This window comes from Aureimonas sp. N4, assembly GCF_001463925.1.
In the GTDB taxonomy this organism is placed as follows: Bacteria; Pseudomonadota; Alphaproteobacteria; order Rhizobiales; family Rhizobiaceae; genus Aureimonas; species Aureimonas ureilytica_A.
The window spans coordinates 56114-112293 of the sequence record NZ_BBWS01000029.1 but is presented as its reverse complement, the minus strand read 5'-3'; the positions used below and the strand labels follow the sequence as shown (position 1 = coordinate 112293).

The following is a 56180-nucleotide window of genomic DNA, read 5'->3' as shown; positions in this document are numbered from 1 at the left end:
AAACGGAGCGCGCGGGAAATTGGCGGAGCTGGAAGCGCTTCGCGGCATCGCGGCCCTTGTCGTGCTCGTGCATCATACGATGCTGGCCTTCACGCCGCGACTTCATGGTCTGAGCTATTCCGGCCAAGCCTATTCCCTCTCTCGCACGCCAGCTTTTGTGCTCATCAATGGCTCGGCCGCGGTTGTCGTCTTCTTTGTTTTGTCGGGCTATGTGCTCTCGCTTAGCGTCCTACGCACCGGCAATGCACAGGTGGCAGCCACCTCCGCCTTGAAGCGCTGGCCGCGTCTGGCGGGTCCGGTGGTGCTGACGAATCTGATGGCGGGGCTCGTCATGGCGTTCGGTGGATTTTCGAATCAGGCCGTCGCGCAGCTCGTGCCGTCCATCTGGCTCGGCTGGTTCTACACGTGGCCCAGCGCGGGCCTGCGCGAAATTCCCGATAGTCTTTGGGAAGGGGCAACGACCTTCTTCACCGGCCACGCGGCTTATAACTCTAGCCTCTGGACCATGTTCTACGAGTTCGCCGGTAGCCTCCTCGTGCTCGGGGCAGCGCTCCTCATGGTTCGACTGGAGCGGTTACGGTGGGCTGGCTTGGTCTCGATCGGCTGTGTCGCGTTCTGGATCAGCCCCTGGCTGACCCCTTTCCTTGTGGGCCTCGGGCTTGCGTGGCGTGATCGCACGAAGAGGGAGGATTGGGGCTCGGGACGAATCCTGTTGGCCGTCTCTGCCATTCTGCTTCTCGCCGGATATCATGAAAATGTCGTCGGTGGCCGCCCCGAGGGCTTCTACGCCGCGCTTGCGCCGGTGGCCGAATGGGACGCGCTGCGCCTTCGCGTGATCCTGCATACGATTGCCGCCTGCCTCGCGCTGCTCTTGTTCCGCCGCTCGGCGGGGCTGCGGCGTGCCATGAGTGGCCGGCTGGGGCGCGGGCTCGGGTTCCTGTCGTTCGGAATCTATCTTTGCCAGGTCCTCGTCATCTGTTCCGTCTCCAGTCTGACATTCGAAGCCACGGCCGGGGCAGGGCGGTTCGTACAGATCGCGGCGACCTTCGGGGTAACGATGCTGGGAACTGTGGTGCTCGCCGTGCCGGTCGCCGTCTTCGATCGATGGTGGACGGGCTGGGTCGGCCGCGTGATGCCGTCTCGTGGTCGCAGGGCGAACGCGGATCGATCGGCTACGGCTGAACCAAGCGCTGACCGATGGGGCGGGCGTTCGTAACGGAGGCGCACGCCGCACGCCGCACTGCCTTCACGCGCTCACCTCTTGATCCGCGTTGTGCGCTTGCAGGCCCTATCGCAGACGCGAAAGCCGGCCGGCGACGACGCGTTCGATGCACCAGAGCGCGTCCGACAAGGCTGGTCTGTCGGCGCAAGGAATCTGGCGCGTCAGATCGTCATTCATGGCGGACCAGACCCGACGGACCTCGCTGCGGACCCGCGCGCCGTCCTCGGTCAAAACCACGAAGGTTCGCCGGAGATCGGCGTCGTCCATCTCGCGCCGGCACCAGCCCCGCCGCTCCAGACTGTCCAGCATTTTCGAAACGGTCGAAGGCCGAACGGAAAGCTCCCGCGCGATCTCGCAAATGCCGCGCCGTTGGTGGGGATCGATCGCGTCCAGAAGCTGATCCTGCCCCGCCACGACGCCGATTTCGGCGAGCTTCAGCGAGATGAGCTGGCGCGTGGACCTGGAGAGAGCGAGGAGCGGTCGAATGAGATTGTCCGGCACGTTCTCACATGTCGGCTCGGGCGTCATTTCTGCCACGGTCATCGCATTCGCCGTTCGTTTCGTGATTCGTGCGAACACACTGACCAAGCGGGCTGGACAGGTCTTTTAACTGCTTATCATCCGTGAACTTGGATGCGCCCGTCTTGAGCGGCGCGATGGCGCGCGACATTTCGCCTGATCCACCGAAGCGAAACGACAGAAACCGTGGGACGGACGGCTGCCTTATCCCGACATGCTTCATGTCTTTGTCTACGGCACGCTCAAACGCGGTTTTCCATTTCACTCCCTCGGACTGGCCAGGAGTGAGTTTCTAGGTGAGGTGCGGACCAGTGAACCCTATCCCATGGTGATCGCCGGATCGTTCTACGGCCCGATGATGCTCGACCGTCCTGGCCATGGCCTGCCCGTGTGGGGCGAATTGTACCGGGTCGAGCCCGACCACCTTCCTCGGCTGGACGAGTTGGAAGGTGTCGGCAAACCCGGCAGCTTCCGCTCGAAATTGCGCATTCGCTCCCGTGCCGGCGGCGAGCCGCAAGAGGCGATCGGCTATATGAAGGCGCGCAACTGGCTCAACCCCGTTCACACGGGCTATCTTTCCGATTATCGCGACACCCGTTTCATCCCGCCCTGGGAGCGCTGACGGCATCCCGGCGAATCGGAACCGATGAATGCCGGCCGCTCAGTCGCTGCCGACATCGGCCTCGTTGTCGCGCGTGTCGTCTGGAAGGCTTCCCGTGCCCGGCGTGGCGTCCTTGTTGGTGAGTCTGGAATCGGTATGCGGACCCGCTGCCGGCTTGCAAGATGGATCATCCGCGCAAGATCAAGACCGAAGGCGATCAGGTCGCCCACCGCGCCATGAAGGACTGGGTGACCATCCTCATTCTGGCGGCGCTGGCTCTGCTCCTGACCGTCTTCGTTCTGGTTGGAGAGGGCTAAAAAAACGCCAGCGTGATGATGCGAGGCGACCGCAAGTGCCGGAGTTGAAACCTGTGGCCGGTGCGGGTCGTGGCATGGCCGGCGGGCAGATCGACGGCGATGTCGCTATAATCCAGAAAGCGCCCGTCGAGCGGGAAGGCGGCTTTGTAGACCGCCTCCTTGGCGCTGAAGAGAAGCCGTGCCGCGAAGCTCGGTTCGAGATCGCCGGTGTGGTCGTTGGGCATGACGACGAGATCGAGAAGCTCGTCCGGCAGGGGCAGGCTGGGCTCCACGTCGATGCCGAGCGAGCGGATCGTGCCGACGCTTGCCACGGCCGCCACCGCCATCGTGTCGTCATGGGCGAGCGAGCCGATTACGCCGTCCGGCCAGAGCGGCTGGCCCGAGGGGCCGCGTGGAATTTCAACCGATTCGCCGAACCGCGCCGACAGAAGCGTGCGCGCAGCCAGCCGAGCCGCGCCGCTGGCCCGCCGACGCTCCACCCCGCGCGCCGGGATCGAGCGCACTTCCGCCGGGAGAAGGTGAGCTTCGTCGCCCGGTCGGATCCGGCGACAGGCCAGCGCGATGCCCTGAGTGGCGAGGCGACCCAGCGCCGCCGCGAGCGCGATCTCATCCGGGGCACCGTCAGTCGTCAGCGTCGCGCCTCGCCGGCAGGCCAGACGAGCCGAGCGATCATTTCGCCGTCCTCGTCCAACCCCTTTTCCTGAAAGCCGGCCGTGCGATAAAGCCGGCGCGCGGCCTCGTTGCCGGGGTCGTAGCAGATCGAGACCTCCCGGATGTGGCCGAGCGCGCGGATTTCCGACAGGGCGGCTTGCACCACTGCTCTTCCGTAGCCTTTGCCCTGCTCACCGGGAGCGATCATCAGGCGATAGATGCGCGCCTCGCTCTCGCTTTCCGAGGCGTCATACATGAGGAACCCGACCAATTGATCGCCCGCCAAGACGGCGCGCGGCCTTGCGTCGGCGTCTTCTTCCGCTTCGGCGAGCGAGTCGGCGTTGCTGGCGACGAAATGCGCCTGTGACTCTCCCAGGACCATCGCCGCGATGGCGGTGCGGTTGGTGTCATCGACGGGCGCCAGCCGCACCTCGGCTTGAGCGGGCTCGGTGCTCACGCGCCGCACTCCGTCTTAATAAATCCGGTGACGGGCCGAACGAAGCGGCTGAGCTTGGCCGGGTTTCCGCTCCAGATGGAATGAGGCTCCAGAACCTCGCCCTTCATGACGAAAGCGTCCGTATCGGCCATGGAGCCTTCGCCCATAGTCACGCCGTAATGCACGAAGGCGGCGGGGCTGAGCGTGCAGCCCTTGCCAATGCGGATCAGGTCCGACTTGAACGCGCCTTCCTCCAGCGAATGGGCTTGGATGACGCAGCCCTCGTTCAGCGTCGCATCGTCGCCGATCTCCACCAGGGAGCGCTCGGTGAGGTTCGCGCCTGCGTCATAGACGCGCTTGCCGACCTTCACGCCCAGCATCCGCAGCACCATGGGACGGAAGGGCGTGCCGGGGAAGAGATTGACGATGGCGGAATCGGCGAGCTTCCAGTGCCGCTCGTGCCGCCAGAAGGAGCGGTCGTAGATCGTCGTCATATGCGGCTTCAGCTTGCGAAAGCCCAGACTCGCGCGCTCGATCAGCAGCTGCATCGGGATTTCGATGGCGACCACGAGAAGCGAGCCGACGAAGAGCGCGACCGCGCCCCAATCGGTGTAGTAGTTGAGCGCCCGGTCGCCGATGGCGAGCGCGATGAACAACTCCACCCACAGCACCGTCAGCATCAGGACGCCCGTCACGGCATTGTGCCGGTTCTTGAGGCGCACGCGCTGGCGACGCTCCTGCGCACTGACGCTCGCGATCAGTTCCTTGTCGCGCGAGACGAGGCGGGGAATCTCGAAGGGCGGCGAGCCGAGAAGGCCGACATTCTCCCGCACCGGGCCGCTGATCGGCACCATGACCTTGGTGCCGAGCAGGCAATTGTCGCCTGTGCGCGCGTCCGAGGGGAAGAAGATGTTGTTGCCGAAATAGTTCTGCGCGCCGACCTTAGTATGCTCCAGCCGGAAGGAGGAGGCGGACTTGTGCATGTTGAGCATGAACAAGCCGTCCGACACCATCGTATGGCTGCCGATCTCGCAGAGATGCGGGCTTTCCTGCTGCTGGTTGCTGCCGAAATTCGAGCCTGTCTGGGTGACGGTGTTGAGGTTCCAGCCGAGCGCCCGGATGTAATGGACGATGGCCGAGGAGTCGCCGAACAGGACGTTGAGGATCTTGTTGTTGGAGCAGAACTCCACCGCCGTCTGCAGCCAATAGTGGAAGCCATAGAGCGTATAGGTGCGGCCGGGCTTCAGCACGAGGCCGACCACGCGCGGCACCACGAGCGCCGCCAGAAGCGAGACGGCGATATAGCCGAACAGCGTCACCGTGGTGCCGAGCGCCACGATGCCGATGGTTTCCTGATAGTCGTCGCCGACATTCTGCCAGTAGCTGTGAAACAGGAGCGGGAAGGGTGTGATGAGCGCAAAGAGCGCGATCAGCTGCATCACCTCGAACAGCCCGCGCCGAAGCTCCGACAGGCGGCGGTTCTCGACCTTGCAGTAATCGGCGTCCGTGCGCACGGCCGGAGAGCCGTGCCAGCATTCGCCGTCCGGGATAGACTGGCCGCTGTGGAGCGAGGAGGCATGGCCGAGCTGCGAGCCGTCGCCGACCTTGGTGCCGATGTCGAGCACGCAGCCCGCGCCCACGAAGGCATTGTCGCCGATCGTCACCGGGCCGGTGTGAATGTAGCCGGCGCGCGCGTGATAGCCGAGCACGATCGATTCCTTGCGGATGATCGTGTTGTCGCCGATCTCGATCAGATCGGTGCAAACCGGCACGTAGCGGCACTCGATGATCGTGTTGTGCCCGAGCCGCGCGCCCAGGAGCTGGAGATACCAGCTGTAGAGCGGACTACCCCGGAAGAGCACGACGGGCGCGGTGCGGATCAGCGTCTGCACCACCCAGAAGCGGTAATAGCGCGCGCTCCAGATCGGGATCGACTCCTGCTTCCAGCGTCCGATCAGCGTCCATTTGGCAAGGATCGCAAGCCCTGACATGCCGAAGAAGATGCCGGCCGAGAGCAGCACGCAGCGCAGATAAAGCTGAATCGGCGCGTCCAGCTCGACATAGACCCAGTCGAGACCCCGGTCGAAGACCCAGAGGCCGAAATAGCTGTAGACCGAGTAGAACAGAAGCTGCGCCGCGCCTGTGGTCCAATAGGCCAAGTTCGTCGCGCGGTGCGTCGGCACGGGCTCGATCTCGGCCTGTTCGATCTCGTCCGGCGTCTGGAGATGCTCGGCCAGCCGCGCGACGCTGGGATAGAGGTAGATGTCGCGCATCGAGGTCGTGCCCCAGCCCGGCTGCGTGCGCACGCGGGCGCAGAAGCGCGCCATCAGCAGGGAGTTGGCGCTGAGATCGTCGAAGAAATGATCCTCGACGGAAATGCGCTCGACACCCAGGATCTCGCGAGCGGCATCCACCAGGAAACGCTCGTTGTCGCTGCGCGGCTCGACGATCTCGCGGTTGGCGTTGGTCTCGTTGAGCTGTGGCTTGGGCAGCTTGCGCGTGTCGATCTTGTCCGACACCGTCATGGGAAGCGCGTCCAGCTGCTCCAGATAGGCCGGCACCATATAGGCGGGCAGGCGACGCTTCAGCTCGGCCGAAAGCTCGGGCTTGGACAGCGGCTCGGCCTCCGTCTTCAGCGCGTAATAGGCGGCAAGCTCGGTGCGCCCCGGCTGGATTTCCACCGCCGTCACCGCCGCTTGGGCGATGCCGGGCTGCTCCAGAAGGATCGCCTCGATCTCGCCCAGCTCGATCCGGTGGCCGCGAATCTTCACCTGCGTGTCGATGCGCCCGTGATACTCGATCTCGCCATGCGAATTGATATGGCCGAGATCGCCCGTGCGATAGATGCGCGCCGATGGGTTGTTCGGCAGGCCGATGAAGTCGGGAATGAACTTCTCGTCCGTGAGATCGGGGCGGTGCAGATAGCCGGCGGCCAGGCCGATGCCGGCAATGCCGATTTCGCCGAGCTCGTTGCCCGCCGCGAGCTTCGCCTCGGCCGGGTCCAGAATGACGATGCTGTAGGTCGGCAGCGGACGGCCGATCGTCACCGGGCGGCCGGGAACGAGCGTCGCCATGGTCGCCGTCACCGTCGCTTCGGTCGGGCCATAGGTGTTGAGGATTTGCAGTCCCGGCCGGGACCAGCGCGACACGAGCCCCTGTGGGCAGGCTTCGCCGCCCACCAGAATGAGGCGCAGGCTCGGCACGTCGCTCTCGATGGAGGAAAGCAGCGTCGGGCTGCACGCCATGCACTGGATTTCGTGCTGGTTGAGGAAGTCCGACAGTTCCTCGCCCACCGGCGTATAGCGATGGGGTGCGGGAAAGATCGTCGCGCCGGCCGCGAAGGGAACCCAGATTTCCTCGGTCGAGAAGTCGAAGGCGATCGTCATGCCCTGATAGACGCGGTCGCCCGGTCGGTAGCCGTAGCTTGCCGCCGCTACCTGCACGAAATTGGCGATGCTGCGGTGAAGGATTTCGACGCCCTTCGGCCGGCCCGTCGTGCCCGAGGTGTAGAGAATGTAGCAGGCGTCCTGCGGGCCGCCCCGCTGGCCGAGGGACGTTTCCGGCTCTGCCGAAATCTCGCCCTCGATCTCCTCGATCAGGAGGCTGTCGACGGGAAGCGCGCGGGCGAGATCCACATAGGCCGCCTCCGACACGACGAGGGCGATCGCGGCATCCTCGATGATGAGGGCCATGCGCTCGGGCGGGAAGGCGGTGGCGAGCGGCACGAAGACGCCGCCCGCCTTCATGATCGCCAGTGTCGCGACATAGGTCATGGCCGAGCGGCCGAGCAGCAGCCCGACGCGCGTGCCCGGCGTCACCCCGCGCCGTTCCAGAACACGCGCCATCTGGTTGGCGCGGGCATCGACCTCGCCATAGGTCCAGGACCGGCCGCCCGAGACGACGGCCGGCAGGGCCGAGAAGCGCTCCGTCAGACGTTCGAACACGTGATCGAGCCGCTCGCCACCGGGCGCTCCGCTCGTAAAATCGTCCCCGCGCAGGATAGGCGCAGGCTGGCCGCCGGACATGTCAGTGACCGTCTGGGATGCGGCGGAAAGGGAGCTGAGCTGAGAAGCTGGCATGGGGTTTCAAATCTGAAAAGGAAGCGCGACGCCTGGTGCGATATGTCGCATTCAGGTCCGTGAGTTAGTCGAAAGCGTGTCGGAGCGGAAGCGTCCCGCAGCGCTGGACACGCCGGATTGTTCGTTGTTTTCGACAAGGCTGGTTTGCGCGATAGGCATTGCCGCGCAAGGCGCTCTCGCGCCGCAGCGTGGCCAATTTGCGGCTCATGACGCGCTTGCGTGGTCAGCCATCCAAATAAGAGTGGCGCGCGATGGCCAAACCAACAAGTCTGGCTTACGTCTTCCCTTGGGGAAGGCCGCTTGTCGAGGTGGCAAGCGTGGGGCGGAGGGACTGCCATCGATGTCGGAAGCGCAGCAGGTGCGAATGCTTCTGGAGCGATGTCAGGCCATGTGCGCCGTCAGCGAAGCGGCCATTCGAGCGCTGGAGCAGGATATGGCGTCGAGCCACTCCCTGCCGTTGGAACTCGGCGAGATGTTCGAGGGTCTGGCCAATTCCTATCTCGACCTCGCAGCGCTTGTCAGCGCGCGCCATCGCGAGGGGCATGGAGCCAAGTCCTGGTCGTGAAGCGAAATCCGGCCGGTGATGGATACGGAGCCGGGCTCGAGATGTTGTGCTGACACTTCGTTCTCCATCGCATCTTGAGGGACATGCCATGCTTCGCTCTCTTCTGATCGGCCTCGTCGCGGGCCAACGCGCCATGACGCCCTTGGCGCTCCTGTCGGGTGCAGCCCGGCGCGGGGACTTGCCGCCCGGCGCGCCGGCGCGTGACCTTCTGGCCCATCCCCTCGTGGCGCTCGGAACCACGGCACTCGCCGCCGCCGAAATGGCAGGCGACAAGATGGCCTCCGCGCCGGATCGCACCGTGCCGGCGGGGCTTCTGGCGCGCAGTCTTACGGCGGGCTTTGCCGGTGCGGTGCTCGCGCCGCGTGGGGATCGAGCGGGCGGCGCGGTTCTCGGCATCGCGGCGGCGATCGGCGCGTCCTATCTCGGTCTCGCGTTTAGACGCCAAGCGATGGATCGTTATGGGCAGACGGAAAGCGGCTTCGTGGAGGACGCGATCGTTCTCATGAGCGGCGCGGCGGTCACGCATCTTCTGGAGCGCGACCGCTGGTGACCGTCTAAAGAAACCACACCACCGCGAGCCCGAGCGCCGCGATCCAGATCGTTTCCAGAAGGATCAGGATCAACGCGCGCGGGCCGACCGTTACGATCTGGCCGAGCATGGTCTTCATCCCGAGCGCGGCGATGGCCGCGACGAGGGCCCAGCGAGACAGGTCCGACAAGGCTGTCGCAACGACAGGCGGCACCAGGCCGAGACTGTTGATCGCCACCAGTGCGACGAAGCCGAGAAGAAAACCGGGCACGCTGACCCTCCCTTCGCTCTGGCCGCGCGAGACGAAAAAGGAAATCGAGAGAACCACGGGCACCAGCATGGCGACGCGCAGGAGCTTGGTCAGCGTGGCGGCGTCGCCCGCCTCGGTCAGAGATGCTGAAGCCCGCGCCCACGACCTGCGCCACGTCATGGATCGTCGCGCCGAGGAAGATGCCGATCTGCGCGTCGCTGAAGAGACCCTGTTTCAGGAGGATCGGGTAGAGCACCATGGCGATGGTCGAGAAGGTCGTGACGACGACGACGGTGAAGATCACGTCGCTCTCTCGCGCGCCCTCGCGCTTGGGAAGAACCGAGGCGATGGCGAGCGCGGCCGACGCGCCGCAGATGCCGACCGCGCCGCCCGTCAGCAGCCCGAACAGGGCGGGGAAGCGCAGAGACCTTGCCAGAAACACGCCAACGCCGATGGTGGTCGCAACGCCGAGAATCGCAAGAAGGATCGGGGCGGGGCCGAGCATCATCGCGTCCGACACGGTGATGCGCACGCCGAGCAACGCCACGCCGAACCGCAGGACGGTGCGGGAGGTGAAGTCGATGCCGGGCTTGCAGGCTCCCTCGACCGACAGGAAATTGAAGGCGATGCCCAGAAGCAGGGCGAAAAGCATGACCGGCCCGCCGTAGTGCTCTGACAGGAAGGTGGCGGCCAGCGCCACGACGACACTGACGAGGCAGCCGGGAAAGAGGGACCGCGTGCTATGCACCGCGCCTCGCGTCAGGCCGGCCGGGCCATGTTCCCTCAAGCTTCGGATCATGCCTGCCTCGCTCGAAATCAGCCGTGACGCGGTGAAGGGTCGGTCGGTGTCTTCAGTCTTGGATGTGACGCCGGAAATGCCCGAAGGCCCCGCGCGAGAAGCAAAGCGGATCGCCCTCGCGATGGGCCGCGCGCAGGACGCGGCCGAGCATGATCGTGTGGTCACCGGCATCGTGGAGCGAGGCTGTTTCGCATTCGAAACGCGCCAGCGTGCCCGCGATAACAGGAGCACCCTCGTCGTTGGCCTGCCAGTCCAGCCCTTCGAAGCCGAGCCCGCCGCGCGTGAAGCGCGTGCTCAAGGCGTCCTCCTCCAGACCCAGAATATGGATCGCGAAATGCGGGGCGGCGGTGAAGAGCGCGTGGCGGGACGAACTCTTGGCCGCCGACCAGAGCACCAGCGGGGGATCGAGCGAAACGGAAGCGAAACTGTTGACCGTCATGCCGATCGGCCCGGCCGACGTTGCCACGGTGACCACGGTAACGCCCGTCGTGAAGGTGCCGAGCGCGTTGCGATAGGCGCGGGCATTCTCGGCGTTCGGGATGAAACGATGCTCCGTTCCATCGCGGATCGGCTGCATGATGCCCATCACGGCACGTCCCGGCCCATGGCCGCGCTATAAAGCTCGAACCAGGTCTGGCGGTCGATGGAAACGCGCAAAGCCTCGCCGATGGCCGCAATGCGCGGGAGAGAATTGGTTCCGAGCACCGGCAGGATGCCGGCGGGGTGGGCGAGAAGCCAGGCGATGGCAACGGAGCCAGTGTCCACGCCCTTTTCCGCTGCGACCGCGTTCAACCGCTTCAGAAGCGGGCTCTCGCTGTCCGCGAAGAGACGCCCGCCGCCGAGCGGCGACCAAGCCATCGGATGGATGCGTCGCTCCATCAGCGAGGCGAGATCGCCATTGCGGAAGGGCTCGGTTTCCAGAAGGCTCAGCTCGATCTGGTTCGTCACCAAGGGCGAGCGCATGGCCGATTGGAGCAGCGACAGGTCATAGGGCCGAAAGTTCGACACGCCGACCGCGCGCACCTTGCCGGAGGCCACCAGCTCATCCAGCGCCGCGCCGGTCTCAGCCGGGTCGATCAGCGGATCGGGCCGGTGGATCAGGAGAAGGTCGATGTGCTCGATCGCCATATCGCGCAGCGAGGTCTCCACCGACGCCATGATATGGGCGCGGCTCGTGTCGTAATGCTTGACGCGCGCCCCGGCATGGCGACCCATCGGCGCGACGATGCCGCATTTGGTGACGATCTCGATCCGGTCCCGCAGATGGGGTGCTGCCTTCAAGGCACCGCCGAAGATCGCCTCGCCGGTATAGCCGCCATAGATGTCGGCATGGTCCATCGTGGTAATGCCCTGCGCGAGGCAGGCTTCGATCTTGCGCTGGACATGGGCGGGCGAGGTGTCGCTATCGTCACCCAAGCGCCAAAGACCATAGACGAGGCGGCTGACCTCCAGATCGGACCCGAGTTTCAAGCGTTCCATCAGTGGCGGCTCCCAAGTCCGAGCGGGGTGGCGGGGGTAGTGGGGGGCACGCGGCCATATTGCTGCGGCAGCGAGCAGGTCTTCAGCGCCGGCAGAACCTTGGTGCCGAAATGCTCGGCCTCGTCCAGATGCGGATAGCCCGAAAGGATGAAGGCGCGAATGCCCATCTTGCGATAGTCTTCGAGGGCGGAGAGAATCTGGTCCGTTGAGCCGACGAGCGCCGCGCCGCAGCCCGAGCGCGCCCGGCCGATGCCGGTCCAGAGGTTGGGCTCGATATAGCCGAACTGGTCCGCCAGCGCGCGGGCGCGGGCCTGATGCGCGACGCCCAGCGAGATACTGTCATGGGCGCGGTCGCGGATCAGCTTGCCATATTCGTCGTCGAGCTTGGAGACGAGATGCTCGGCATAGTCGCGCGCTTCCCGCTCCGTGTCACGCACGATGACATGAACGCGCAACCCGTAATCCAGCGTGCGCCCATGCGCCTGCGCCCTCGCATGAACCGCCTTCATGCGCTCGGCCAACTGCTCGCGCGTTTCGGGCCACATGAGATAAACGTCGCACTGCGCGCCGCAGAGTTCCAAGGCGTCCGGCGAATAGCCGCCGAAATAAAGAAGCGGGCCGCCATTCTGCTGATAGGGCCGGGCGGGCTCGGTGGAGACGCCCTTGAAGCGATAGACTTCGCCCTCGAAATCGATCGTCTCGCGCGTCCAGGCCTGGCGCAGGATTTCGACCACTTCATGCGAGCGGCGGTAGCGGAAGGCGCTGTCGGCGACTTCGCCGGGAAAGTCGGAGCTGATGACGTTGAGCGTCAGCCGACCTTTGAGCATATGATCAAGCGTCGCGACCGTGCGCGCCAGCATGATCGGCTGCATCTCGCCGCAGCGGATCGCGGCGAGGAAATTCATACGGCTCGTCAGCGGTGCGCAGCCCGCGACGAAGCTCAACGTGTCCTGGCCCACCTGATAGGAGGAGGGGCAGAGGATGTTGCGGAAACCCAGCCGCTCGGCGGTCAGCGCGATCTCCGAGCAATGCTCCCAGCTGGAGCGCAAAGCGCCGTCCGGCACGCCGAGAAAGGCATAATCGTCGGAGCATAGCGCCGAAAACCAGGAGACTTCGGCGGCATCGAGATCGGCGGACGTGATCGGGACGACGGACATGCATTTCCTCCCGGAACGCGAAACCTCGTCTGGAGCTAACACCGGATATCGAGTAAATCAATGGTGTATCAATTTGCAGCTGCGGGTGGGAGGCAGGCGGGATGCGGCAGGTGAGGGGCAGTCTTCCCGTCTATCTCCAACTGGCGGAAACGCTGGTGCGCGATATCGCGGCCGGGCGGCTGATCGAAGGGGAGAAACTGCGCCCCGAGCGCGACATGGCGCTGACGATGGGCACCTCCATCGGCACGCTGCGCAAGGCCTTGGCCGAGTTGCAGAATCGCGGGCTGTTGGAGCGCGTGCAGGGCTCGGGCAATTACATCAAGGCGGCGAGCGATCCCCAGAGCCTCTATGCCATGTTCCGGCTGGAACTGATCGAGGGCGGCGGGTTGCCGACGGCCGAGGTGCTGGATGTCGAGCGCTTGTCCAAGCCCGAGGGGATCGCCGGCTTTGGCCCGTCGCCCGAAGGCCACCGAATCCGCCGCCTGCGCCGCTTGTCCGGCCGCATCGCGGCGCTGGAGGAAATTTGGCTGGACGGGAGTTTCGCCGACACCATCACGACCGGCGATCTCTCGGAATCGCTCTATCTCTTCTACCGGACGCGCCTCGGGCTCTTCATCGAAAAGGCGGAGGATCGGATCGATCTCGGCCATGTGCCGAACTGGAAGCCGAGCGCCTTCGAACCCGAAGTCGGCGCGCCGATCTGCCATATCTTCCGCAAGAGCTGGGCGGCGGACGGCACGGTCGCGGAAGTTTCGCACACTTGGTACGACACCCGAGTGGCGCGCTATGTCTCGCGAATCCGGTAAGGGCCAGTGTCTCTGGCGCTGCACAATTGATACATGATTGATCTAAGATTTTCTTCCGCGCTAGATTGCGGAGGAAAGCCGACTCTCGGATGTCGGATGGGAGGAAGCGGACAGCATGGCATCGGTCAGCCTGCGCAGGCTCGGAAAGAGCTATGGCGGTACCCAGGTCGTCAAAGGCATCGATCTGGATATTGCCGATGGCGAACTGGTCGTGCTTGTCGGCCCGTCCGGCTGCGGCAAGTCCACGACGCTGCGCATGGTGGCGGGTCTCGAAAGCGTGACCTCGGGCGAGGTGCGCATCGGCGATCAGGTCGTGAACGCGCTGCCGCCGCGCGAGCGCGACATTGCCATGGTGTTCCAGGACTATGCGCTCTATCCGCACAAGACCGTGCGCGAGAACATGGGCTTCAGCCTCAAGGTGCGCGGCATCAAGGGCGCGGAGGCCGACAAGCGTATCCAGGATGCGGCCGAGATGCTGGGGATCGCGCATCTTCTGGACCGCCGTCCGGGCCAGCTTTCGGGCGGCCAGCGCCAGCGCGTCGCCATGGGCCGCGCCATCGTGCGCCGGCCGCAACTCTTCCTGTTCGACGAGCCCTTGTCCAATCTCGACGCCAAGCTGCGCGGCGAGGTGCGCACCGAGATCAAGCGTCTGCATCAGACGATCGGCACCACGATCCTTTACGTCACGCACGATCAGGTCGAGGCGATGACGCTGGCCGATCGCATCGTCATCCTGCGGGGCGGCGAGATCGAGCAGGTCGGCACGCCGGACGAGGTCTATAACCATCCCTCCAGCGTGTTCGTGGGCGGTTTCATCGGCTCACCCGCCATGAACTTCGCCCGCGCGCGGATCGAAGGCGGACGTCTCCTCTTCTCGGGCGGCCATGCGCTGCCGCTTGCCCTGGCCAGGGCCGGCGATGAGGGGCGCGAGATCATCGTCGGCATTCGGCCCGAGCATTTCGGGCCGGCGCGGGACGGGGCGGCGACGCTCGAGGTCGGTGCGGAGGTGGTCGAACCGCTGGGGTCGGATACCCTGGTGCATTTCGCCTTGGGAGGGGCGAGGCTCACGGCGCGAATGCCGCCCGCGTTTCGGGCCGATGCCGGACAGAAATTCCACGTCGGGGTCGATTCCACGAAAATCCATCTCTTCGATGCGGCGAGCGAGAAGGCCATAAGCTGAGGCGACGGAACTTCGCCGCCCCGGCACAGAATCAACGGGAGGAATTGGACGGATGCGCAAACGCTTTCTCATCCGCGCGGCGCTCGGCGCCTGTGTGCTCGCGGCGACGCCCGCGCTGGCGCAAACGCAGCTCAAGATCTTCGTATCGAGCCAGCATCAACCGGATGTCTGGCGCAAGGAGCTTGACGCCTATGAGGCCAAGAATCCGGGCGTGAAGGTCACGATCGAGACGGGCGGCAACACGTCCGAGACGCAGGCGCAGTATCTCAACACTGTCATGTCCGCCAAGGACCCCAATCTCGACGTGCTGATGCTCGACGTCATCCGTCCGGCGCAATATGCCGCCGCCGGCTGGACGACGCATTTCCCCGAGAAGGATCTCTCCGTCTATCTGCCGGCCTATGCGGAAGCCAATACGATCGGCGGCGAGGCCGTGGCTCTGCCGGCCTTCGCGGACGCGATGTTCCTCTACTATCGCAAGGATCTCCTGGACAAATACGGCATCGCCCCGCCCAAGACTTGGGACGAACTGAAGGCAGCCGCCCAGAAGGTCGCGGCCGGTGAGGGGAGTGCCGCCGCCAATCTTCAGGGCCTGAGCTTCCAGGGCAAGGCGATCGAAGGCGCGGTCTGCACCTTCCTCCTGCCCTACTGGAGCCAGGGCAAGCAGCTGGTGAAGGACGGAAAGCTCGATTTCGACAAGGAAGCCGCTGTTCGCTCGCTCGCCTTGTGGAAGAGCTTCGTGGACGATGGCGTCGCCAAGAAGAACATTTCCGAAGTCGCGACCGACGACACCCGCAAGGAGTTCCAGGCCGGCAAGGTGCTCTTCGCCATCAACTGGTCCTATGCCTGGAAGCATTTCCAAGGGCCGGAATCGGCGGTCGCCGGCAAGGTCGGCGTCGCGCGCCTGCCGGCGCTGGGGACGGGCGAGCAGTCGAGCTGCCTCGGCGGCTGGGAGTTCGGTGTGTCCGCCTATTCGCAGCATCAGGACGAGGCCAAGAAGCTCGCCGAATATCTGAGCGGCCAGGAGGTCTCGAAATACATGGCGGTCAACGGCGCGCTGCTGCCGACCTATGCCAGCCTCTATGGCGACCCGGACGTGTTGAAGTCCGCGCCTTGGTTCGCCGAAGCGCTGCCGGTGGTGGAAACCGCGCGCGCCCGGCCGGTGACGCCGCGCTACAACGAGGTGAGCGAGGTGATCCGCACGACGGTGAACGCCGTTCTCTCCGGCGTCTCGACGCCCGAGGAAGGCGCCGCGCAGATCGAAAGCCGGCTGCGTCGCATCCTGCGCTGAGTGCCGACGAAGCCACAAGCCGAACCGGCGCGGGTCTCGCGCCGGTTTGATGGCGAAGGCTCGGCAGAGGGCGTTCACGACGGTAAGGATGGGTGATCGTGACCTTGGCAGCGACGGACGGCATGAAACAGACCGATCGACAGCCCGCGGCTTGGCTGCGCTGGCTCGACCCGAGCGACAAGGTGCTGGCCGCCTGGCTGCTCGCGCCGGCCGCGCTGCTTCTGTGCGTCATCATCGTCTATCCTGTCGGCCGGCTGATCTGGATGAGCTTCCAGAATCTGTCGCTGACTTCGGGTCTTCCGGCCTCCTTTGCCGGGTTCGAGAATTACGCCCTGATGTGGGACGATCCGGTCTTCTGGGAGGCGTCCTGGAACACGCTCCTGATCGTGGCCATCACTGTGCCCGGCGCGCTTCTCATGGGACTCGGCATGGCGCTTCTGGCCAATTTGCCCTTCCGGCACAAATGGCCGGTGCGCCTGTCGCTCCTCATTCCCTGGGCGCTGCCGCTCTCCTTCGCGGGCCTCATCTTCGCGTGGTTCTTCCACTATGAATACGGCATCGTGAACGATGTCCTGAACCGGCTCGGGCTCCAAGGCGTGATCTGGTTCAACTCGCCGGGTTGGGCTTTTGCCGCCATCTGCCTTACCATCGTGTGGAAGACCGCGTCCTTCATGGCGCTGATCATCCTCGCCGGACTCCAGACCATTCCGCGCTCGCTCTACGAGGCGGCGGACGTGGACGGGGCGGGGCGCGTCCGGCAGTTCTTCGAGATCACGCTGCCGCTCCTGAAGCCCGCCATCGTCATCGCGCTGATCTTCCGCACGATCACCGCGCTCCAGACTTTCGACATTCCCTATATGATGACCGGGGGCGGCCCCGGGACCTCCACCGTCACGCTCGCCATGTATATCCATCAGAACACCGTGTCCTTTCTGGACCTCGGCTATGGCTCGGCGCTGGCGGTGGTCATGTTCGCCTTCTCCATGGCCGTGACATTCCTGTATCTCCACATGCTGCGCCGAAAGGGCTGAGCCATGAGCACGGTGGCCACGTCCTCGCCTTTGGCGCTTTTCTCGGGCAAACCGCTGCGCTTCCTCGCGGCCGGCGTGCTGCTGGTGAACGGCCTCTTTCCCGCGCTCTGGATTCTGTTCACCTCGCTCAAGACGGAAGGGGAGCTGACCCTCAAGCCCATCACCTGGGCCCCGCATCAGCCGACGCTCGCCAATTACGTCACGGCCTTTTCCGACCAGCCGCTGCATCTCTTCCTGTTTAATTCGGTCATGGTGGCGCTGCTCTCGACGGCCTTGACGCTCGTCGTTTCGGTTCTGGCGGCCTATGCGCTGGCGCGGCTTCAGCTCGCCTATCGCGGGTTGATCCTGTCGCTGATCATCGCCGTCTCGACCTTTCCGCTGGTCACGCTGCTCGTTCCGCTGTTCGAGACCATGCGCGCGCTGAACCTCCTGAACACATGGGTCGCGTTGATCCTGCCCTATACCGTCCTGTCGCTGCCGGTCTGCACGCTGATTCTCACCTCCTTCTTCGAGGGCATTCCGCAGGATCTGGAGAATGCAGCGATGATCGATGGTTGCACGCGGCTCGGCGCCCTGTTCAAGATCGTGGTGCCGATCTCGGCGCCCGGCGTCTTCACCGCCGGCATCCTCGCCTTCGTCAATGCCTGGGACGAGTTCCTGCTGGCGCTGTCCTTCAATTCGAACCCGGCGCTGCGCACGCTGCCTGTCGGCATCCAGCTCTATCAGGGCGAGTTCTCGTTCCCCTGGCCGGTGATCTCGGCCGCGCTAGTAGTCGGCATCGTGCCGGTCGCCGTCCTGATCGTGATCTTCCAGGAGCGCGTCGTCTCCGGTCTCACCGCCGGCAGCATCAAGGGCTAAGGACCGTCATGACATCGGACCCGGTTTCCTCGCTCGCCGCCCTCGTTCTGACCACCGAGCCGGACGGCTTCTCGCTTGTCCTCTCCGGCAAGCTTGTGCTCACGCACAGCGCCGCCGCGCCCTGTCTCTTTGTCGGCCAGGGCCAGGAGCGGATGGAGATGTATCGGGGCAATTTCGACATCGAGGATTATGTCGTGGAGCGCGTCGCCCTGCGCCATGCCGTGATCTCGGGGGATGCGATCGACCTATCCCCAAGTGCCACGGAACCGGCGCGCCTGCGCCTGAGAGTGGAGGGAAACGCGCTGCGCTTCGAGGCGATCGATCCCGCGATCAATCGGCTCTGGCTTCGCGTTCCGGCCGAAGCGGGCGAGCATGTCTGGGGCGGCGGCGAGCAGATGTCCTATTTCGACATGCGCGGCCGGCGCTTTCCGCTCTGGACCTCCGAGCCCGGCGTCGGGCGCGACAAGACGCGCGAGCTGACATTCAAGGCCGATGTCGCGGGCCGGGCGGGCGGCGACTATTACCACACGAACTATCCCCAGCCGACCTATCTGTCTTCGCGCCGCTATGCGCTCCATGTCGAGACGCCGGCCTATTCGGTCTTTGATTTTCGCCATGAGGCGTTTCATGAGATCGAGGTTTGGGCCGTTCCCGAGCGGATCGAACTCTTCGATGCGCCCGATTTCGAAGGGCTGGTGGAACAGCTCTCCACCCGCTTCGGCCGCCAGCCGCCGCTGCCCGATTGGGTCTATGGGGGCGCGATCATCGGGCTGAAGGACGGGGAAAAGTCCTTTGAACGGCTCGACCGGATTCGCGCGGCGGGCGCGGCCGTCTCAGGCCTCTGGTGCGAGGATTGGGTGGGGCTGCGTCATACGTCGTTTGGCGCGCGGCTCTTCTGGGACTGGCAGGCCAACGAGACGCGCTATCCCGGCCTGCGCCAGCGCATTGCCGAGTTGAAGAGCGAGGGCATTCGGTTTCTCGGCTACGTGAACCCCTATCTCTGCGCCGATGGCCCGCTCTTCCCGAAGGCCGAAGCGGCCGGCTATTTCGCGACCAATGCCGAGGGCAAGACCGCCCTGGTCGATTTCGGCGAGTTCGATTGCGGCGTCGTGGACTTCACCAATCCGGCGGCGGCGGACTGGTTCGCCGAAGAGGTGATCGGGCGCAACATGCTGGACTTCGGCCTGTCCGGCTGGATGGCGGATTTCGGCGAGTATCTGCCGGTGAACGTGCAGCTCGCCAATGGCGTGGACGCCAAGCTCATGCACAATCCCTGGCCGACCCTTTGGGCCGAGGTCAACGCGCGGGCCGTCGCCAGTCGGGGCATGACGGGGGAGGCGCTGTTCTTCATGCGCGCGGGCTTCACCGGCGTCGGGGCGCATTGCCCGCTTCTGTGGGGCGGGGATCAGTCGGTGGACTTCTCGCGCCATGATGGGCTGGTGACGGTCATCTCCGGCGCTTTGTCCTCCGGCCTGCTCGGCAATGCCTACCATCATTCCGACATCGGCGGTTACACCAGCCTGTTCGGCAATGTCCGCACGCCCGAGCTGATCATGCGCTGGGCCGAGATGGCCGCCTTCACGGCCGTCATGCGCACGCACGAGGGCAACCGCCCGCGCGACAATCTCCAGATCGACGGCGACGAGGCGGTGCTCTCGCATTTCGCGCGGATGACGCGGCTCTATGTCCATCTCGCGCCCTATTTGCGAAGCCTTTCGGACGAGGCGGTTCAGCGCGGCCTGCCCGTGCAGCGCCCGCTCTTTCTGCATTTCCCGGACGATGCAGGGACCTATGCGATCCAGGACATCTATCTCTACGGGCGCGACCTACTCGTTGCGCCGGTCTGGCGGGAGGGCGAGACCTCGCGCGAGGTCTATCTGCCCGAGGGCGCGGATTGGGAGCATGTCTGGAGCGGCGCGCGATATGGGGGCGGCGTGACCATCCTGGTCGAGGCACCGCTCGGGCGCCCGCCCGTCTTCATCCGCCAAGGCTCGGCTTGGGCGGACCTATTCCGGACGCTCGCCACGCTCTGATAGCGCTTCAGCCGCCGCGTGCGACGGCCTGCCGCCAGTGCTCGAACAGCATCTGGCTGCTGCTGATATAGGTCGATCCGCTCTGGCGCGCCTCGCGGGGGGAGCAGCCGAACTGGCGTTCGAATGAACGCGTGAAGCTCGTCACATTACCGAAGCCCAGCGCTTGGGCGATCTCGCCGACCGAGCGATGCTCCTCCGGATGAAACAGAAGCGCGCGCGCCGCATCCAGCCGACGCTTCTGGATATAGGACAGGATCCCGCCGAAGGGCGAAAAGGCGCGGTAGAGGGTCGAGCGGGGAATATCCAGCTCGTGGCAGATCATGTCCGGCGTCAGGTCGGGCGAGCCGATATGGCGCTCGATATGGCGTTCCACGCGCAGGCGCACGGCCGAAATCAGGCTTCCCTTGGCCAGATGGTCGGTGCCGGTGAGTTCCGCGAGGCTGGAGGCCATCAGCGTCAGCGTCGCCGCCGCCATGCGTTCGGCCTCGGCCTTGTGCATATTGGGCAGATAGCGGCACAGGGCCGTCAGATGCTCGGCCAGAATCCAGCCGCTGGCAGAGCGCAGGATATGCCCGTGCGGGATCGTGACATCGGGCGCGGCCTCCATGAAGGTCTGGCGCGGCACGTTGACCATAGCATAGCTCGCCTGCGTGGTCACCACGTGAAAGGGCTTGGAGGCGTCGAGAAGGCAGATGTCGCCGTCCTCGCTCGAAAAAGGCCGCCCATCCGCCTCGCCGACCCAAAGCCCCTTCATGAACAGAAGGAAGACGATGTTGTCGTAGCCGTCCGACAGGCTCTCGGCCTTGCGCTCCAGCCGGCAGGGCGATGTGTGACCATGAGTGAAGACGATTTTCTGAAGAAGCCAAGCCGACAGATCCATCGCGAAATCGGTCAGATCGTCGTTCGGGATCGAAATGGCATATTGCGGCACCGCCGCGCGCCAGGTCTTGAACGCCGCCTCTTTCCCCAGTTGCGAGCTTTTAAGATCGATCCGGGGCAATGTGGCGGTCGTCGATGAAGCGGCCATTCGAAACGCTCCGATGCACGGGTTGCGGCTCTGTGAAGGCCGCACACTAAAACTGATCAGCCACGACTTTAAGGAAGAACAATCGTTGAAAAAAGGTTAGCACCTCTTCGCCTTTGTTTCGTTGGCGGTCTTCATGCCAGCCTTCGCGGTGCGCGGCCGGCCGATCCTCCACCGGACCTCATGCCGTCAATTCAGGCTCTCGTCTCGCAGGGTCCTCCCGCACAAGTGCATTGGCCGCCTGAACGTCGATCTTGCCGGTTCCCAGAAGGGGCAGTTTCTCAAGAACCCTGACTTCGGCGGGCACGGTGAGATCACCGGCCTTCTTTGCGCGCGCGAAGCTTTGGAAATCCGTCCGCGTCGCGCCATGCTCCTGCGTCAGAAGAACGATCCGCTCCCCTTTGCGCTCGTCGGGCACCGACACGGCGACGGACGGGGCACCCGGCCAAAGCTCAGCGGCCAGCGCCTCGACGGCGGCGAGCGACACCATCTCCCCGCCGATCTTGGCGAAGCGCTTGGCGCGGCCCTCGATGCGCACGAACCCGTCCGCGTCGATCGACACGATATCGCCCGTATCGTGCCATCCGCCTTCCGGCGGCTGAAGTGCGACGGGTCGATCGGCCTTGAGATAGCCGAGCATCACGTTCGGCCCGCGTACGATCAGACGACCTCCTGTCTCGATGCCGGGAACCGGCTCCAGCCGATGTTCGATGCCGGGCAGGAGGCGGCCCACCGTGCCGGGGCGATTGTGCATCGCCGTATTGAGCGCGAGAACCGGCGCCGTTTCGGTGACGCCATAGCCCTCGAACAGACGCACGCCGAAGCGCTCGGCATAGGTCTGCCGCGTGGCCGCGCGGATCGGCTCGGCCCCGGCAAAGACGTAGCGCAGCGAGCGAAAGTCGTAGGGATGGGCGGTGCGGGCATAGCCCGTGAGAAACGTGTCCGTGCCGAACAGGATCGTCGCGTTGGAGCCGTAGATCAGCTCTGGCACGATCCGGTAGTGCAGCGGCGAGGGGTAGAGATAAATCGGCACGCCGGACACGAGCGGCAGCAGCGTGCCGGCCGTCAGGCCGAAGGAATGGAACATCGGCAGGACGTTGAACACCTTGTCCCGCCCGTTGAAGTCGATCCGCGCCGCGACCTGCGCGATATTGGACAGGATGTTGCGATGGCTGAGGACGACGCCCTTCGGCGCGCCTTCCGAGCCGGACGTAAAAAGAATGGCCGCCGGATCGTCCGCCTTGCGGGGGACGAGCGGGTGCTTGCGACGCAGGAGGCCGACAAGTTTCTGGCGCGGGGTGACGCTGGCTCGGATATCCTCCAGCCAGACAAAGGTGAGGTCGCCTTGCAGTGCCTCGACGAGGGGCTGAAGCTTCGCCTTTTCGATGAAGGCCCGCGAGGACAGAATGGTGCGCGCCCCGCTGGCCGTTGCGGCGGAGCGAATGTTGGCCGCGCCCGCCGTGAAGTTGATCATGGCCGGTACGCGCCCCGCCGACATGAGGCCGAGGCAGGTCGCGACCGTGCCAGCCGCGTTCGGCAGCATGACGCCGACCGCCTCGCCGGGGGCAAAACGTGCGTCGAAACACGAGGCCAGCACGCGCACGCCGGTCAGCAGCCGGCCGAAGCTCATGCGGCCTGACATGGGGTCTTCTACGGCCAGTCGCGACAGGCCGGTGCGCTCGGCGGCGTGGATGAGGCGCTCGACCACGCTTACATCCGTACGCTCGGTGCGGAACACAAGGTCGGACATGGTGTCAGTGAGACGCGCGCCGGCCGCCGCGCGGCGCTGGCGGGCCGTGCCGCCCTCCGGCATGGCGATGCGCACGGGATCGAGGATCGTGACGCGGACCTTGGGAAAGAGCCGGCGGCGAACCTCGCCGCCCGTCAGGCGCGAGGCATAGCTTTGCTCCAGCCCTTCGATGCGGATCGGCACCACGGGCGCGCCGGTCTTGCCGGCGACGAGCGCCGCGCCGTCATAGATCTTCATCAAGGCGCCGGTCGTGGTGATGCGCCCTTCCGGGAAGATCACGAGCGGCGAGCCGGCGTCCACGGCCTTGATCAGCGTGCGCGTCGAGATCGGGCGCGAGGGATCGAGCGGCAGGGCGTGGACGAGCTTCAGGAAGGGCCGCACCCAGGCGCGCTGCGCGATCGTATGGTCGATGGCGAAGACGGGATCGCGATCGGTCAGCGACAGGGCGAGGGCCGCGTCGAGAAGGCTGACATGGTTGAACGCGAGGATGGGGGCAGGGCCGGCGGCTTCCAGCTTCTCCAGCCCGCGCACTTCCAGCCGGAAGACGACCCGAAAGAGAATGGACAGCGCATCGCGCAAGGGCGGTGTCGGCAGATGACGCAGCAGGAGGACGGCGGCCAGGAGATTGAGAAGCGACAGGCCGGCGAGGATCGCGGCGAGGCTGGCCCCTGCATATTGCACGAGCGCGAGCACAAGGCTGCCCCCAACCATGAACGCGGCGCTCAGCGCGTTGGCCCCCGCAATGGTGCGTGCGCGCCGCGTGACCGGCGCCCAGGCCTGAATGGCCGCGAAGGCGGGAACCGAGATCAGCGCGGCGGCCACCGCCATGCCCGCCAGATCGACCAGGGCGCGCAGCGAGCCCGGTGCCCCGAGAAAGGCCGACATACCGGAGACCACGGGCGCGCCGGACTGCGATCCGACCGTCCAGGCGAGCTCGGCCCCGAACAGCGCGACCAGTGCCGTACCCAGCACGGCCGGCAGAAGTGTCGTGCGGCCCTGGCAAAGCCATGCGGCGAGCGCCGAGCCCGCCGCGATGGCGACCGAATAGATGGCCAGCGCGAGGGTGACTGCGCTCTGCGTCCCGCCGAGGCCGTTCTTGATGATGGCCGGGAGGAGCGACATCAGGATGAGCCCGAGCATCCAGAACCAAGAGATCGCCAGAGCCGCGATCAGAATCCGGCGATCCCCGCGCAGCGCCGCGATGAAACGGCCCGTCGAGCGCAGGATATTCGCGTCCAAGGCGGCGGTGGGGTCGGCGATCATGCCTTTGGGCATGGCGCGCGCCGTCAGCCAGCTCGTCGCGGCGACGATGCAAAGGAGCGCGGCCGCCCAGCCGGTATGGACCGTGGACAGGAGGCCGGCGGTGATCGTGCCGGCGAGAATGGCGGTGAATGTCCCGCCTTCCACCCAGGCATTGGCACGGGGGAGGTCTTCGGTCGCCAATTGCTCGGGCAGGACTGAGTATTTGATCGGCCCGAACAGGGCCGACACCGTTCCGAAGCCGGCCAGGGCCAGCATCATCATCGGCAGGGAGCCGAGGAGCAGTGCCACGGCTCCAAGCGCGGCCACGCCGATTTCCGCGAGTTTCAGCCGCTGGGCGACCAGGGCCTTGTCGAACCGATCGGCCATCTGACCGCCCAAAGCGGCCAGCAGCAGGAAGGGCAGCATGAAGATGGCACCTGCCAGGGCGATCATGGCTCCGGCGTCCTGGCTCGCGGCGCGAAACAGGATGAGAAAAACGAGCGTGTTGCGCAGGAGATTGTCGCCGAACGCCGTCAGGAACTGCGTCCAGAACAAGGGCGCGAAACGCCGCGAGCGCAGAAGGGAGGAAGCCATGTCCGAAACCTTGGCAGCCGGTGAAAAGGAGCGGCGAGAGAATTTCCAGCGGAAGCCGACCCGACTTTCGTGCCTGGACAATGCGAAAACAAACACTTGAGGCATGTCTGGCGAACCCTTGTTCGCCAGACATGCCTCAAGCGACGAGCGACGAGCGACGAGCGACGAGCGACGAGCGCCGGCTGCGGCAGCCGGCGCTCAATCCCTCAAACGCGGGCGGAGCGATCGACGTCCATCAGCAGCTTCTCGGTGCGGGCGTCCTCCAGCCGGTTCACCAGGCGCGCCGCTTCCTCGCTGTCACGCAAGGTCTTGGTGACGGTGATGGAGGTCTGCACCAGCATGATCGAGGCCATGGCATAGAAGCCCTTGGCGGCGAAGCTGGCTTCCATCGACCAGATGCCGACCGCCATCATACCGACGGCCACCGCGAAGCTCGCGATCGTGAAGTTTTTCCAGGCGGACGAATGTTTCTGAAGAGGCGCTTCGGTCATGGTGAGGGGCTTTCCGAGAATGAGGTACGAAGGTCAAGGGTGAGGGCAGATCAGGCTGAGCGCGCGGCCCGCTTTGCGTCGATGCGACGCAGGACGGCCTCGGCTCCGGTAGCGAGCGGCGCGCCGCAGCCGGCCTCCGCCAGCTTGCGGGCGGTCGCGTCCGGGTCGCCGGCGGCACTGTTTTCGCGCCAGAAGGCGTCGATGGCCTCGTCTTCCTCCTGCCGGCTGCGCAGGCGCGTCAGCGTCTGTTCGGCATCGTCGAAGACGGACAGGATAGGGCCGGGCAGCGCGCCGCCGCCGCGACGCAGGCTCTCGCCGGCCTCGGCAAGCCGCAACCCGCCCTTGAGATCGCAGAGGCGCTGCTCGGCCTCGGTGACGCGGCGTTGCAGGCGTTCGGCCTGGCTTTCCAGTCGGCCAAGACTTTCGCCAGACCGGGCGCGCTCCGCTTCGAGCTTGCTGATGGAGAGCGCTCCCTCGTGGGCGAGATCGGCCTTGCCCTGGTCGAGCGCGGCCATGGTACGCGTTTCCAGATCGCCGATCCGCGTGTCGAGAGCGGCGATCCGCGCTTCCTCGCGTCGGTTGGCGAGCGCGGCGAGAGCGACGTCCCGTCGTGCGGCGGCCAGCGCCTGCGCGCAATCCCGGATCTGCTGGCGCAGAATGGTGAGGGCGTTGCGATCACACGCCGCCTCGCTGGCTTCGAAGGCGCGCCCGCGCGCCAGGGCGGAAACCTGTTTCCACATCGGCAATTTCCTTCTATGAACATCGTTCAAGAAGGAAATTGGCACAGCCGTGAACATCGTTCAAGTTAGAAAATGAACGCCGTTCAAAATTTTTGGAGCGCGTATGACGAAGCGGGACGAGAAGCGGCAGGACCTTAAGGCGCGCATCATCGAAGCGACGGAGCGTCGGATCGAGGAGAGCGGGGTGGAGGCCTTGCGCGCGCGAGACATCATGAGCGATGTCGGCGCGGCTCTGGGCGGACTTTACAACGTCTTCGCCGACCTCGACGATCTCGTGCTGCAGATCAACTCGCGCACGCTGGCGCGGCTGAAAGTCGAATTGCAGATCGGGGCGATGCCGGACGGCGATCCTCGCGCCGAGTTGACGCGGCTGGGGCTCGCCTATCTGCGCTTCGTGCGGACCCACCCTCGGCTATGGTCCGCCTTGTTTCAGCATCCCTTCGCGGCCGGCAAGCCGATCCCGGACTGGCATCGGGCCGAGCAGGGCGAGCTTCTCTCCTATCTGATCCTGGCGCTGCGGCCGCTTCAGCCGGAGCTTTCGGAAGCGGCGCTGGCGCTGCGCGCCCGCACCCTGTTCGGGGCCATCCATGGCATTGTCGAGACCTCGCTCGCCGAACGTTTCGTCGGTCTTGGCGAGCTGGATCTGGAGCGCGAGATCGAAGCCTTCATCGGGCTCATGGTGCGCGGCATGGCGGCTTGAGGCTCTCCCCGCTCAGGCTGAGCGGGGAGGAGCCTTGATGCGGAACCAGGCGACATAGAGCGCCGGCAGGAAGAGCAGCGTCAGCACCGTGCCGACGATGATCCCGCCCATCATGGCGTAGGCCATCGGCCCCCAGAAGATTTCGCGCGCGATCGGGATGAGCGCGAGACTGGCCGCCGCCGCCGTCAGCATGATCGGGCGCATCCGGTGCTCGGTCGCCTCCACCACGGCGTTCCAGGCCTCCATTCCGTCGCGACGAAGCGACTCGATCTGATCCACCAGGATCACCGAATTGCGGATCAGAATGCCGATCAGCGCCAGAATGCCGAGGATCGCCACGAAGCCCATGGGCGCGCCGCTCGGCAGGAGCGCCGCGACGACGCCGATAATGGCGAGCGGCGCGACGGCGAAGACCAGGATGAGTCGGCTGAAACTCTGGAGCTGGATCATCAGGATGGTCGCCATGACGAAGAGCATCATGGGCACCACGGCCGCGATCGGCCCCTGGCTCTTGGCGCTTTCCTCCACCGCGCCGGCGACCGCGATATGATAGCCCGCGGGCAGTGTGCGGGAGAAGTTTTCGACGTCGGGGGCGAGTTGCTGAACCACGGTCGCGGGCTGCAGCGCGTCGGTGATGCCGGCGCGCACCGTGATGGTCGGCACGCGCGAGCGCGTCCAGACGACGGGCTGTTCCACGCCGTAGCGGAACGTCGCGACTGCCGAGAGCGGCACGGACTGGCCGTTGCCGGTCGGCAGCTGAAGGTCGCGCAGCGCCTCGATCGAGCCGCGCTCGGCCGCCACCGCACGCCCCACGATGTCCACGAGATAGATATTGTCGCGAACCTGCGTGACGGTGGTGCCCCCGACGATGCCGTTCAGCGTGGAGGCGATCGTCTCCGACGAGATGCCGAGCTGACGGGCGCGATCCTGCATCACGTCGATCTTCACGACGCGCGCCGGCTCGTTCCAGTCATAGGTGACTTCCGAAAGATGCGGATTGCCGGCCAGAACGGAGCCGAAGCCGAGCGACAGCGCGCGCACCGTATCCACATCCGGCCCGCTGACGCGGTAGGCCACGGGGCGGCCGACCGGCGGGCCGATGTCGAGAAGCTTCACATAGGCGTCCGTGTTGGGGAAGGTCCGCTTGAGATAGGCCGCGAATTCGCCCTGCAGACGGTCTCTCGCCTCGATGCTCTTGGTGACGATGATGGTCTGCCCGAAAGCGGGGCTCGCCGGCTGCACGTCGAAGGAGAGAACGAAGCGCACCGCGCCCTGGCCGACATAGCTCGACCAGTGCTCCACGTCGCCATTGCCGGCGAGTTGCTCCTTCTCGAACCTTGCGATCTCGGCCGAAGTTTCGGCGATGGTCGCGTTCTGCGGCAGATTCCAATCCACGATCAGCTCGTTGCGGTCGGAGGAGGGGAAGAACTGCTGCTGGACGAACTGCATCCCATAGACCGACGCCCCGAAGGCGATCAGCGTCGCCGCAATGGTCAGCCAGCGCCAGCGCATGCAGAAGAGCAGGATCGCTGCGAAGCCGCGTGCCACGAAGCCCTTCTGTCCATGATGCTGCTTCATCGCCTTGGGCAGGATCAGAACGCCGAGAATGGGCGTGAACAGGACGGCGACGATCCAGGAGAGGATCAGCGCCGTCGCGATCACCACGAAAAGCGTGAAGGTGAATTCGCCCGCATTGCTGCTGTTGAGGCCGACGGGAATGAAGCCGGCAACGGTGACGAGCGTGCCCGTCAGCATGGGAAAGGCGGTGGAGGTGTAGACGTAGGTCGCGGCCTTGCGCAGGTCGTCGCCCGCCTCCAGCCGCGCCACCATCATTTCCACCGCGATCATCGCATCGTCCACGAGGAGCCCGAGCGCGATGATGAGCGCACCCAGCGAGATACGCTGGAGCGAGATGCCGGCATATTCCATGACGACGAAGGTCATGGCGAGAACAAGCGGAATGGCGACGGCGACCACCAGCCCCGCGCGAAGGCCGAGACTGACGAAGCTGACGGCGAGCACAATGATGACCGCTTCGAACAGGGCGCGGGTGAAGCCCGACACGGCCTCTTCCACCACTTGCGGCTGGTTCGATACGAGGTGAACGCCGATGCCGACCGGCAGCTCGCCTTCGATGCGCGTCATCTCCTCCTGAAGCGCTTCGCCGAAGGACAGGAGATTGGCGCCCGCCTTCATGCCCACGGCCAGACCGATCGCGGGCTCGCCATTGTAGCGGAAGAGCGCGCTCGGCGGGTCGGCATAGCCGCGCTTGATCTCCGCGACATCCGACAGGCGGAAGAAGCGGTCGCCCACGCGCAGATTGAGATTTCGCAAGCTGTCTTCGGACGCGAACTGCCCGCTCACGCGCACGCTGACGCGCTCGGGCCCGGCCTGGATGACGCCGGACGGCACGACGGCGTTCTGCGCCTGGAGCGTCTGGAGGACGCTCTGCTGGCTGATGCCGTAAGCCGCGAGGCGGCGAGGGGAAAATTCGAGAAAGATCTTCTCGTCCTGCGCGCCGACGAAATCGACCTTGCCGACATTGGGCACGGTCAGGATCTTGGAGCGGGCGTCCTCGACATAGTCGCGCAGCTCGCGCTGCGTAAATCCATCGGCCGTGAAGGCATAGATATTGCCATAGACGTCACCGAAATCGTCGTTGAAGAACGGGCCTTGGACGCCGCTCGGCAGCTCGCCACGAATGTCGTTCACGATATTGCGGACACGGACCCAGACATTGGGCACGTCCCGGCCCTTGGTCGTGTCGCGCAAGTTGACGAAGATCGTCGTCTGACCGGGCACGGTCATCGAGCGCGTGTAATCGAGCTGCGGCAGTTCCTCGAGCTTCTTCTCGATGCGCTCCGTGACCTGACGCATCGTCTCGTCCACCGTCGCGCCCGGCCAGGCGGCGCTGATGATCATGGTCTTAATGGTGAAGGCGGGGTCTTCTTCCCGTCCGAGATTCAGATAGGAGAGGAAGCCGGCCACCGAGAAGACCAGCATGAAGAACCAGAGCATGGACCGATGGTCGAGGGCCCAGTCCGAGAGGTTGAAGCCCTTCATTGCGCTGCTCCGTCCGTCTTGACGCGCTGTCCCTCGGTGAGGCTGTGCACCCCGGCCGTCACCACGCGCTCGCCCTCATGGAGGCCATCCAGCACCACCCATCCTCCATCAGCCGCCCGCTTGAGGCTCACCGCGCGCGAAGCGACGCTCGCCCCATCGGCTGAAACAACCCAGACGCGCGTCTGCCCGCCCGTTTCCAGAACCGCGGTCGCGGGGAGGGCGAGGGATTGCGCATCGTCTCCCGGCAGGGCGACCTTGACGATGGAGCCGAGGCGGAACCCTTCGCCGGGATTGTCCAGTGCGATCTTGACGCGCCGGCTGCGGGTGACCGGGTCGGCCAGCGGGGCGATCTCGCGCACCCGGCCATCGGCCATGGCGGCGGCGTCGAGTTGCAGCGCGACGCGCAGCGGCGCGCCGATCCGCAACGACCCGGCGTCGCTATCGGGCAGGTCCACCACCGCATCGCGCAGATCGGGCCGCGCGACGGTCAGCACGGGCTGGCCGGCGGCGACGACCTGCCCCGGTTCCGCCGAAACCGCCGTCACGATCCCGTCGAAGCCTGCCACGAGGCGCGCATAGGACAATTGCTCCTGCGCCTTGGCGAGCGAGGCTTCGGCCTGGATGGACGAGGCGCGCGCGGCCTGCAGAGCCTGCTCCGCGCTGTCGACGCTCGCCTGTGTCGAGGTGTTGGACTGGCGAAGCGCCTGCTGGCGTTCGGCAACCCCTTGTGCGTTGACGAGCGTCGCCGTGGCGCCCGTCAGGGCCGCTTCGGCCGCGTCCACCGCCTGTTGCAAGAGTGTGGATTCCAGCGTCGCAAGAACCTGCCCCGCCTTCACCTCGCTGCCGACATCGGCGTCACGGCTGACGATGCGGCCCAGCAGCTGAAAGCTGTAGTCGGTGGACACTTGCGGCTCCACGGTGCCGGTATAGATCGGAGCTTGATCCTGAAACGGGCGCACGACGGCGGATTTGACCGGACGCACCATGGGCTCGGGCGCGGCCTCCTGCTTCTGGCAGCCGGCAAGAGCCAGGACGGACACCAGCGAAACGGAAAGGCGCGAAGGGCAGAGACGGGACCTCATCGGGCTGCGGCCTCCTGCGAAAGGCTGACCTTCTGGCCGGGGCGTAGAAGCTTGGTGCCTTCGACGACGACCTGCTCACCCGCCTGAAGGCCGCCGTTGACGACGACGGAGGCGGTCTCATAGGTTGAGACATCGACCCGGCGCATGGACACTTCCGATGTGGCGGGGTTGAACATCCACAGCGCCGGCTTGCCGTCCAGCGAGGTGAGGGCGGCGGGGGGCACAACGAACACGGGCGGCGAGGGGATCGAGGCGGAACCGCTGACGGCCGCTCCCAGCGTCATGCCGGCCGGCACCTGATCCAGCCCGATCTTGACGCGCACCGTCGCCGTCTGCGGGTCGACGCTCGGCGCGACCTGACGGATCGCGCCCTCCGTTCGGATCGACGGATCGGCGATCAGCGCCACCGTAATGGCGGCGGGCTTTTTGTCTCGCAGCAGCAGCCCTTCGGAAATGTCGAACAGCGCATCGCGCGGCCCGTCCCAGGCGATGGTAAAAACGGTCGCCGCAGCCTGCGCGATTTCGCCGACATCGAGCTTGCGATCTGTCACGATCCCGTCCGCATCGGCCTTGAGCTCGGTGAAGGAGAGTGCGTCCTCGGCGCTGGCCAATTCGGCGCGCGCCGACAGCGCGCCGGCATTGGCCACCTTGAGGGCCTGATCGGCCTGGTCGAACTCGCGCCGGGTGACGAAGCCTTGCGAGAAGAGCGAGCGCGCTCTCTCGAAGGCGGCGGTGGCTTGCTGCACCTGCGCTTGCGCCGAGGCCACGCCCGCGCGCGCCGAGTCGACATCGGCCTGCTGCGTGCTCGGATCGAGGCGGGCGAGAACCTCGCCCTTGCGCACGGCATCGCCCACATCCACCCGCCGCTCCACGATACGCCCGTTGGTGCGGAAGGACAGGTTGTTTTCGGTGCGAGCCGCGATCGTGCCGGTGAGCGTCATCCGTTCGTCGAGGCGCTGGGGCTCGACGGCCTCGACTTTCACCCATTGTTCGACCTTGGGCGAAGCGGCGCTTTCACCCTGACACCCCGCAACCAAGGGAAGAAGAGCTGCAACGCATAGTCCAGTCGCCAAGCTTCTTATTGTCAAGAACATCCCCCTTGCCGGTCGAATCGGAAGCCGACGGACGCCGGGTCGATCTTTGGATACTCATCAGTTTCGATATTGACATAGGGAACTTAAGCGTTTCCAAATGTCAAGCATGAGATGTCCCGTCACCCATGCCGTGTTTCAGCGCCGCAAGTCCGGCCGGCCTCCCGTCCTTTCGGAGGAGGAGCGACGCCGGATCATTCTGGCGGCAGCCGAGACGGCCTTCTTCGAGCAGGGCTATGGCGCGACCAGCATGGACGATGTCGCCCGGCGTTGCGCCATGTCCAAGAAAACACTCTACCGATCATTCGCTACGAAAGAATCACTGTTTCAAGAACTGATCGGGACAGCCTTGCGCAGTCTTCCGGATGTGGGGCTCCCACCGGGCGAGCAGTCGCTCGACGCTCGGAAAGCCTTGGCCGAAGCACTCCGCTCCATGCTCGAAATGCTGCTTCACCCACGTCAATTGGCGCTGGCACGCCTTGTCGTGTCGGAATCGGCTCAAGCGCCCGAATTGGCGGCCACGCTGCACGAGCAGGGTCTGGAGCGCTCGCAGCATTATCTGGATGGGGTGGTTGCGGGGTTGCGGTCCAAGGGGCTGCTTCGTCCCGAGACGGGCGAAGAGCTTGGTGTCTTCCTTCTCGACGCCTCGATCGGAGATTGGGCCTTTATGTTTCTGATCGGCCGCGTTGAAGCTCCGAGCCCGGAACAGATCGCCGAACGGGTCGAGCGCGTTTTGGATACGTTCGGCCGCGCGATCTTCTTGGAACAGGCGTCCCAGACGCAGGTCTAGCGTCCGACGGTTCCGGTCGGCTCGAGGGCGAGGCACTTCACAAGCAAAGCCGCCCGCTCCCGGCCTTCGCGACAGACCTCGATCGAGGCGGGCGAAGGCTGGGAGCGGGCGGCTTTATCGTCGCCATGTTTCGAGCCGGCGATGCGGGCCGAACGCTAGGAGAAAGGCGTCGACCTCTCCTGCCGTATCAGTTCAGAAAGCTGGCGTCCGAACCCGGCACCATGTCGGGCGCGATCGCGCCGGCCGGCTGAACGGGCGTGCGATGCACGGCATTGTCAGCCTTTGCGGCCGGGCCGGCAAAAGCCGCGTCCGACCCCGGCACCAGGTCGTCGGTCGAAACGCGGGTCATGGCCGCGTTCATGCCAGCCGTGCGAGGCATACCGTAGCGAACGCTTGAGGAGGCCTGCGGGGCGGCGCTGGTCTGCGCATAGAAAGCGGCGTCGGAACCCGGGACGATGGAATCGGCGAAAGCGGGAGCGGCGGTCGCGGTCATCGAGGCGAGAGCGATCAGGGTAACGAGCTTCATGGTCTTCAGTCCTTGCCAAACAGATCGCCTACTCAGTCCGACAACCGGTCGGTAGCGATCGTTGAAGCCAACATCGCTCCATCGTGCTATGAATGGAACTGAAACCTTGTCAGTGTGAGTGTGAATTTCATGCACTTTCGGCAGTTCGATCTGAATCTCCTGCGCGTCTTCGAAGCTTTGTTCGAGGAGCAGAACGCAACGCTCGCGGGCCGCCGGCTCGGCCTCAGCCCCTCGGCGGTCAGCCACGCGACGGCGCGTTTGCGCGAGGCCGTGGGCGATCCGCTTTTCGTGCGCATCCCCGGCCGCATGGTGCCGACCCAGCGTGCGATCGAGCTTGCCCCCTCGATTCTGGACATTCTGCGGCAGTTGCAGGACGTCCTGGAAAACAAAACCTTCGTGCCCACCGAGAGTCGCCGGGAATTCGTGGTGGCGACGGTGTCCTATGTGTCGCTGGTGGTGATTCCGCCGCTCCTGCGCGTGCTTCAGGCCCAGGCGCCCCATGTCCGGCTGCGCACCGTCCCGATCACGGATCATTCCATGCGCGATCTTCAAAACGGCGATATCGATGCTGTTCTCGTGCGCACGCGCGGCCAGCACGATGCGGTGGAATGCCATGTCCTGTTCGAGGAAACCCTGGTCTGGGTGGTGCGCGCCGACCATCCCGCGATTCAGGACGGTCTGACGCACGAGCGACTGCGAACCATCCCCTTCGCTCGCATCTCGACGCCCGATCTATGGACACAGCAAATGGGCGAGCGAAGCGGCTCCGCCTATGTCGATCTCGTTCAAAGCGAGCGTCAGGGCTGCGGCTCCGAGCCGGCCTGCGACCCCGCCGTGATCGTGCCCGACAGTTTGAGCGCGCTCATGCTGGTTCTGGAAAGCGGCTTCGCGGCGCTGGTGCCGCGCCGCATCGCGACGCGCACCGTGCTGGGCCACCAGCTGCGAACCCTCGACACGTCCCACACATCCCCCGCCGCGCAGATCGGCGCCTATGTGGCGGCGCGCTCCCGGCAGGATGCGGGTGTCGATTGGCTTCTGGCCCGCGTGCGCGAGGCGACAACGGATATCGCCTCGCTCAAGGCGTAGCGCCTCATGGCGCGGCGAAGATCGCCGCGATCTCGCTCTCGGTCAGCCGACGGATTGCGCCGGGCGCGAGGTCGGCGGGCAACGACAGCGCGCCGACACTCTCGCGGTGCAGCGCCTCGACATGGTTTCCCGTCGCCGCGAACATGCGCCGGACCTGATGGTAGCGGCCTTCGTGCACCTGGAGAATCGCCTCGCGCTCGCCGACCACTTCCAACTCGGCGGGGGCGAGCGGCTTGTCCTCGCCGTCCAGCATCAGGGTGCCAGACGCGAAGAGCGCCGCCTCCGTGCCGTTCAGCGGGCGGGCGAGATGGGCTCGGTAGCGTTTGGGCACGTGGCGGCTTGGCGAAATGATGCGATGGAGAAGCGCGCCGTCATCGGTCATCAGGAGAAGGCCTGACGTCTCCTTGTCGAGCCGGCCGACCGTCGAGATCGCCGGATCGCGCCGTCGCCAGCGCGCGGGCAGGAGATCGTAGACCAGCGGCCCCGCCTCCTTGTGCGAGCAGGTGACGCCGAGCGGCTTGTTCACCATCAGCGCGAAGCCGGGCAGGGGGTCCAGCGCCTCGCGATCGACGACGAGCCGCGTTTCGAGATCGGGCGTCAGCGCCAGGCGCTCGTCGGCGCGCGGCATCGGGGCACCGTCCAGAAGAATGCGCCCGTTCTTGGCCAGGAGCTGAATCTCGCGGCGCGAGGCATAGCCCATATTGGCCAGAAGCTTGTCGAGGCGGGATGTCGGTGTCTTGGTCATTTGCGCGCTTCGAAAATCTTGTAGCCGGCTTCCTCGATGCGGGTTTCCACATTGCGGAAATGCGCCCGCAGCACGTCCTCGTAGGGCATGTGCCGGTTGGCGACGAGAAGCAGCGTGCCCGAGCGCCGCAGCATTCGGCTGGCCGCTACGATAAAGGCCTGGCCCAGTCCGCGATCCTCGATCCCTTCGCTGTGGAAGGGCGGGTTCGTCACCACGAAATCGAGATCGGCCAGCCGGGTCTCGCGCACGTCGCCCCAAAGAAACTGCGCGCGGGGATCCGCGACGTTCACCCGCGCCGCCTCGACCGCGCGGCGATCCAGCTCGACCAGTGTCAGCGCTTCCACCTTGGCCGATTGCAGGACGGCGCGCGAGAGAACGCCGAGCCCGGCGCCAAGATCGGCCCCGCGCCCGGACAGGGGCGGGAGATGACGAAGCAGAAGCGCGGAGCCAGGGTCGATCCGGTTCCACGAGAAGACACCGGGCTGCGATAGGAGGCCGAGGTCGGGCACGCTGACCGGGGCGCCGGCCTGGATCGCCTCGTCCAGTTGCAGCCCCTCAGTGGGTCGCGTCACCGTGCAGATGCGCTGGCGGGCCTTGAAGCGCTCGCTGACCTCGCAGCCCATCTCCTCCAGCTCGCCGCGCAGCCGCTGGCCGCCTTTGTCCTTGGCCGCGGCGACCGTGAGCAAGCCGCCGGGCACGAGAATGCGCAGCGCATGGGCCAGCACGTAGCGCCGCTCGATCGAGCCATGCGGGGCGGCCACCACCAGCTCTTCGAACGCGGCGTCGGCCAAGCGCTCGAGTGCGGCCGAGCCGGGGCGCAGCGGCGAGAGCTGCACGGCGCCTTCGGGCACGTCCAGAAGATCGGAGGGCGGAGCGCCATAGACGGCGCATCGGGCGGGGGTATCTGACGGTATGGTCTGCACGGCGCGAGCCATAGCAGCTTTGCCATTCCGGCCAAAGCCCCGAAGCCTTGGCATCGGGGCGGCCGTGGGGTTGCAGCATTCGCATGGCTGGCCTGCACCGCTCCGATAGCGAAGAAACGCAGATCTCCCTTTCGACCTTTGCGCTCCTCATCGAGCATAGGGCGGTATAGGGTTCAACCATCGAAAGACAAGAGATCGCCGGCCACCATCGATGAGAGGCCGGGCACGCAAAGGACAAGACCATGAACCTCTCCCGCTTCTTCGAAACCCGCCGCCAGTATCGCCAGACGACGCGCGAACTGAACCGCCTCACGGCCCGCGAGCTTTCGGATCTCGGCATCGTTCGCTCGGACATTCCGGCTATCGCCCGCCAGTCGGTGCGCTGACAGTTTCTCGCCTTTCGCTCCAGCCGGTCCTCCCCCGGCTTCGAGCGTGCGGGCCGAACGGTTCCTCCCACCTTCGGCCACCTCCTGACGCCCTTGCCGGTCCTCCCCCGGCGAGGGCGTTTTGCTGTTTGGAGACACGGCGATCGGCGGCAAGACTTCTGCTGTCCGGCGCAAGACGAGGGGAGGGCGACGAAGAGTGGGGTTCGGCAAGCCGATCGGAAGGCAAGATCCGCATCGAGTTCGCGTGTGTTCGGTTTCTCTGTTTCCAAACCGCGAAGGAAACGTCTCATCGATCTTGCGGAGAAACGAGCGCCATTTTCGCCGGTAGACGTGTGCCGAAGCGAAGAGGCGTGACGGCAGCGATCGAAACGGTCGTATCGCGTTTGGTCAAATGATGGTCGCAAGAATGCGCTGCAGCCGGCACGGCGGAAAGTGCGCGCCGATCGGTCATCAAACCCGCCCGGAGGCGGGCATGGCGGGTGTGGACGCCTTGTCCGCCATGCTCCACTCTCGCATTCGTTCAGGAGCTCGCCGATACCGGCTTGCCGCCCGATCCTCCTGCCTCACGCCGGATAGAGCGACGGTAGTTTCGACGATGTGCGACTTTGCCCCTGGCCAATCTTGCGGTCTTCCCTCGCCAGAACGTCGAGCCAGTCGCGGGTTTGAACCTTTGCGGTTTCGGCTGCGGGCGCGAAGGCGGCTTTTTCCAAAGCGGCAATGACCTCTCTGGCGGCATCGGTCATCACCGGATCGCCGCCCGCCAGCCGACGCCAGGCGAGCACACAGCCATAGGACCCGCGCAGATCGCCGGATTTTTCCTTGGCTACGGCCAGAGCCAGTTGCTTGCGGCGTGCAGACAGCGTGTCGGAGGGTTCCCCGCTGGACGTTTGCGCGGCTATAGGCTTGCGAGGGCTTTCACCAAGGCCCTGCTTTCGTCTGACATAGAGGGCAGCACCGCCGAGCACGGCCAGACCTGCTGCGGCGCCGAGTCCCGCAAACAGAGGCCATGTCTCCCTCGCTTCCTCATGTGCCTGCGAAACGACGGATGAGTCCGGTGCAGCTTGGGGTGCCGCCCTTGCCGCTTGCTTGGCTGTCGGTAGCGTTCCCTCGGCCTTGATGACCTCGCTTGGCAGAGTGGCCGTCTTGGCTTCTCCCGAGACGCTGTCGGTCCAGTTCACCTTGATCTCGGGGAGCGTGATCTCGCCACCACGGGTCGGCACCACGGACAGGAGGAAATCCTTTCGGGCGACGGTGCCTTGCGCCGTTTGATCGTCGCCCGTCTGGGTGTCATCCAGATAGATCCGCGCGCCATCCGTGTTCTCGAAGGACAGATCGGGAAGCTGAGCTGCGCTCGCGCCGAGCGCCAGAAGGCTGACGCGCCGGGTCACCGACTGCCCTTCCTTGAAGACCGGGTGCTCGGGAGACCATTTGGCGACGAGCTGAACGTTCTTGGCGGGCAGGAACCACTGGTGTTGCCCGGAGCCGGCGTTGGGGTCGGCGCGAACCGTCAGCTTGATCGGCTCGGAGCGAACGGTGAACGGTTTGCCACTATCGAACATGTCGTCGAACATGGCCGAGGGAAACCCGGGAAAGCCCATGTCTGCAAAGGGATCGTGCCCCTGCACTGAAGGGTCTTCGACGGAGCCGCGCAGGACGAAGGGGGGAATCTCGATGGTCCCCTTCTGTTGGGCTTTCAGCATATAGGTGCGCTCGATCACATTGATTGTCCGCCCGTTCTGGGTGGCCTGGCTCACCCGGTCCTCCCCGCGTTGCACGAGTTCGAAGGCGCTGGATTGCGGCGCGACGAGCTCGGCGCTCTTGATGGGCGCGCTGGTCTCGACCCTGACGGTCAGCGGCGTTTCCTGAAACAGAAAAGGGCTGCTGTCTTTCACGGTCGCCGAAACGCCGATCCCCGAGGCGCCCGTGGCCTTGGGCATGGAGCCCGCATCCACCACCTCGATCGCGACGGGAGCACTGCTGAGGCCCCCCGCACTGATCGCGGGGATTTCCAGTGTGCCCTTCGACTTCGGCAACAGGGAGACGATCCAGCTCTCGCTTTGGGAGCGCCGCCCGTTGATGATTTGCAGCGACGAGGACTGCGATGTGCCGAGGATCTCGAAATCCTTCTGGAGCGGCGTGAGATCCGGCCTTGAACCCGGCTGGCCGTTGGCCGTCAGGGTCAGTTGAAACGTGTCCCCTTCCGCCACCGTGCCGCTGTTCACATGAGCCGAAAGGCCGGCGGCGAAGGCGGGAACGGCGAGCGCCATGACAAGAACAGCAGCGCTGACGGTGGTCTTGAGCCTATGGAAACTCATGGTTCTGCTTCCTCTCAGTTGGAGCCAGACCGAAGCTGGGCGTAATGTTGACGAATACGGGCGCGCAGCAGGCCGGACGGGTCGTCGGGCACTTCGCGCAACTGCTGCTCGACCGCCTGATCGACGACCGGAGCGCCGGGAACGGAGGCCTTCGCCGGCTCGCCGCCTTGGTCCTTGCCGTTGCCGTCCAACATGCTGGACAGCATCTTCGACAGAGTGTTCTCGCTGTCCTTTCCGGCTTGTTGGCCATCGCTGCCGGAGGCGCTTGCCTGCTGACGGGCCTTGGCGGCCTCCTGAGCGGCCTGGTCCGCCTGGGCCAGCCCTTGGGAATCGGCCTTGTCTTGTTGCTGGTCTTCTTTCTGGCCGGCCTGCTCGCTGCCGCCTTCCTGGCCCTGGGGTTTCGTTGCGGAGGCATCCTGCTTCTGGTCTTGGCCGGCACGGGCCTTCTGATCTCCCGCCTTTTCGGCCGTGTCTTTCTCGACGCCGGCCTCCGGAGACTGGCCACCTTTCGCCTTGTCGGAGGGTTTCGAAGCCTCGTTTGATGCCTGGTCTTTGGGTTGCTCACCCTGCGACGCGCGCTGCTGACTGGGCCCGTTTTGCGAACCGCTTTCCTGACCCGGCTGAGTGGCAGACTGCTGCTGATCGCCGGATTGTCGGCCGTTCTGCTTCTGCTTCGAGTCGGCTTGCTGATCGGGTTGACCTTGCTGGCCGGATTGTCCTTGAGACGGCTGCTGGTCCTGCTTTTGACCGTTGCCGCCGGCTTGCTGTTGCTGGTCCTTTTGGCCGGAACCACCCGCCTGCTGCTTTTGGTCCTTTTGATCGCCTTGGCCGGATTGCTGCTGCTGGTTCTTTTCCTGTTCCTCCTTCTTCTTCTGGTCGTTGAGCAACTTCTGGACCAGCTCGCGATTGGACTTCGCGTCGGCATCCTGAGGATTGGCCGCCAGCGCCTCGTCGTAGGCCCCGAGCGCTTCCTTCAGCTGGCCGGATTTGGCCAGCGCATTGCCGCGATTATAGGCGTTGGCGGAGAATTCCTGAGCCGCAGCCGCGTAGTCACCCGCCCGGTAGGCGGCGCTGGCGCGCCAGGATGGTGTCTCGAACTTGCCGGTCGCCGCCTTATAGTCTCCTGAGGCGAAGGCCTGCCGGCCCTGCTGGTCGGAGGTCGCCCAAAGATCCTGCCAGGTTCCCGCGTGGGCGGGCCGGGTGGCAAGGCCGGGCACGACGTTCAGGCCCACCATCAGTCCGATGCTGAAGACGAGACCCCGCCGGAAGGCCAGGGGCAGAAGAAGAACCGGCAGGATCAGGAGCCAGTAGCCCATATCGACCCAAGCATCGGCCTTGACGTCCTCGGCCTTACCGGCGGTCTCGACACTGTCGGTCTTCGGCAGGATGCGGTCGAGGTCGGCGCTGTTCGCGGTCACGCTGGAATAGACGCCACCACCATCCCGAGCCACTGCGCTCAGACCGTCCGCATCAAGTGAGGTCGTCACCGTCTTGCCCGAGCGGTCGGTGATGGCCTGACCGCCCGCCGTCTGCAATGTCGCGCCCTTCTCCGTGCCGACGCCGAGAACCGAGACGGTATAGCCCGCCTTGCGGGCTTCGCTTGCCGCCTTTTCGGTGGCCGCCGCATCGCCGGCATTGTCGGCGATGAGCACGATCTTGCCGCGCGCCGCATCGGCGCCCTTCAAGACGGACACGGCCTCGGAGATGGCGAGATCGGGCCGGTCGCCGAGAACCGGCATCAGCTTGGTGGAAAGCTCAGGAAGCATCTGAGAAATTACCTTCTGGTCGCTCGTCAGAGGCGCGGCCACGAAGGGGACGTCGGAGTAGATGACCAGGGCGCGCTCATCGCCTTCCGTCCGGGTCAGGATATCGCTGAGCTTGTGAACCGCGCTGCGCAGGCGGCTCGGCGACAGGTCGGTCGAATTCATGGACTGCGCCAGACTGAGAACCGCGACCACGGGCTCGCCGCCGGTGAAGGAGGGAACCTCGGCCTTCTGCCAGGTCGGCCCGGCCAGCGCCGTCACCAGGACGACCAGCATGGCCGCCGCCACGGATGGCAGGACGCGCGATGCGCGGGCGCTCTCGCCGCTGATGGCCAGATGCCGCAGCAGATGGGCGTCCACATATTGGGCCCATTGGCCGCCGGTGGCACTCTTGCGGGATATCAAGGCGAGCCAGAGAAGAAGGCCCGCCGGGATCAGCGCCCAGAACCAGTCCGGACGCAGGAAGTGGAACAGATGCGTTTCCATGTCAGGCTTCCTTGTGGGCCGGGCCCTTGATGAAGGAGCGGTTCTTGATGAGGGCGGGAGCCGTCGCGATCAGTGCGGACAGCGCGGCGACGAGCAGGGCGAGACCGGCCGGCCAGAAGTAGAGGGCGACTTCGGGGCGCACATGCACTGGGTCGGCGCCGACCGGCTCGAGCTTGTCGATGGACCGGTAGTCCTCGGCGAGGCCCTTGACGTCCGTCGCCCTGAAATATTGGCCGCCGGTCAGTTCCGCGATCTTGCGCAAGGCGCCTTCGTCAAGGTCCGTTGAGGGATTGACCATCTGGCGACCCATCGGGGTATCGACAACCATCGGACCGCCGCCAACGCCGATCGTGTAGATCCGAATGCCCAGTTTCTTGGCGAGTTCGGCCGCCCGGATCGGGTCCATCTCCCCTGTATTGTTCGCGCCATCCGTCAGGAGAACGAGAACGCGCCCTTCCGCCGGCCGGTCCTTCAGGCGTTTCAGGGACACCGCGATGGCATCACCGATGGCCGTTTCCTGACCGGTCAGCCCGACTTCGGCCTGATCGAGGAGATTGCGCACGACCTGCCGGTCGAAGGTCAGAGGCGCCTGCAGATAGGCGCGGTCCGAAAAGAGGACCAAGCCGATCCGGTCTCCCTTGCGGGCGTCGATGAACGCATCGGCCGCATCTTTCACCACGTCGAGGCGGGTGGCCGGCCGGCCGCCGACGGCGAAATCTTGCGAGGCCATGGAGCCGGAGAGGTCTATCGCCATCATGATGTCGCGCCCCTTGGCGGGCAGCGGCAGGTCCGGCCCGACATAGGCCGGACGGGCCAGCGCCGACACCATCAGCAGCCAGACAAGCGAGGCGACGGCGAGCTTCCACCAGGATGTCGAAACCCGGTCGGCCCGGCTTCCCAGATCCCGCGACAGGTTCGCGAAAAACGGAACTTTCAGCGCACCGCCCAATCCCTTGTCGGCGGGTTTGAGAAAACGGCGCAGCACGAAGGGCAGCGGTAGCAGGAGAAAGGCAAGAGGCCAGAGAAAGGTGATCATCCGTTCCTCCTGATCCAGGCGGCGATCTCCGTGCGCAGCGCCTCCGGTTCGAAATTCTGATTGGCTGGCGGGCCGTAGGGACCGATGGCCAGAAGCGTCGCACCGTCGCGGCTCATGCCGTGTTTGCCCTCCATCAGAAAGGCGCTCCACGCCGCGCCGGTCAGAACATCGGCCCCCGCCGAGCGGCGGCGGGCGACCCGTCGCAGCAGCGAAGAGAGCTGCGTGAGAAACTCGTCGGGCCGTTCGGGATCGATCGCCTCCAACTCGCGAAGCGCCAGGAAACGCGCGCTCCGGCGGCGCATCCACGTCCAGACGAGGGCGGCCGCGGAGAGAGTGCAGACAAGCGCGATGAGGGCCCACCAACCCGGCGCGAGCGGCCACCAGCCGATGGGCTGCGGCAGGTGGATGTCGCGAAGCTGGTCCAGTTGGGCCTGCATCTGTGGCGTGAGTTCGGTGCTCATGCTGCCAGCCTCAGGTTGGAATGCGGACGGAGAATCGAGGCGGGATCGTCCGGCGTCTGGAGGAAGTGGCAAACCATGCCGTGGTGCCGGCTGACGAGCTTCAGCCGCTCTCGGCGCGCCTCGAAGTCCTGCGCGTAGCGTTCGAGTTTGCGCCCACCCAGCACCGATACGGCCAAGGCCTGTTCGCCATCGGTGAGGCGTCCGCCGCGCGGCGGGAGGGCGGCATCGAAGGGATCGCTGATCTGGATGTTGGTGACATGGGCATTGACAGCCAGATGTCGCAGCTCGGTCTCCGCGGCGTCGCCAAAATCGGAGAAGTCGCTGATCACGAAGGCCAGCGTTCCCGGCCGGTTGCGGTGACGCAGGCGGCGCAGGGCCTGCGCAAGCGTCACTTCCACGCCCGAAACCCGTTCCAGCCGGGTTTCCTCCGACAGGGCTTCCAGAAGTCCGAGCACCGAGCGCCGGGTCCTGGCAGGACGAAAGTCCCGCAGACCGTCTCGTGTCATGACCAGTCCGCCGACACGATCGCCGCCGTCATGGCCGGTCCAGGCCATCATGGCCGCCACTTCGGCCGCCAGATGAGACTTGAAGCGGCTTCTGGTGCCGAACTGCATCATCGCGCGCAGGTCGGTCAGGATGACGATGGGCCGCTCCCGCTCTTCCTGGAACAGCTTGGTGTGGGTGTGGCCCGTGCGGGCCGTCACGCGCCAGTCGATGGATTTCACGTCGTCGCCGGGTTGATACAGACGGCTTTCGGCGAATTCCATCCCGCGTCCGCGATAGATGGACCGGTTGGCGCCCCATTGATGGGTCGCGACACGGCCCGATGGCGCAAAGCCGGCAAGGCCGCGCTGCGGGCGCACCCGAACCAGATCGGGCAGGGTCGCGACAATGCCTCTGAGGTCTGGGCCTTTCAATTCTCGCTCTGTCATGACGCTCTCCCACCCGTTCAAGCCAACGGAACCCGGTCGATCAGGGCATCGATGAAGGCGTCGGCCGTTTTGCCTTCCGCTTCGGCCTCGAAGCTCAGGATGATGCGATGGCGCAGCACGTCATGCAGGACGGCTTGCACGTCGGACGGGGTCGCGAAATCCGCCCCGTTCATCCAGGCATGCACGCGCGCGCAGCGGTCGAGAGCGATGGTCGCGCGGGGCGATGCGCCATAGGAAACCTGATGGGCGAGGTCGTCGCCGTACATCTGGGGACGGCGCGTCGCCTGGATCAGCTGGAGGATGTAGCTCGTCAGCGCCTCCGAGGCATGGGTTTTGAGCGCGGCGTGCCTCGCCTCGAAAATCTCCCGCTGCGACACCCGAAAGGACGGCTTGACGGTTTGCGCCATGGCTTCGCCCCGCACGATCCGCAGCACTTCGCGTTCAGCCTCGGCGGACGGAAAGTCGATCTTGACGTGCAACATGAAGCGGTCGAGCTGGGCTTCGGGGAGCGGATACGTCCCTTCCTGTTCGATCGGGTTCTGGGTCGCCATCACCATGAAAAGCTGCGGCAGACGGTAGGTCTGGCCGGCGACGGTGACCTGGCGCTCGGCCATGGCTTCCAGAAGCGCCGACTGCACCTTGGCCGGCGCGCGGTTGATCTCGTCGGCCAAGATCAGGTTGTGAAACAGGGGACCGGGATGAAACTCGAAGGTCGCTTTTTCCGGGCGATAGATCTCGGTTCCGGTCAGGTCGCTGGGAAGTAGGTCCGGGGTAAACTGAACGCGGCACGGCTCGCCCTCGATCAACTCGGCCAGGGTGTTGACGGCCTTGGTCTTGGCAAGGCCCGGCGCGCCTTCCAGCAAAATGTGCCCATCGCCGAACAGGCCGAGCAGCAAACTGTCGACAAACGTCGCCTGGCCGACGATCCGCTGGTTCATGTGATCGCGGAGCGCATCGACAAGGGCGTTGTTGGTGCGGGGGACGGTTCGAAGTGTATGGCTCATCGGAATGCCTCGCAATCGGGCCCGGCCTTCCGCCGAGGCGCCGCGGTTTCAATGTCGAAACTTCGATGAAGGCGAGACACCCGTCAGGGGCAGTTCCAGCGCCTTTGTTCGCCAGTCTGGCGAGGCGTAGACCGGCCGTGCGAACCGGGGGACGGGCTGAAGAGGAACGTCCTTCCAGCATCGGCGGCCCGGATCGGTTCTCGCGTTCACGGTTCATGTCCCGAAGGCGATGAACGACGAGGACACTAAGCGAGGCAGTTTGAGGCAGCTTGCGGCGTTCTTTAATTATCGTTGAACTTGGAGCCTTGGGAAGGACACCGTGACGCGGAGGCCCGGATGATCGGCGGAGCCGGGATCGGTCGCGGACAGCGCGATACCGGCATCGTGGTGGTCGGCAACGGCCTTGACCAGCGCCAAGCCGAGACCGCTGCCCGGCTTGCTGCGAGCGCTGTCGAGCCGTTTAAACAGGTCGAAGACCTCACCGCGTTGCCCGTCGGGGATGCCGCCGCCGGTGTCCTCGACGATGAGGTCGAGTGTGTCGGGCCGGTCCTCCGAACGAACCCGGATCGAAATGCCCGAGCCGCCATGCACGATGGCATTCCCGACGACGTTGGCGAGCAGCTGCTGCACCATGCTCTTGTCGCACAGGAGCCGACATGTCTCAGCCTCGCCGGGCCGAAACTCGAGCGTCTGCCCGTTCTCCTGCGCGAGAGGCGCGAAGAATTCGAGCGTGTTCTCCACGAGGCCGCCGAGGTCGATCAGCTGCATGTCCTTGCGCGGCGAGCCGGCGCGGATTCGGGTGATGCGCAGAATGGTGTCGATGATCTCGTTGAGCGACCCGGTCTCGCTCAGCGCCCGCTCGACCTCTGCGTGCGGATCGCGTCCGGCCTCGATGGCGTCCAGCGCATCGTTCAACACGAGCCCGACGCGGGCGAGCGGGCTTTTCAGATCGTGTGCGATCGCCGTCGTCGTGGCGCGCATACTGTTCATCAGGCGCGAGAGAACGTCGAGGTTCGCGTTGATCTGGAGGGAGATGCGGTCGATCTGGTCCGTCCTCACCCCGATCGGGACCCGCGCCTCGGAGTCCCCGCTTGCGACGCGTGCGAGAACGCCCTCGATCGACCTGAGCTTGGAAAAACTCTCGCGACTCGCCAGCAGGCCCAGACCCAGTGTCCCTAGGGTCAGGAGCACGGTCATGGCGGTGAGGCCCGCGATCATGTGAACGCGCATCTCGTCGACGGCCTCGAGACTTCGGCCGACGACCAGCGTTGCATCGCTGAACTTCTGGACCGACAGCACGAAATGCCCTTGGCTCCCCTCGGCGGAGACGAGTTGCAGCCTGATGTCGCGCACGCCGATGAAGTCCGGCATGGCGAGGTCGGCGCCCGCCAGATGGATCCCATGTTCGTCGTAGACGGTGGAGATATGCTCCTGGCGGCTGACGAGCTTGCTCAGCGTGCCGATCGCCTTTACCAAGCCCTCGCGTCCCTCGGCGGCGTAGACGTCGCTGAGGAGGACGGCTTCCTCCAGGGTCTGCTGCTCCGTGACCTCGCGCAGGGCTTTCGTGGCCGACCCTATGAGAAGCGTTCCGCCGACGGTCATCAGAACGAGAACGCCGATCGCGACCTTGGCCGAGGTCCGAAAGGAGCTGCCCGACAGAAGATCAGTAAGGCGCACGGATGCGGTATCCCATGTTGCGCACGGTCTGGATCAAAGCCGTATCGAAGGGTTTGTCGATCTTCTGGCGCAGCTTGCTGATATGGGTTTCCACCACGGTCGTTCCCGGATCGAAGGAAAAATCCCAGATCCTCTCCAGGATCATCGTCCGGCTCACGACCCGGCCCTCGGCTTCCATGAGGAGTTCGAGCAGCGCGAATTCCTTGTTCTGCAGATCGATGACCTGCCCCTGACGGATCGCCACGCGCTTGAGAAGGTCCAGCTTGAGATCGTGGCAGGTGAGTTCCGTCTTGTGGCTGTTCTCTTTGGGACGCCGCGACAGGGCATGAATGCGGGCGAGAAGCTCCGAGAAGTGAAACGGTTTGACGATATAGTCGTCAGCGCCCGCCATCAGCCCCTCGACCTTGTCCTCGACATCGGAAACCGCCGTCAAGAAGATCACCGGCAGGGAACTGTTGGACGCTCTCAGCGCCTTGACGAGAGAAAGCCCGTCGAGGCCCGGCATCATCCTGTCGACGATGGCCAGATCGCAGGTGTTATAGAGGCAGTAGGTCAGCGCTTCGCGGCCATCGCTCACCCAATCGACCGAAAACCCCTGTTCGATAAGACCTTTGCGGACGTATCCCGCCATCGTCTCATCGTCTTCCGCAACCAAAATCTTCATCGCGCGGACTTTCGATTCAAACACGATACCCTGTCGCTGGCTTATACCAAGGACCATGGATCGGAGCGGCATTCGATTGATGTCTCATAGCGCGAGGCTTCGAAGAATCGGGCACACTGGCTGGGTTTGAAGCCATCGACGTGTTTGCCGATCGTAGCCCAGAGCCATGGAGCGATCCTCCTTTCGGCTTTGCGCAAGAGCGCCTTCAGCTCTGAGACGATTCTCCCGATCCTCTGGAACTCAGGGTCGTCGCTTGGCAGGTAAGCGACCTTGCGCGTCCGGTTGCAGGGGACCTCCTCATCAGCCCGTGCCCGTGCCCGAGATCTTGGACCGCAGGAAACTGCTGTCACAGGTTCTGTCGGCAATAACGGCCACCGCCTCACAATGCTTGCAAGCTTATAGAACTGCTGCTGCGTAGTCGCAGTTCTCGTCTTCACCCGTTGTGCCGCAAGGAGCAGCTTGCGGATCGAAGGAGGTGGCTATCGGCGGGGCCACCTGCGCGCCTTCGCCCAGCGCGTTGAGGTCGCCGATGACGAGGTTCGGATTATGGGAAGAAAATCGGACCTGCTCCACACCCTCGTCGCCGCTTCGAGCGGGGATGCGGCGGCGTCTGCGGTTCGCAGTTCTGTATTGAAATGGCGCACCCGACAGGATTCGAACCTGTGACCTTCGCCTTCGGAGGGCGACACTCTATCCAGCTGAGCTACGGGTGCCCGGCCTGAATCAGGTTCAGGCTCTGGGGGCAGTTGATACAGGAGGATAGGAGAGGAGGCAAGGTGCGATCTTTGCGAGGCGCTCTGGATCTGCCGTCAGGCGCGGCGGGCGAGGCGCTGTTCGAGCCAGGAGAGCGCGTCGTGCAGGAGGATGGCGAGCGCGCCGACGATCGCGCCGCCCTGGACGATGAAGGCGAGATTGTCCGATAGAAGGCCGGCGATCACGACTTCGCCGAGCGTGCGCGCACCGACCGTCGAGCCGATCGTCGCCGTGCCGAGGCCGATCACGGCCGACAGGCGCAGGCCCGCGACGACGAGCGGCAGGGCGAGGGGAAGTTCGATCTGGAGAAGGCGCTGCCAGCCCGTCATGCCGACGCCACGCGCCGCTTCCACGACCGGGCGCGGGACGCCGGTGAGACCTGCGATCGTCGTTTCGAAGATCGGTAGGAGGCCATAGAGGAAGAGGGCGACCAGCGTCGGCGCTTCGCCGAAGCCCATGGCCGGTACGGCCAGCGCCAGGACGGCGACGGGCGGGAAGGTCTGGCCGATATTGACGACGGAACGCGACAAGGGAAGGAAGTCCGCCCCCGCCCGGCGCGTGACAAAGACGGCCATGGCGACCGCAAGAAGCGCGGCACCCAGCGTCGCGATGGCCGTGATCTTCAGATGCGACAGGGTGAGCGAGAGAAGATCGCCCTTGTCGTAGATCGCCGGCGCGTTGTTCTCCGTGAGCGGTCGCAGAACGGGCTCGAACAGCGCCGGGCGGAAGAGAAAGGCGAGGAGGAGGGCCAGGAGCGCGAGGCGCCAGGCCCGCGCCAGATGCCGTGTCACGAAGCCGGTCTCGCCGCGCAGCGCAGAAGCGCGGAGGTGCGCACGATGCCGAGAAGCCGGCCTGTCGCATCCGCCACGGGGGCCGCGCCCCGGTTCGACCAGAGAAGATCGGCCAAGGCGTCGCGCCGGTTGGTGTCGGTGCGCAGCGGCGCGCCGGAGGCGGCACCCGGCTCCACGAGGTCTTCCAATGTACCGAGCGAGAGAAGTTTGAAGGCCCGGTCGTTCGCGCCCAACATCTCTTCGACATAGGCGTCGGCCGGGCGGGCGAGGATTTCGGCCGGGGAAGCGCATTGGCGCAACCGGCCGTTTTCCATGACGGCGATGCGATGGCCGAGATGCACGGCCTCTTCCATGTCATGCGTCACGAGAACGACGGTGGTGCCGGTCGCCTTCTGCACAGACAGGAGATCGGCCTGCGCGCGGGCGCGGATGATCGGATCGAGCGCGCCGAAGGGCTCGTCCATCAGGAGAATGGCGGGGCGGGCTGCGAGCGCGCGCGCCACGCCGACGCGCTGCTGCTGGCCGCCCGAAAGCTGGTGCGGATAGCGCGCGGCGTAGTCCTTGGGGGCCAGCCCGAAGAGGTGAAGCAGTTCCTCGACGCGCGCCTCAACGCGCGGACGCTCCCATTTCAGGAGATTGGGCACGGTCGCGATATTCTCGGCCACGGTGCGATGGGGAAACAGGCCGTGGTTCTGGATGACATAGCCGATACGGCGGCGCAGCTCCGGCCCGTCGATCTCGCGGTTGTCCTTCCCATCGATCAGCACCGCGCCCGAGGTCGGATCGGTCATGCGGTTGACCATACGCATGAGGGTGGTCTTGCCGGAGCCCGAAGCGCCGACGATGGTGCAGATCGTGCCGGGCTCCACCGTGAGGCTGACACCGTCCACTACGCGCGCACCGTCATAGGCTTTCGAAACGTCGCGAAACTCGATCATGCGGGCGAACCTTTCGAGAGCGGGCCTTGCGGAGGCTGGGTGAGATCGACCGCCGCATCCAGAAGGACGGCGGCCGAGAAGGCGAGGGCGACGGTCGGCAGCGCGCCCAGAAGCACGAGATCCATCGCCGTCTGGCCGAGGCCCTGGAACACGAAGACGCCGAGCCCGCCGCCGCCGATCAAGGCGGCGATCGTGGCAAGGCCGATATTCTGCACCAGCGTGATGCGAACGCCGGTGAGGATCACGGGAAGCGCCAGCGGCAGATCGACCCGGAAGAGACGCTGGCGCGCCGTCATGCCGAGGCCGCGCGCGGCGTCATGCGCGGCGAAGGGGACACCGGCGAGACCGGCCACCGTGTTCGCGACCATGGGCAGGAGCGAGTAGAGAAACAGGGCGACAAGCGCCGGGGCCGCGCCGATGCCGCGAATGCCGATTTCGCGTGCGCCGGGTACGTGCAGCGCGATCCAGCCGAGCGGAGCGATCAGGAGGCCGAACAGCGCGATGGAAGGGATCGTTTGGAGGATGTTGAGCGAACTCAACACCGGCCCGCGCATCGCGGCCACGCGGTGGCACAGGATGCCGAGCGGCAGGCCGACGACGATCGCCCCCAAGAGCGATCCGAGCGCCAGCATGACATGGGTGCCCGCTTCGCGCGCGAAGGCGTCTGCGCGCGGGCGAAATTCCTTCATGACGGAGAGATCGTCCCAGACGCCAAGGCGAAACAGAACGAAGAGAACGAGCCCGGTCGCGCCGAGCAGCGCCACACGCGCCAGCGGCGGTGGGCGCAGCCGCGCCAAGGCATCCGTTGCCAGAAGCGACAGGGCGAAGAGAACAAGCCAGAAGCCGGAGGCCGGGGCGACGCGGGCATAGGTGTTGGCGGCGGGCGAGAGATGGGCGGGCGCGGCACCCAGGCTGAGAAGGAGAACCAGGAGGCTTCCGAGCGCGGTGAGGAGCCGCAGGCGCGGCGAGCGGATGAAGAGTGCCACCATCGCGGCCAAGACCAGAACCAGCGCAAGGCCGATGGCGAGTGTGGAGGGTAGCGCCTCGAACAAAGGCTTCCCGACGCCCGGAACGATGCGATTGGCGCGAAAGGTTGCGAGCGGAAGGAGACAGGCCCCAGAAGCGCCGATCCCGGCGAGGAGAAGGCCGAGCCTGTCCGGCCCACGCGCAAGCGCGCGGGTCGGGCCACCGATCTCCGCCTCAAGAGCACTCATACGCTGCGTCGTCTCCATCTCTGACCGGAGATTATGGGGCGGAGCGGCGCCATGTCAGCGTCCGCGCCCGAGAATCCCCAGTTCTGCGAAGGGGCGGGGTGTCGCAGTTCGCGCCGCTGTCGCACCCCGTTGACGCAACCTTTCGTCATATCCACGTCACGCGATGGCCGTTCTCGTCAGCTAGATGCTAAGCGGCACCTTTGAATGATCGGAAATGGGCAGGCATGGCCGGACGGCTTCGCAAGGGTCTTATCGTGATTCTCCTCGCCGGCGGCGTGGCCGGTGCGGTCGGCTGGAGCCGGACGCGCGAGGCGTCGCAGGCCGCGCCTGTGCCGCTCGCCGCTGTCGTGCCTCAGACCACGGAACTTGCCGGAGCGGAGGTTTCCAAGGTCGAACCCCGGACGCTGACGCGCACCGTGCGCGTGTCGGGCTCGGCCGAGCCGCGCCGGGTCGGAGCCGTCAACGCCGAAGTCTCCGGGCGGCTGGCCGAGGTGCGGGCGGAAGTCGGCGACAAGGTCTCGGCCGGAGAGGTCATCGCGCTTTTCGATACGACGGTTCTGCGCTCCGGCCTTGCCGCGCAGGAAGCGACGCTGGAGGCGAAGCAGGCGCAGCGCCGGCTGGCGGCCTCGACGCTGGAGCGCAGTCGCAGGCTCGGCACGGCGGGAATTTCGTCGGAGGCGACGCTGCTTCAAGCCGAGGCCGATCTCCTCTCGTTGGAGGCCGAGGTGCGCGGGCTGGAGGCCGGCGTCGCGGACGCGCGCAAATCCCTGGCGGATGCCGAGGTGAAGGCGCCCTTCGATGGAACCGTGTCGCAGCGCTCGGTCGAGCCGGGGCAGAGCGTGCCCCTCAACACCCAGCTGTTCCAGGTCGTGGACCTCACTGAGATGCAGATCGAGGCGCTGGTGCCGACCAGCCGCATTTCCGAGGTGCGCGTCGGCCAGCGGGCGCAAATGCGCATCGAGGGCTCGTCGGGCCGCGTGGTGGAAGCGGACGTCGCGCGGATCGCGCCGGTCGCCGTCGCCGGCTCGCGCGCCGTGCGGGTCTATTTGAGCGTTCCGAACGGGGAGGGGCTGCTGCGCGGCGGCTTGTTTGCCACCGGCGAGATCGCCATCGAAAGCTTTCCCGATGTGATCGCGCTGCCCTCGGCCGCCATTCGGAAGGACAAGGAGGGAGCTTTCGTGCTGGCCGCACGGGGCGGCCGCCTGTATCGCCAGCCCGTGCAGCTTGGCACCCAGTTCACCGAGCGCGGCCTTGTCGAGGTCGCGCGGGGGCTGGCGGAGGGCGATGTCGTCGTGACCGCCCCCTTGCCCGATCTCAAGCCTGATACAGCCGTCACCATCGCGGATTTGGGCTAAGCGATGTTCCTCACCCGCATCAGCGTCGCCCATCCCGTCTTCGCGACGATGATGATGGCGGCGATCGTCGTGATCGGCCTGTTCGGCTATTCGCGGCTTGGGGTCGAGCAATTCCCGCAGGTGGACCTGCCCGTCGTCGTGGTCTCGACCAGCTATACCGGCGCTTCGCCCGAAACGGTGGAATCGGCGGTGACGCGGCCGATCGAGCAGGCGGTGAACACGATCGGCGGCGTCGATACGGTCTCGTCGCAGAGTTTCGAAGGGCGCTCGCTCGTGATCGTGCAATTCACGCTGGAAACCGATTCCGGCGTCGCCGCGCAGGAGGTGCGCGATCGCGTCTCTCGTCTGGAAGCGGGCTTCGCGGACGGCGTGGACACGCCGCAGGTCACGCGCTTCAACCCCGACGACCAGCCAATCCTGTCGCTCGCGATCTCCTCGGCCACCCATTCGCTGACCGATATCACCACGATCGCCGATCAGATCGTCACCAAGCGGCTGAACGTCGTGGCGGGCGTCGGCCAGACCTCCATCGTCGGCGGGGCGAAGCGGCAGGTGCAGGTTCTGCTCGATCCCGAGCGCATGGAGGCGCTGGGCGTCGGCACCTCGGCCGTACTCGACGCCATCCGCCGCGAGAACCAGGACATTGCCGCCGGCACGCTGGTGTCGGGCATCGACGAGCGCACGGTAACGGTGGAAGGCCGGATCGACGATGTGCCGGGCTTCGAGCGCATCATCGTGGCGACGGAGGGCGGCGCGCCGATCTATCTGGCGGACCTTGCCACCGTGCGCGAGGGCGGGGCGGAGCTGACGAGCCGCGCGGCGCGCAACGGCGTCCAGTCGCTCGGCGTCGATGTGGTGAAGGTGCAAGGGGCGAACACGGTTCAGGTCGCTCAGGCGCTGCGCGCCGAGATTGCCAAGCTCCAGGTCGAGCTGGGGCCGCAGGGCTACGATCTCGCCGTGTCGCGCGACAATTCGCGCGCCATCTCGGCTCAGGTCTCCGAGGTGCAGCGCACCTTGATCGAGGGCGCCTGCCTGACGGTCGTCATCGTCTTCCTGTTCCTCAATTCCTGGCGCTCCACGGTCATCACCGGCCTGACGCTGCCGATCTCGGTGATCGGCACCTTCGCGGTCGTCCATGCGCTCGGCTTCACGCTGAACACGATGACGCTTCTGGCGCTCTCGCTCGCGATCGGCATCCTGATCGACGATGCGATCGTGGTGCGCGAGAACATCACGCGCCATCTCGCCATGGGCAAGAGCCATCGGCAGGCGGCGCTCGACGGCACGAACGAGATCGGTCTCGCGGTGCTGGCGACGACGCTGTCCATCGTTGCGGTGTTTCTGCCCGTCGCCTTCATGGGCGGCATTATCGGGCGCTTCTTCCTTCAGTTCGGCGTCACGGTTTCGGTCGCCGTGCTCATCTCGCTCTTCGTCTCCTTCACGCTCGACCCGATGCTCTCCAGCGTCTGGTACGATCCGCACGCCCATCCCGGCGCCAAGCGTGGGCCGATCGGACGGCTGGTCGCGCGCTTCGATCGAGGGTTCGAGCGCCTGTCGGGGGGCTATGCGCGCGTCATCCGCTGGAGCTTCCGGCACCGCATCCTCACGGTGTTCGCGACGCTCGCGATCTTCGTGGCGAGCCTGATGCTCGTGCCGCGCATCGGCGCGGAGTTTCTGCCCGAGGGCGACAATGGCGAATTCACCGTGTCGCTGGAAGCGCCCGAGGGTTCCTCGCTCGAATATACGGCGATGAAGGTCGCGCAGGTCGAGCGCGTGCTTCGCGCGCAGCCCGAGGTGATGACGACCTATTCCACCATCAATTCCGGCGGCTCACGCGGCTTCAACGCGGCCAATGTCGCGGTGACGCTGAGGCCCATCGCGGAGCGCACGCGCTCCACGGCCGAGGTGGTCGAGCCGCTGCGCCCGGCGCTCTCGCGCATCGCGGGGCTCACCGTGTCGATCAATCAAAGCGCCATGGGCGGCGGCGGGGGCGGCGGAGCCTCCTCCAAGCCTTTACAGTTCTCGGTGCTCGGTGAAAGCCCGGCCGAGCTGAAACGCATCTCAGGCCAGTTGACCGCGGCGCTGCGCGCGATCCCCGGCGCGATCGAGGTCGAGTCCTCCATCGAGGACGAGCAGCCGACGCTGGCGATCCGCGTGCGGCGCGAGGCGGCGAGCGATCTCGGCATCACGCTGACCCAGATCGGCGACACGCTGCGCCCGCTCGTGGCGGGTGACGCCGTCTCGGTCTGGAACGCGCCGGATGGAGAGACCTATGACGTGATGGTGCGCCTGCCCGAAGAGGGCCGTGCGCGGGCCGAGCAGCTTCGCGCACTGACCATCGCCACCGGCCGGCGCGATGCGGAAAACCGGCCCGTCACGGTCGCGCTCGATCAGGTGGCCGATGTCGTGGACAGCGTGGCCGCGAGTTCCATCAACCGGCGCGATCTCCAGCGCGAAGTGCGTATCTCGGCCAATGTCTCCGGCCGGGCGCTGGGCGAGGTCACGTCGGATCTTCAGCGCGAGATTGCCAAGCTCCAACTGCCGCCGGGCTATCGCATTTCCTTCGGCGGCGATGCCGAGAACATGGTGGAAAGCACGGGCTATGCGCTTCAGGCGCTGGGGCTCGCCGTGATCTTCATCTACCTGATCCTTGCCTCGCAGTTCGGCTCCTTCCTCCAGCCGGTCGCGATCATGATGTCGCTGCCGCTCTCCTTGATCGGCGTGCTGCTCGGCCTTTATGCCACCGGCTCGACACTCAACATCTTCTCCATCATCGGCTTCATCATGCTGATGGGCCTCGTCACCAAGAATGCGATCCTGCTGGTGGACTATTCCAACCAGGCGCGGGCCAGGGGCGTGGACTTGCGCGACAGTCTGGCGGAGGCCGGCGCGGTGCGCCTGCGCCCAATTGTGATGACGACTCTCGCGATGATTTTCGGCATGGTGCCGCTGGCGCTGGGCTTGGGGGAGGGCGGCGAGCAGCGCGCGCCTATGGCCCATGCCGTGATAGGCGGGCTGATTTCCTCCACCGTGCTGACGCTCGTCTTCGTGCCGGTGGTGCTGACCTATATCGAGGGCTTCAAGCGCCGCACGCGCCGCTTCATGCCGCGCTCGGCCGACGATCCGGCTTTGGCGGAGCAGGCCACATCAAAGTTCTGAAAGCGTCTTGCGCCGGCGCGGCGGCTTTGCGGCCCCCGAGCGCAAGGCCGCTTCGAAGGCGAGGCGGACCCAGTGCGCCAGCGTCTCAGGATCGTCCAGCGCCTCGTCGGGGATCGACCAGTAGGGCATGAGAACCGGCCGTCCTCTCTGGCCCTCATAGGTCCATTGATGGGCTCCCGCCTCTACAAACAGCGGGGCACTCGTCGCGTCGGCCTTCAGGAGAATCTCGTCGCGAAAGTCGATCGCGACGATCAGACCGGCGTGATAGATGCCCTTGCCGCCAAACATGCGGCGGATGGTCACCGATCCGAGGCCCTCGAACATCTCCCGGATATCGTCGTCATTCATCGCGATTGGGTCTCCAGGCGTTGCGTGCGAGTGCGCCGGAGGGGCCGGGTCCTGCTCCCGGATCGGCCGGATCAGCATAGCGCGTTCCGTTCCAACGGTGCAGACGAATGGAAATGGTCTTGAAAGCCGGCGTGGTCTCGGTCCTGATACGGGATCGGTAAGGCGTCCCGACGATGCCCGTCCAGAATCGAGGTTTTCCGATGCTCCGTTCCGCCCGCTTCGCCGTCGCCGCGCTTCTTGCCGCCGTCGCGCTTCCAGGCGCTGCCTTCGCCGCCGATCCGGCCGCTTGCAAGATCGTGCGCATGTCGGACCCCGGCTGGAGCGACATCACCTCCACCAACGCGCTGGCGAGCACCGTTCTGGACGGGCTCGGCTATACCGCGAAGATCGAGACGCTCGGCGTGCCGGTCGGCTATCAGGCGCTGGCCAACAAGCAGACCGACGTGTTCCTCGGAAACTGGATGCCGGCGCAGACGAAGTTCCGTGACGAGCTGGAGGCCAAGAAGGCGGCCGACGTCCTGACCAAGAACCTCGAAGGGGCCAAGTTTACGCTGGCCGTGCCGAACTACGTGGCCGAGGCCGGCGTCAAGGACGTGAAGGAACTCGCCGCCAACGCGGACAAGTTCAAGTCCGAGATCTACGGCATCGAGCCGGGCGCGCCCGCCAACAGCAATATCCAGTCGATGATCGACGCGCCGGCCTATGGCTTGAAGGGTTGGAAGCTGGTGGACAGTTCCGAGCAGGGGATGCTCGCGCAGGTGAAGCGCGCCGAGCGCTCCAAGGAGTGGATCGTGTTCCTGGGCTGGGCGCCCCATCCGATGAACAACATGGGCATCACCTATCTCTCGGGCGCGGACGAGTTCTTCGGCCCGAACTATGGCGGCGCGGAGGTCTATACGCTGGCGCGCGCGGGCTATGCGGGGGAATGCCCGAACGTCGCCAAGCTCTTCTCGCAGATGCATTTCACCGTCGAGATGGAAAACGAGATGATGGCGGCTCTGGCTGACGGCACTGACGCCAACAAGGCCGCCAAGAGCTGGCTCGCCAAGCACCCTGCCATTCTGGAGCCCTGGCTGGCCGGCGTCACCACGCTGGACGGCCAGCCAGGTCTGGCGGCGGTGAAGGCCAAGATCGGCGCCTGACCGATCCCCTCTTGTCTTGCGGCGGCGCTTCTCGAAAGGCGCCGCCGTTTCTGTGTTCTGCGATTTGAGAGAGCGCCATGACCGACGCCAGCCGCCCCAACATCCT

At 65.6% G+C, this 56180-nt stretch carries 49 protein-coding genes, 1 tRNA gene and 1 pseudogene (2 of these 51 running past the window's edge); 19 read left to right on the top strand and 32 right to left on the bottom strand.

The features are described from left to right. Positions 1 to 1216, top strand: partial view of an acyltransferase family protein gene (locus AUL28_RS09075; RefSeq protein WP_082640355.1) — the 3' portion only. It extends 14 nt beyond the left edge of the window; only the last 1216 of its 1230 coding nucleotides appear in the window; the start codon falls outside the window, past its left edge; its stop codon occupies positions 1214 to 1216. Between the two features lie 72 nt (positions 1217 to 1288). Here the strand turns inward: AUL28_RS09075 and AUL28_RS09070 are convergent, their stop codons facing one another. Then, positions 1289 to 1765, bottom strand: coding sequence for a MarR family winged helix-turn-helix transcriptional regulator (locus AUL28_RS09070; RefSeq protein ID WP_062231807.1), 477 nt, complete (start codon positions 1763 to 1765; stop codon positions 1289 to 1291). Positions 1766 to 1955: 190 nt separating this feature from the next. Between AUL28_RS09070 and AUL28_RS09065 the strand changes: the two genes are divergently transcribed. Both AUL28_RS09065 and AUL28_RS23520 read left to right on the top strand, forming a co-directional pair. Continuing rightward, the gene (locus AUL28_RS09065; protein WP_062231805.1) at positions 1956 to 2363 is read left to right on the top strand and encodes a gamma-glutamylcyclotransferase family protein; all 408 of its coding nucleotides are present in this window, start codon (positions 1956 to 1958) and stop codon (positions 2361 to 2363) included. Positions 2364 to 2524: 161 nt separating this feature from the next. Beyond that, a complete protein-coding gene (locus AUL28_RS23520) occupies positions 2525 to 2659 on the top strand; it encodes a hypothetical protein (RefSeq protein WP_280137268.1) in 135 nt (44 codons plus the stop codon). Here AUL28_RS23520 and AUL28_RS09060 read toward each other — a convergent pair. From AUL28_RS09060 to AUL28_RS09050, 3 genes are all read right to left on the bottom strand, one after another. Continuing rightward, the gene (locus AUL28_RS09060; RefSeq protein WP_244493462.1) at positions 2656 to 3162 is read right to left on the bottom strand and encodes a 4'-phosphopantetheinyl transferase family protein; all 507 of its coding nucleotides are present in this window, start codon (positions 3160 to 3162) and stop codon (positions 2656 to 2658) included. The genes AUL28_RS23520 and AUL28_RS09060 overlap by 4 nt on opposite strands. 125 nt (positions 3163 to 3287) lie before the next feature. Next, positions 3288 to 3767, bottom strand: a complete 480-nt coding sequence (locus AUL28_RS09055; protein ID WP_244493460.1) for a GNAT family N-acetyltransferase — start codon at positions 3765 to 3767, stop codon at positions 3288 to 3290. Next, the gene (locus AUL28_RS09050) at positions 3764 to 7771 is read right to left on the bottom strand and encodes a Pls/PosA family non-ribosomal peptide synthetase (RefSeq protein WP_062231801.1); all 4008 of its coding nucleotides are present in this window, start codon (positions 7769 to 7771) and stop codon (positions 3764 to 3766) included. Before AUL28_RS09050 ends, AUL28_RS09055 begins: the two co-directional genes overlap by 4 nt. Positions 7772 to 8165: 394 nt before the next feature. Between AUL28_RS09050 and AUL28_RS09045 the strand changes: the two genes are divergently transcribed. Continuing rightward, positions 8166 to 8390: a hypothetical protein gene (locus AUL28_RS09045; protein ID WP_062231799.1), complete on the top strand. Its 225-nt coding sequence runs from the start codon at positions 8166 to 8168 to the stop codon at positions 8388 to 8390. Between the two features lie 88 nt (positions 8391 to 8478). Further along, positions 8479 to 8940, top strand: coding sequence for a hypothetical protein (locus tag AUL28_RS09040; protein ID WP_062231797.1), 462 nt, complete (start codon positions 8479 to 8481; stop codon positions 8938 to 8940). A 4-nt stretch (positions 8941 to 8944) separates the two neighbouring features. Here the strand turns inward: AUL28_RS09040 and AUL28_RS23515 are convergent, their stop codons facing one another. The 5 genes and pseudogenes from AUL28_RS23515 to AUL28_RS09020 form a co-directional block, all read right to left on the bottom strand. Continuing rightward, positions 8945 to 9349: a putative sulfate exporter family transporter gene (locus AUL28_RS23515; protein ID WP_280137267.1), complete on the bottom strand. Its 405-nt coding sequence runs from the start codon at positions 9347 to 9349 to the stop codon at positions 8945 to 8947. A gap of 28 nt (positions 9350 to 9377) precedes the next feature. Then, positions 9378 to 9968 (bottom strand): annotated as a pseudogene (locus AUL28_RS23510) (YeiH family protein); the annotation flags it as partial. A 52-nt stretch (positions 9969 to 10020) separates the two neighbouring features. Continuing rightward, the gene (locus tag AUL28_RS09030; RefSeq protein ID WP_062231795.1) at positions 10021 to 10554 is read right to left on the bottom strand and encodes a flavin reductase family protein; all 534 of its coding nucleotides are present in this window, start codon (positions 10552 to 10554) and stop codon (positions 10021 to 10023) included. Then, entirely contained in the window at positions 10554 to 11447 is an 894-nt protein-coding gene (locus AUL28_RS09025; protein WP_062231793.1) for an aldo/keto reductase, read from the bottom strand. Before AUL28_RS09025 ends, AUL28_RS09030 begins: the two co-directional genes overlap by 1 nt. Beyond that, positions 11447 to 12604, bottom strand: coding sequence for an LLM class flavin-dependent oxidoreductase (locus tag AUL28_RS09020; RefSeq protein ID WP_062231791.1), 1158 nt, complete (start codon positions 12602 to 12604; stop codon positions 11447 to 11449). The genes AUL28_RS09025 and AUL28_RS09020 overlap by 1 nt, the downstream gene beginning before the upstream one ends. Before the next feature lie 101 nt (positions 12605 to 12705). On the opposite strand from AUL28_RS09020, the gene AUL28_RS09015 reads away from it, so the two are divergent. The 6 genes from AUL28_RS09015 to AUL28_RS08990 all read left to right on the top strand — a co-directional run bounded on the left by AUL28_RS09015 (position 12706) and on the right by AUL28_RS08990 (position 19803). After that, positions 12706 to 13410 (top strand): GntR family transcriptional regulator, encoded by a 705-nt coding sequence (locus AUL28_RS09015; protein ID WP_062231789.1) that lies wholly within the window; start codon positions 12706 to 12708, stop codon positions 13408 to 13410. 115 nt (positions 13411 to 13525) lie between these two features. Next, positions 13526 to 14590, top strand: coding sequence for an ABC transporter ATP-binding protein (locus tag AUL28_RS09010; RefSeq protein WP_062231787.1), 1065 nt, complete (start codon positions 13526 to 13528; stop codon positions 14588 to 14590). Between the two features lie 52 nt (positions 14591 to 14642). Beyond that, positions 14643 to 15881, top strand: coding sequence for an ABC transporter substrate-binding protein (locus tag AUL28_RS09005; protein ID WP_062231785.1), 1239 nt, complete (start codon positions 14643 to 14645; stop codon positions 15879 to 15881). Positions 15882 to 16003: 122 nt separating this feature from the next. After that, complete coding sequence (locus tag AUL28_RS09000) at positions 16004 to 16912, top strand: carbohydrate ABC transporter permease (protein WP_062231865.1); 909 nt, start codon at positions 16004 to 16006, stop codon at positions 16910 to 16912. Between the two features lie 3 nt (positions 16913 to 16915). Next, positions 16916 to 17770 (top strand): carbohydrate ABC transporter permease, encoded by an 855-nt coding sequence (locus tag AUL28_RS08995; RefSeq protein WP_062231783.1) that lies wholly within the window; start codon positions 16916 to 16918, stop codon positions 17768 to 17770. 8 nt (positions 17771 to 17778) lie between these two features. Next, positions 17779 to 19803, top strand: coding sequence for an alpha-glucosidase (locus AUL28_RS08990; protein ID WP_062231781.1), 2025 nt, complete (start codon positions 17779 to 17781; stop codon positions 19801 to 19803). Between the two features lie 7 nt (positions 19804 to 19810). Here the strand turns inward: AUL28_RS08990 and AUL28_RS08985 are convergent, their stop codons facing one another. The 4 genes from AUL28_RS08985 to AUL28_RS08970 form a co-directional block, all read right to left on the bottom strand. Next, on the bottom strand, positions 19811 to 20830 hold the full coding sequence (locus tag AUL28_RS08985) for a helix-turn-helix domain-containing protein (RefSeq protein WP_062231779.1): 1020 nt from the start codon (positions 20828 to 20830) through the stop codon (positions 19811 to 19813). 178 nt (positions 20831 to 21008) lie between these two features. Next, positions 21009 to 24413, bottom strand: coding sequence for an acyl-[ACP]--phospholipid O-acyltransferase (locus tag AUL28_RS08980; RefSeq protein ID WP_062231776.1), 3405 nt, complete (start codon positions 24411 to 24413; stop codon positions 21009 to 21011). A gap of 206 nt (positions 24414 to 24619) precedes the next feature. Beyond that, complete coding sequence (locus AUL28_RS08975) at positions 24620 to 24904, bottom strand: YiaA/YiaB family inner membrane protein (protein WP_058600143.1); 285 nt, start codon at positions 24902 to 24904, stop codon at positions 24620 to 24622. Positions 24905 to 24954: 50 nt separating this feature from the next. Continuing rightward, positions 24955 to 25644, bottom strand: coding sequence for a PspA/IM30 family protein (locus AUL28_RS08970; RefSeq protein WP_062231774.1), 690 nt, complete (start codon positions 25642 to 25644; stop codon positions 24955 to 24957). A gap of 103 nt (positions 25645 to 25747) precedes the next feature. Between AUL28_RS08970 and AUL28_RS08965 the strand changes: the two genes are divergently transcribed. Beyond that, positions 25748 to 26344, top strand: a complete 597-nt coding sequence (locus AUL28_RS08965; protein WP_062231772.1) for a TetR/AcrR family transcriptional regulator — start codon at positions 25748 to 25750, stop codon at positions 26342 to 26344. Positions 26345 to 26356: 12 nt separating this feature from the next. Here the strand turns inward: AUL28_RS08965 and AUL28_RS08960 are convergent, their stop codons facing one another. Genes AUL28_RS08960 through AUL28_RS08950 form a run of 3 tightly spaced genes read right to left on the bottom strand, consistent with a single transcriptional unit; the run spans position 26357 to position 31472 of the window. Continuing rightward, complete coding sequence (locus AUL28_RS08960; RefSeq protein WP_062231770.1) at positions 26357 to 29407, bottom strand: efflux RND transporter permease subunit; 3051 nt, start codon at positions 29405 to 29407, stop codon at positions 26357 to 26359. Next, entirely contained in the window at positions 29404 to 30489 is a 1086-nt protein-coding gene (locus AUL28_RS08955) for an efflux RND transporter periplasmic adaptor subunit (RefSeq protein WP_062231768.1), read from the bottom strand. Before AUL28_RS08955 ends, AUL28_RS08960 begins: the two co-directional genes overlap by 4 nt. Continuing rightward, the gene (locus AUL28_RS08950) at positions 30486 to 31472 is read right to left on the bottom strand and encodes an efflux RND transporter periplasmic adaptor subunit (protein ID WP_062231766.1); all 987 of its coding nucleotides are present in this window, start codon (positions 31470 to 31472) and stop codon (positions 30486 to 30488) included. The genes AUL28_RS08955 and AUL28_RS08950 overlap by 4 nt, the downstream gene beginning before the upstream one ends. Before the next feature lie 217 nt (positions 31473 to 31689). Here AUL28_RS08950 and AUL28_RS08945 point away from each other — a divergent pair, with 217 nt between their 5' ends. Further along, positions 31690 to 32370: a TetR/AcrR family transcriptional regulator gene (locus AUL28_RS08945; RefSeq protein WP_192843427.1), complete on the top strand. Its 681-nt coding sequence runs from the start codon at positions 31690 to 31692 to the stop codon at positions 32368 to 32370. A 187-nt stretch (positions 32371 to 32557) separates the two neighbouring features. Here the strand turns inward: AUL28_RS08945 and AUL28_RS08940 are convergent, their stop codons facing one another. Beyond that, positions 32558 to 32896 (bottom strand): hypothetical protein, encoded by a 339-nt coding sequence (locus AUL28_RS08940; RefSeq protein ID WP_058600150.1) that lies wholly within the window; start codon positions 32894 to 32896, stop codon positions 32558 to 32560. Positions 32897 to 33025: 129 nt separating this feature from the next. Between AUL28_RS08940 and AUL28_RS08935 the strand changes: the two genes are divergently transcribed. After that, entirely contained in the window at positions 33026 to 33982 is a 957-nt protein-coding gene (locus AUL28_RS08935; RefSeq protein ID WP_062231762.1) for a LysR family transcriptional regulator, read from the top strand. A 4-nt stretch (positions 33983 to 33986) separates the two neighbouring features. On the opposite strand, the gene AUL28_RS08930 is transcribed toward AUL28_RS08935, so the two are convergent. After that, a complete protein-coding gene (locus AUL28_RS08930; RefSeq protein ID WP_062231760.1) occupies positions 33987 to 34727 on the bottom strand; it encodes a 16S rRNA pseudouridine(516) synthase in 741 nt (246 codons plus the stop codon). Beyond that, the gene (locus AUL28_RS08925) at positions 34724 to 35662 is read right to left on the bottom strand and encodes a class I SAM-dependent methyltransferase (protein ID WP_062231758.1); all 939 of its coding nucleotides are present in this window, start codon (positions 35660 to 35662) and stop codon (positions 34724 to 34726) included. Before AUL28_RS08925 ends, AUL28_RS08930 begins: the two co-directional genes overlap by 4 nt. A 230-nt stretch (positions 35663 to 35892) precedes the next feature. Here AUL28_RS08925 and AUL28_RS22055 point away from each other — a divergent pair, with 230 nt between their 5' ends. Further along, a complete protein-coding gene (locus tag AUL28_RS22055) occupies positions 35893 to 36036 on the top strand; it encodes a DUF1127 domain-containing protein (protein WP_082640350.1) in 144 nt (47 codons plus the stop codon). Positions 36037 to 36599: 563 nt separating this feature from the next. Here the strand turns inward: AUL28_RS22055 and AUL28_RS08920 are convergent. From AUL28_RS08920 to AUL28_RS08865, 12 genes are all read right to left on the bottom strand, one after another. Continuing rightward, entirely contained in the window at positions 36600 to 38351 is a 1752-nt protein-coding gene (locus AUL28_RS08920) for a BatD family protein (RefSeq protein WP_062231756.1), read from the bottom strand. A 14-nt stretch (positions 38352 to 38365) separates the two neighbouring features. Beyond that, the gene (locus AUL28_RS08915; RefSeq protein ID WP_062231754.1) at positions 38366 to 40600 is read right to left on the bottom strand and encodes a VWA domain-containing protein; all 2235 of its coding nucleotides are present in this window, start codon (positions 40598 to 40600) and stop codon (positions 38366 to 38368) included. 1 nt (position 40601) lies between these two features. Further along, complete coding sequence (locus AUL28_RS08910; protein ID WP_062231752.1) at positions 40602 to 41636, bottom strand: vWA domain-containing protein; 1035 nt, start codon at positions 41634 to 41636, stop codon at positions 40602 to 40604. Next, positions 41633 to 42097, bottom strand: coding sequence for a DUF4381 domain-containing protein (locus AUL28_RS08905; protein WP_062231750.1), 465 nt, complete (start codon positions 42095 to 42097; stop codon positions 41633 to 41635). The genes AUL28_RS08910 and AUL28_RS08905 overlap by 4 nt, the downstream gene beginning before the upstream one ends. After that, the gene (locus AUL28_RS08900; RefSeq protein WP_062231748.1) at positions 42094 to 43029 is read right to left on the bottom strand and encodes a DUF58 domain-containing protein; all 936 of its coding nucleotides are present in this window, start codon (positions 43027 to 43029) and stop codon (positions 42094 to 42096) included. Before AUL28_RS08900 ends, AUL28_RS08905 begins: the two co-directional genes overlap by 4 nt. Before the next feature lie 17 nt (positions 43030 to 43046). Next, on the bottom strand, positions 43047 to 44033 hold the full coding sequence (locus AUL28_RS08895) for an AAA family ATPase (RefSeq protein WP_062231746.1): 987 nt from the start codon (positions 44031 to 44033) through the stop codon (positions 43047 to 43049). 285 nt (positions 44034 to 44318) lie between these two features. Next, positions 44319 to 45710: a sensor histidine kinase gene (locus tag AUL28_RS08890; protein ID WP_062231744.1), complete on the bottom strand. Its 1392-nt coding sequence runs from the start codon at positions 45708 to 45710 to the stop codon at positions 44319 to 44321. After that, positions 45697 to 46374, bottom strand: coding sequence for a response regulator transcription factor (locus tag AUL28_RS08885; RefSeq protein ID WP_062231742.1), 678 nt, complete (start codon positions 46372 to 46374; stop codon positions 45697 to 45699). The genes AUL28_RS08890 and AUL28_RS08885 overlap by 14 nt, the downstream gene beginning before the upstream one ends. A gap of 636 nt (positions 46375 to 47010) precedes the next feature. Then, positions 47011 to 47087: transfer RNA gene (locus tag AUL28_RS08880), tRNA-Arg, on the bottom strand. Between the two features lie 96 nt (positions 47088 to 47183). After that, the gene (locus AUL28_RS08875; RefSeq protein ID WP_062219600.1) at positions 47184 to 47918 is read right to left on the bottom strand and encodes an ABC transporter permease; all 735 of its coding nucleotides are present in this window, start codon (positions 47916 to 47918) and stop codon (positions 47184 to 47186) included. After that, the gene (locus tag AUL28_RS08870) at positions 47915 to 48856 is read right to left on the bottom strand and encodes an ABC transporter ATP-binding protein (RefSeq protein ID WP_058600163.1); all 942 of its coding nucleotides are present in this window, start codon (positions 48854 to 48856) and stop codon (positions 47915 to 47917) included. The genes AUL28_RS08875 and AUL28_RS08870 overlap by 4 nt, the downstream gene beginning before the upstream one ends. After that, positions 48853 to 50070, bottom strand: coding sequence for an ABC transporter permease (locus tag AUL28_RS08865; RefSeq protein WP_062231740.1), 1218 nt, complete (start codon positions 50068 to 50070; stop codon positions 48853 to 48855). Before AUL28_RS08865 ends, AUL28_RS08870 begins: the two co-directional genes overlap by 4 nt. A gap of 224 nt (positions 50071 to 50294) precedes the next feature. Here AUL28_RS08865 and AUL28_RS08860 point away from each other — a divergent pair, with 224 nt between their 5' ends. Both AUL28_RS08860 and AUL28_RS08855 read left to right on the top strand, forming a co-directional pair. Then, positions 50295 to 51425 carry an efflux RND transporter periplasmic adaptor subunit gene (locus AUL28_RS08860; protein ID WP_062231738.1) on the top strand — a complete coding sequence of 377 codons (1131 nt, stop codon included), beginning with the start codon at positions 50295 to 50297 and terminating at the stop codon, positions 51423 to 51425. Between the two features lie 3 nt (positions 51426 to 51428). Continuing rightward, positions 51429 to 54584 (top strand): efflux RND transporter permease subunit, encoded by a 3156-nt coding sequence (locus AUL28_RS08855; RefSeq protein WP_062231736.1) that lies wholly within the window; start codon positions 51429 to 51431, stop codon positions 54582 to 54584. Here AUL28_RS08855 and AUL28_RS08850 read toward each other — a convergent pair. Further along, positions 54573 to 54932: a TfoX/Sxy family protein gene (locus AUL28_RS08850; protein ID WP_062231734.1), complete on the bottom strand. Its 360-nt coding sequence runs from the start codon at positions 54930 to 54932 to the stop codon at positions 54573 to 54575. The two genes, AUL28_RS08855 and AUL28_RS08850, sit on opposite strands and share 12 nt — an antisense overlap. 200 nt (positions 54933 to 55132) lie before the next feature. Here AUL28_RS08850 and choX point away from each other — a divergent pair, with 200 nt between their 5' ends. Together choX and betC are read left to right on the top strand one after the other, a co-directional pair. Beyond that, complete coding sequence (gene choX / locus AUL28_RS08845; RefSeq protein WP_062231732.1) at positions 55133 to 56074, top strand: choline ABC transporter substrate-binding protein; 942 nt, start codon at positions 55133 to 55135, stop codon at positions 56072 to 56074. Between the two features lie 77 nt (positions 56075 to 56151). After that, positions 56152 to 56180, top strand: partial view of a choline-sulfatase gene (betC, locus tag AUL28_RS08840; protein ID WP_062231730.1) — the beginning only. The gene runs 1495 nt beyond the window's last position; the window shows 29 of its 1524 coding nt (coding positions 1-29); it begins with the start codon at positions 56152 to 56154; its stop codon lies off the right edge, out of view.

What these genes read in the sequence shown, in the direction of transcription:
- AUL28_RS09070 (WP_062231807.1), bottom strand. Translation starts at nt 1,765, where the DNA reads ATGACCGTGGCAGAAATGACGCCCGAGCCGACATGTGAGAACGTGCCG.
- AUL28_RS09065 (WP_062231805.1), top strand. Translation starts at nt 1,956, where the DNA reads ATGCTTCATGTCTTTGTCTACGGCACGCTCAAACGCGGTTTTCCATTT.
- AUL28_RS23520 (WP_280137268.1), top strand. Translation starts at nt 2,525, where the DNA reads ATGGATCATCCGCGCAAGATCAAGACCGAAGGCGATCAGGTCGCCCAC.
- AUL28_RS09050 (WP_062231801.1), bottom strand. Translation starts at nt 7,771, where the DNA reads ATGTCCGGCGGCCAGCCTGCGCCTATCCTGCGCGGGGACGATTTTACG.
- AUL28_RS09045 (WP_062231799.1), top strand. Translation starts at nt 8,166, where the DNA reads ATGTCGGAAGCGCAGCAGGTGCGAATGCTTCTGGAGCGATGTCAGGCC.
- AUL28_RS09040 (WP_062231797.1), top strand. Translation starts at nt 8,479, where the DNA reads ATGCTTCGCTCTCTTCTGATCGGCCTCGTCGCGGGCCAACGCGCCATG.
- AUL28_RS23515 (WP_280137267.1), bottom strand. Translation starts at nt 9,349, where the DNA reads ATGACGTGGCGCAGGTCGTGGGCGCGGGCTTCAGCATCTCTGACCGAG.
- AUL28_RS09030 (WP_062231795.1), bottom strand. Translation starts at nt 10,554, where the DNA reads ATGGGCATCATGCAGCCGATCCGCGATGGAACGGAGCATCGTTTCATC.
- AUL28_RS09025 (WP_062231793.1), bottom strand. Translation starts at nt 11,447, where the DNA reads ATGGAACGCTTGAAACTCGGGTCCGATCTGGAGGTCAGCCGCCTCGTC.
- AUL28_RS09020 (WP_062231791.1), bottom strand. Translation starts at nt 12,604, where the DNA reads ATGTCCGTCGTCCCGATCACGTCCGCCGATCTCGATGCCGCCGAAGTC.
- AUL28_RS09015 (WP_062231789.1), top strand. Translation starts at nt 12,706, where the DNA reads ATGCGGCAGGTGAGGGGCAGTCTTCCCGTCTATCTCCAACTGGCGGAA.
- AUL28_RS09010 (WP_062231787.1), top strand. Translation starts at nt 13,526, where the DNA reads ATGGCATCGGTCAGCCTGCGCAGGCTCGGAAAGAGCTATGGCGGTACC.
- AUL28_RS09005 (WP_062231785.1), top strand. Translation starts at nt 14,643, where the DNA reads ATGCGCAAACGCTTTCTCATCCGCGCGGCGCTCGGCGCCTGTGTGCTC.
- AUL28_RS09000 (WP_062231865.1), top strand. Translation starts at nt 16,004, where the DNA reads ATGAAACAGACCGATCGACAGCCCGCGGCTTGGCTGCGCTGGCTCGAC.
- AUL28_RS08995 (WP_062231783.1), top strand. Translation starts at nt 16,916, where the DNA reads ATGAGCACGGTGGCCACGTCCTCGCCTTTGGCGCTTTTCTCGGGCAAA.
- AUL28_RS08990 (WP_062231781.1), top strand. Translation starts at nt 17,779, where the DNA reads ATGACATCGGACCCGGTTTCCTCGCTCGCCGCCCTCGTTCTGACCACC.
- AUL28_RS08985 (WP_062231779.1), bottom strand. Translation starts at nt 20,830, where the DNA reads ATGGCCGCTTCATCGACGACCGCCACATTGCCCCGGATCGATCTTAAA.
- AUL28_RS08980 (WP_062231776.1), bottom strand. Translation starts at nt 24,413, where the DNA reads ATGGCTTCCTCCCTTCTGCGCTCGCGGCGTTTCGCGCCCTTGTTCTGG.
- AUL28_RS08975 (WP_058600143.1), bottom strand. Translation starts at nt 24,904, where the DNA reads ATGACCGAAGCGCCTCTTCAGAAACATTCGTCCGCCTGGAAAAACTTC.
- AUL28_RS08970 (WP_062231774.1), bottom strand. Translation starts at nt 25,644, where the DNA reads ATGTGGAAACAGGTTTCCGCCCTGGCGCGCGGGCGCGCCTTCGAAGCC.
- AUL28_RS08965 (WP_062231772.1), top strand. Translation starts at nt 25,748, where the DNA reads ATGACGAAGCGGGACGAGAAGCGGCAGGACCTTAAGGCGCGCATCATC.
- AUL28_RS08960 (WP_062231770.1), bottom strand. Translation starts at nt 29,407, where the DNA reads ATGAAGGGCTTCAACCTCTCGGACTGGGCCCTCGACCATCGGTCCATG.
- AUL28_RS08955 (WP_062231768.1), bottom strand. Translation starts at nt 30,489, where the DNA reads ATGAGGTCCCGTCTCTGCCCTTCGCGCCTTTCCGTTTCGCTGGTGTCC.
- AUL28_RS08945 (WP_192843427.1), top strand. Translation starts at nt 31,690, where the DNA reads ATGAGATGTCCCGTCACCCATGCCGTGTTTCAGCGCCGCAAGTCCGGC.
- AUL28_RS08940 (WP_058600150.1), bottom strand. Translation starts at nt 32,896, where the DNA reads ATGAAGCTCGTTACCCTGATCGCTCTCGCCTCGATGACCGCGACCGCC.
- AUL28_RS08935 (WP_062231762.1), top strand. Translation starts at nt 33,026, where the DNA reads ATGCACTTTCGGCAGTTCGATCTGAATCTCCTGCGCGTCTTCGAAGCT.
- AUL28_RS08930 (WP_062231760.1), bottom strand. Translation starts at nt 34,727, where the DNA reads ATGACCAAGACACCGACATCCCGCCTCGACAAGCTTCTGGCCAATATG.
- AUL28_RS08925 (WP_062231758.1), bottom strand. Translation starts at nt 35,662, where the DNA reads ATGGCTCGCGCCGTGCAGACCATACCGTCAGATACCCCCGCCCGATGC.
- AUL28_RS22055 (WP_082640350.1), top strand. Translation starts at nt 35,893, where the DNA reads ATGAACCTCTCCCGCTTCTTCGAAACCCGCCGCCAGTATCGCCAGACG.
- AUL28_RS08920 (WP_062231756.1), bottom strand. Translation starts at nt 38,351, where the DNA reads ATGAGTTTCCATAGGCTCAAGACCACCGTCAGCGCTGCTGTTCTTGTC.
- AUL28_RS08915 (WP_062231754.1), bottom strand. Translation starts at nt 40,600, where the DNA reads ATGGAAACGCATCTGTTCCACTTCCTGCGTCCGGACTGGTTCTGGGCG.
- AUL28_RS08910 (WP_062231752.1), bottom strand. Translation starts at nt 41,636, where the DNA reads ATGATCACCTTTCTCTGGCCTCTTGCCTTTCTCCTGCTACCGCTGCCC.
- AUL28_RS08905 (WP_062231750.1), bottom strand. Translation starts at nt 42,097, where the DNA reads ATGAGCACCGAACTCACGCCACAGATGCAGGCCCAACTGGACCAGCTT.
- AUL28_RS08900 (WP_062231748.1), bottom strand. Translation starts at nt 43,029, where the DNA reads ATGACAGAGCGAGAATTGAAAGGCCCAGACCTCAGAGGCATTGTCGCG.
- AUL28_RS08895 (WP_062231746.1), bottom strand. Translation starts at nt 44,033, where the DNA reads ATGAGCCATACACTTCGAACCGTCCCCCGCACCAACAACGCCCTTGTC.
- AUL28_RS08885 (WP_062231742.1), bottom strand. Translation starts at nt 46,374, where the DNA reads ATGAAGATTTTGGTTGCGGAAGACGATGAGACGATGGCGGGATACGTC.
- AUL28_RS08870 (WP_058600163.1), bottom strand. Translation starts at nt 48,856, where the DNA reads ATGATCGAGTTTCGCGACGTTTCGAAAGCCTATGACGGTGCGCGCGTA.
- AUL28_RS08865 (WP_062231740.1), bottom strand. Translation starts at nt 50,070, where the DNA reads ATGAGTGCTCTTGAGGCGGAGATCGGTGGCCCGACCCGCGCGCTTGCG.
- AUL28_RS08860 (WP_062231738.1), top strand. Translation starts at nt 50,295, where the DNA reads ATGGCCGGACGGCTTCGCAAGGGTCTTATCGTGATTCTCCTCGCCGGC.
- AUL28_RS08855 (WP_062231736.1), top strand. Translation starts at nt 51,429, where the DNA reads ATGTTCCTCACCCGCATCAGCGTCGCCCATCCCGTCTTCGCGACGATG.
- AUL28_RS08850 (WP_062231734.1), bottom strand. Translation starts at nt 54,932, where the DNA reads ATGAATGACGACGATATCCGGGAGATGTTCGAGGGCCTCGGATCGGTG.
- choX (WP_062231732.1), top strand. Translation starts at nt 55,133, where the DNA reads ATGCTCCGTTCCGCCCGCTTCGCCGTCGCCGCGCTTCTTGCCGCCGTC.